The 57,671-nt window shown below is 64.4% G+C and carries 43 protein-coding genes and 1 pseudogene; 18 read left to right on the top strand and 26 right to left on the bottom strand.

The genetic code is table 11. The features are described from left to right. The first annotated feature begins 75 nt into the window (after nucleotides 1–75). The 5 genes from EH209_RS07535 (at nucleotide 76) to EH209_RS07515 (ending at nucleotide 5,368) form a co-directional block, all read left to right on the top strand. Nucleotides 76–870 carry an ABC transporter ATP-binding protein gene (locus tag EH209_RS07535; RefSeq protein ID WP_126662264.1) on the top strand — a complete coding sequence of 265 codons (795 nt, stop codon included), beginning with the start codon at nucleotides 76–78 and terminating at the stop codon, nucleotides 868–870. Further along, a complete protein-coding gene (locus tag EH209_RS07530; protein WP_126662263.1) occupies nucleotides 863–2,626 on the top strand; it encodes a hypothetical protein in 1,764 nt (587 codons plus the stop codon). Before EH209_RS07535 ends, EH209_RS07530 begins: the two co-directional genes overlap by 8 nt. Nucleotides 2,627–2,858: 232 nt before the next feature. Beyond that, nucleotides 2,859–4,091 carry a proteasome-activating nucleotidase Pan2 gene (gene pan2 / locus EH209_RS07525; RefSeq protein ID WP_126662262.1) on the top strand — a complete coding sequence of 411 codons (1,233 nt, stop codon included), beginning with the start codon at nucleotides 2,859–2,861 and terminating at the stop codon, nucleotides 4,089–4,091. A 330-nt stretch (nucleotides 4,092–4,421) separates the two neighbouring features. Beyond that, complete coding sequence (locus EH209_RS07520; RefSeq protein WP_126662261.1) at nucleotides 4,422–4,898, top strand: pyruvoyl-dependent arginine decarboxylase; 477 nt, start codon at nucleotides 4,422–4,424, stop codon at nucleotides 4,896–4,898. 71 nt (nucleotides 4,899–4,969) lie between these two features. Beyond that, entirely contained in the window at nucleotides 4,970–5,368 is a 399-nt protein-coding gene (locus tag EH209_RS07515; protein WP_126662260.1) for a DUF5811 family protein, read from the top strand. A gap of 148 nt (nucleotides 5,369–5,516) precedes the next feature. Here EH209_RS07515 and EH209_RS07510 read toward each other — a convergent pair whose 3' ends face one another. The 12 genes and pseudogenes from EH209_RS07510 to ahaH form a co-directional block, all read right to left on the bottom strand. Beyond that, complete coding sequence (locus tag EH209_RS07510; RefSeq protein ID WP_126662259.1) at nucleotides 5,517–5,912, bottom strand: DUF6276 family protein; 396 nt, start codon at nucleotides 5,910–5,912, stop codon at nucleotides 5,517–5,519. 30 nt (nucleotides 5,913–5,942) lie between these two features. Beyond that, nucleotides 5,943–6,689, bottom strand: a complete 747-nt coding sequence (locus EH209_RS07505) for a V-type ATP synthase subunit D (protein WP_126662258.1) — start codon at nucleotides 6,687–6,689, stop codon at nucleotides 5,943–5,945. 133 nt (nucleotides 6,690–6,822) lie between these two features. Then, nucleotides 6,823–6,948 (bottom strand): annotated as a pseudogene (locus tag EH209_RS07500) (zinc ribbon domain-containing protein); the annotation flags it as partial. 333 nt (nucleotides 6,949–7,281) lie between these two features. Next, nucleotides 7,282–8,895, bottom strand: coding sequence for a long-chain-fatty-acid--CoA ligase (locus EH209_RS07495; RefSeq protein ID WP_126662257.1), 1,614 nt, complete (start codon nucleotides 8,893–8,895; stop codon nucleotides 7,282–7,284). A 254-nt stretch (nucleotides 8,896–9,149) separates the two neighbouring features. Beyond that, nucleotides 9,150–10,565 (bottom strand): ATP synthase subunit B, encoded by a 1,416-nt coding sequence (locus EH209_RS07490; RefSeq protein ID WP_126662256.1) that lies wholly within the window; start codon nucleotides 10,563–10,565, stop codon nucleotides 9,150–9,152. A 2-nt stretch (nucleotides 10,566–10,567) separates the two neighbouring features. Further along, nucleotides 10,568–12,331 carry an ATP synthase subunit A gene (locus EH209_RS07485; RefSeq protein ID WP_126662255.1) on the bottom strand — a complete coding sequence of 588 codons (1,764 nt, stop codon included), beginning with the start codon at nucleotides 12,329–12,331 and terminating at the stop codon, nucleotides 10,568–10,570. 3 nt (nucleotides 12,332–12,334) lie between these two features. Then, entirely contained in the window at nucleotides 12,335–12,667 is a 333-nt protein-coding gene (locus EH209_RS07480; protein WP_126662254.1) for a V-type ATP synthase subunit F, read from the bottom strand. After that, nucleotides 12,664–13,731: a V-type ATP synthase subunit C gene (locus EH209_RS07475; protein WP_126662253.1), complete on the bottom strand. Its 1,068-nt coding sequence runs from the start codon at nucleotides 13,729–13,731 to the stop codon at nucleotides 12,664–12,666. The genes EH209_RS07480 and EH209_RS07475 overlap by 4 nt, the downstream gene beginning before the upstream one ends. Beyond that, nucleotides 13,728–14,309, bottom strand: a complete 582-nt coding sequence (locus tag EH209_RS07470) for a V-type ATP synthase subunit E (RefSeq protein ID WP_126662252.1) — start codon at nucleotides 14,307–14,309, stop codon at nucleotides 13,728–13,730. The genes EH209_RS07475 and EH209_RS07470 overlap by 4 nt, the downstream gene beginning before the upstream one ends. Before the next feature lie 22 nt (nucleotides 14,310–14,331). Beyond that, nucleotides 14,332–14,601 carry a hypothetical protein gene (locus tag EH209_RS07465; protein ID WP_008893755.1) on the bottom strand — a complete coding sequence of 90 codons (270 nt, stop codon included), beginning with the start codon at nucleotides 14,599–14,601 and terminating at the stop codon, nucleotides 14,332–14,334. A gap of 2 nt (nucleotides 14,602–14,603) precedes the next feature. After that, nucleotides 14,604–16,853, bottom strand: a complete 2,250-nt coding sequence (locus EH209_RS07460; RefSeq protein ID WP_126662251.1) for a V-type ATP synthase subunit I — start codon at nucleotides 16,851–16,853, stop codon at nucleotides 14,604–14,606. Next, nucleotides 16,840–17,172, bottom strand: a complete 333-nt coding sequence (gene ahaH, locus EH209_RS07455) for an ATP synthase archaeal subunit H (RefSeq protein ID WP_008893757.1) — start codon at nucleotides 17,170–17,172, stop codon at nucleotides 16,840–16,842. Before ahaH ends, EH209_RS07460 begins: the two co-directional genes overlap by 14 nt. 157 nt (nucleotides 17,173–17,329) lie before the next feature. Between ahaH and EH209_RS07450 the strand changes: the two genes are divergently transcribed. Beyond that, nucleotides 17,330–17,953: a methyltransferase domain-containing protein gene (locus tag EH209_RS07450; protein WP_126662250.1), complete on the top strand. Its 624-nt coding sequence runs from the start codon at nucleotides 17,330–17,332 to the stop codon at nucleotides 17,951–17,953. A gap of 60 nt (nucleotides 17,954–18,013) precedes the next feature. Here the strand turns inward: EH209_RS07450 and EH209_RS07445 are convergent, their stop codons facing one another. Beyond that, nucleotides 18,014–18,508 carry a type IV pilin gene (locus EH209_RS07445; protein WP_126662249.1) on the bottom strand — a complete coding sequence of 165 codons (495 nt, stop codon included), beginning with the start codon at nucleotides 18,506–18,508 and terminating at the stop codon, nucleotides 18,014–18,016. Between the two features lie 817 nt (nucleotides 18,509–19,325). Between EH209_RS07445 and EH209_RS07440 the strand changes: the two genes are divergently transcribed. After that, on the top strand, nucleotides 19,326–21,695 hold the full coding sequence (locus tag EH209_RS07440) for a surface glycoprotein (RefSeq protein ID WP_126662248.1): 2,370 nt from the start codon (nucleotides 19,326–19,328) through the stop codon (nucleotides 21,693–21,695). A gap of 744 nt (nucleotides 21,696–22,439) precedes the next feature. On the opposite strand, the gene EH209_RS07435 is transcribed toward EH209_RS07440, so the two are convergent. Then, complete coding sequence (locus EH209_RS07435) at nucleotides 22,440–25,256, bottom strand: S8 family serine peptidase (RefSeq protein WP_249038761.1); 2,817 nt, start codon at nucleotides 25,254–25,256, stop codon at nucleotides 22,440–22,442. A gap of 267 nt (nucleotides 25,257–25,523) precedes the next feature. After that, entirely contained in the window at nucleotides 25,524–26,804 is a 1,281-nt protein-coding gene (locus tag EH209_RS07430; protein WP_126662246.1) for a DUF7096 domain-containing protein, read from the bottom strand. A 159-nt stretch (nucleotides 26,805–26,963) separates the two neighbouring features. Here EH209_RS07430 and EH209_RS07425 point away from each other — a divergent pair, with 159 nt between their 5' ends. Beyond that, entirely contained in the window at nucleotides 26,964–28,247 is a 1,284-nt protein-coding gene (locus EH209_RS07425) for a helix-turn-helix transcriptional regulator (RefSeq protein WP_126662245.1), read from the top strand. 39 nt (nucleotides 28,248–28,286) lie between these two features. On the opposite strand, the gene EH209_RS07420 is transcribed toward EH209_RS07425, so the two are convergent. Further along, a complete protein-coding gene (locus EH209_RS07420) occupies nucleotides 28,287–29,036 on the bottom strand; it encodes a hypothetical protein (RefSeq protein ID WP_126662244.1) in 750 nt (249 codons plus the stop codon). Nucleotides 29,037–29,493: 457 nt separating this feature from the next. Beyond that, nucleotides 29,494–30,489 carry a radical SAM protein gene (locus EH209_RS07415; protein ID WP_126662243.1) on the bottom strand — a complete coding sequence of 332 codons (996 nt, stop codon included), beginning with the start codon at nucleotides 30,487–30,489 and terminating at the stop codon, nucleotides 29,494–29,496. 220 nt (nucleotides 30,490–30,709) lie between these two features. Here EH209_RS07415 and EH209_RS07410 point away from each other — a divergent pair, with 220 nt between their 5' ends. Both EH209_RS07410 and EH209_RS07405 read left to right on the top strand, forming a co-directional pair. Further along, the gene (locus EH209_RS07410) at nucleotides 30,710–32,725 is read left to right on the top strand and encodes a PAS domain S-box protein (RefSeq protein WP_126662242.1); all 2,016 of its coding nucleotides are present in this window, start codon (nucleotides 30,710–30,712) and stop codon (nucleotides 32,723–32,725) included. Between the two features lie 126 nt (nucleotides 32,726–32,851). After that, a complete protein-coding gene (locus EH209_RS07405) occupies nucleotides 32,852–33,976 on the top strand; it encodes a DUF373 family protein (protein WP_126662241.1) in 1,125 nt (374 codons plus the stop codon). Nucleotide 33,977: 1 nt separating this feature from the next. Here the strand turns inward: EH209_RS07405 and EH209_RS07400 are convergent, their stop codons facing one another. From EH209_RS07400 to EH209_RS07380, 5 genes are all read right to left on the bottom strand, one after another. Beyond that, entirely contained in the window at nucleotides 33,978–34,820 is an 843-nt protein-coding gene (locus tag EH209_RS07400) for a polyprenyl synthetase family protein (RefSeq protein ID WP_126662240.1), read from the bottom strand. A gap of 111 nt (nucleotides 34,821–34,931) precedes the next feature. Continuing rightward, nucleotides 34,932–37,451: a methyl-accepting chemotaxis protein gene (locus EH209_RS07395; RefSeq protein ID WP_126662239.1), complete on the bottom strand. Its 2,520-nt coding sequence runs from the start codon at nucleotides 37,449–37,451 to the stop codon at nucleotides 34,932–34,934. Next, complete coding sequence (locus EH209_RS07390; protein ID WP_126662238.1) at nucleotides 37,451–38,719, bottom strand: ABC transporter substrate-binding protein; 1,269 nt, start codon at nucleotides 38,717–38,719, stop codon at nucleotides 37,451–37,453. Before EH209_RS07390 ends, EH209_RS07395 begins: the two co-directional genes overlap by 1 nt. A 461-nt stretch (nucleotides 38,720–39,180) precedes the next feature. Further along, nucleotides 39,181–40,134: an electron transfer flavoprotein subunit alpha/FixB family protein gene (locus EH209_RS07385; protein ID WP_126662237.1), complete on the bottom strand. Its 954-nt coding sequence runs from the start codon at nucleotides 40,132–40,134 to the stop codon at nucleotides 39,181–39,183. Next, nucleotides 40,131–40,922, bottom strand: a complete 792-nt coding sequence (locus EH209_RS07380; protein WP_126662236.1) for an electron transfer flavoprotein subunit beta/FixA family protein — start codon at nucleotides 40,920–40,922, stop codon at nucleotides 40,131–40,133. The genes EH209_RS07385 and EH209_RS07380 overlap by 4 nt, the downstream gene beginning before the upstream one ends. A 206-nt stretch (nucleotides 40,923–41,128) precedes the next feature. Here EH209_RS07380 and EH209_RS07375 point away from each other — a divergent pair, with 206 nt between their 5' ends. The 6 genes from EH209_RS07375 to EH209_RS07345 all read left to right on the top strand — a co-directional run bounded on the left by EH209_RS07375 (nucleotide 41,129) and on the right by EH209_RS07345 (nucleotide 46,767). Then, complete coding sequence (locus tag EH209_RS07375) at nucleotides 41,129–41,638, top strand: TRAM domain-containing protein (RefSeq protein ID WP_126662235.1); 510 nt, start codon at nucleotides 41,129–41,131, stop codon at nucleotides 41,636–41,638. Nucleotides 41,639–41,848: 210 nt separating this feature from the next. Next, entirely contained in the window at nucleotides 41,849–42,841 is a 993-nt protein-coding gene (locus EH209_RS07370) for an MBL fold metallo-hydrolase (RefSeq protein ID WP_126662234.1), read from the top strand. A gap of 568 nt (nucleotides 42,842–43,409) precedes the next feature. Further along, a complete protein-coding gene (locus EH209_RS07360) occupies nucleotides 43,410–43,877 on the top strand; it encodes a Tfx family DNA-binding protein (protein WP_126662542.1) in 468 nt (155 codons plus the stop codon). Between the two features lie 91 nt (nucleotides 43,878–43,968). Beyond that, nucleotides 43,969–44,610 (top strand): hypothetical protein, encoded by a 642-nt coding sequence (locus EH209_RS07355; protein ID WP_126662233.1) that lies wholly within the window; start codon nucleotides 43,969–43,971, stop codon nucleotides 44,608–44,610. A 98-nt stretch (nucleotides 44,611–44,708) separates the two neighbouring features. Then, entirely contained in the window at nucleotides 44,709–45,740 is a 1,032-nt protein-coding gene (locus tag EH209_RS07350) for a hypothetical protein (RefSeq protein ID WP_249038760.1), read from the top strand. 103 nt (nucleotides 45,741–45,843) lie between these two features. After that, nucleotides 45,844–46,767, top strand: coding sequence for an HFX_2341 family transcriptional regulator (locus EH209_RS07345; RefSeq protein WP_126662232.1), 924 nt, complete (start codon nucleotides 45,844–45,846; stop codon nucleotides 46,765–46,767). A gap of 6 nt (nucleotides 46,768–46,773) precedes the next feature. Here EH209_RS07345 and EH209_RS07340 read toward each other — a convergent pair whose 3' ends face one another. Continuing rightward, nucleotides 46,774–49,392, bottom strand: coding sequence for an efflux RND transporter permease subunit (locus EH209_RS07340; protein WP_126662231.1), 2,619 nt, complete (start codon nucleotides 49,390–49,392; stop codon nucleotides 46,774–46,776). Nucleotides 49,393–49,485: 93 nt separating this feature from the next. On the opposite strand from EH209_RS07340, the gene EH209_RS07335 reads away from it, so the two are divergent. After that, the gene (locus tag EH209_RS07335; RefSeq protein ID WP_126662230.1) at nucleotides 49,486–50,124 is read left to right on the top strand and encodes a hypothetical protein; all 639 of its coding nucleotides are present in this window, start codon (nucleotides 49,486–49,488) and stop codon (nucleotides 50,122–50,124) included. A 118-nt stretch (nucleotides 50,125–50,242) separates the two neighbouring features. Here the strand turns inward: EH209_RS07335 and EH209_RS07330 are convergent, their stop codons facing one another. Next, nucleotides 50,243–51,076, bottom strand: a complete 834-nt coding sequence (locus tag EH209_RS07330; RefSeq protein WP_126662229.1) for a DUF4097 family beta strand repeat-containing protein — start codon at nucleotides 51,074–51,076, stop codon at nucleotides 50,243–50,245. Between the two features lie 265 nt (nucleotides 51,077–51,341). Between EH209_RS07330 and EH209_RS07325 the strand changes: the two genes are divergently transcribed. Next, nucleotides 51,342–54,134 (top strand): valine--tRNA ligase, encoded by a 2,793-nt coding sequence (locus EH209_RS07325; protein ID WP_126662228.1) that lies wholly within the window; start codon nucleotides 51,342–51,344, stop codon nucleotides 54,132–54,134. A gap of 302 nt (nucleotides 54,135–54,436) precedes the next feature. On the opposite strand, the gene EH209_RS07315 is transcribed toward EH209_RS07325, so the two are convergent. Together EH209_RS07315 and EH209_RS07310 are read right to left on the bottom strand one after the other, a co-directional pair. After that, entirely contained in the window at nucleotides 54,437–55,147 is a 711-nt protein-coding gene (locus EH209_RS07315) for a DUF1405 domain-containing protein (protein WP_126662227.1), read from the bottom strand. A 122-nt stretch (nucleotides 55,148–55,269) separates the two neighbouring features. Next, nucleotides 55,270–56,898, bottom strand: a complete 1,629-nt coding sequence (locus EH209_RS07310; protein ID WP_343132682.1) for an outer membrane protein assembly factor BamB family protein — start codon at nucleotides 56,896–56,898, stop codon at nucleotides 55,270–55,272. Nucleotides 56,899–57,671 lie beyond the last annotated feature (773 nt).

The following is a 57,671-nucleotide window of genomic DNA, read 5'->3' as shown; positions in this document are numbered from 1 at the left end:
TATCTGGACAGACATGAAAGCACTACAATCAAACCACAAACACTACTTGTATTGACATATATAGTGACGTAACGAATGGTAGCGATCGAGACGACGGGACTGACGAAACGGTACGGAGCGACGGTCGCCGTCGACAACATCGAGCTCTCGATTCCCGAGGGATCCGTCTACGGCTTTCTCGGCCCGAACGGCGCGGGGAAGACGACGACGATGCGGCTGCTGACCAGTCTCACCCGGCCGACGGAGGGGAGCGGCGCCGTCGCCGGCGTTCCGATCACGGACCGGACTGCGCTCCGACCGCGCGTCGGCTACCTCCCGGAGACACCGCCGCTGTACGAGCAGGCGACCGGCTTCGAGCAACTCGAGTACGTCGCTGGGCTGCGCGACCTCTCGTCGGCGGACACCCGGGAGCGAATCGAGTCGCTGCTCGCGGACCTCGACTTGCTGGCCGACGCCGATGCGCTCATCGACGACTACTCGACGGGGATGCGCCAGAAGGTCGCCTTCGTGCAGGCCGTGCTCCACGACCCCGACGTCGTCTTCCTCGACGAACCGACGTCCGGGCTGGATCCGCGAGCGGCCAAGACGATCCGGGAGCGAATTCGCGGCCTCGCGGACGGAGGCACGACCGTCTTTCTCTCGACGCACATCCTGCCGGTCGTCGAAGAGGTCGCCGACGCGGTCGGTATCCTCTCGGACGGACAACTGGTCGCCGAGGGCGCGCCCGACGCGCTCGTCCGACGGGCCGAAGCCGGTGACGACGGCACGCTCGAGGACGTCTTCTTCGAACTGACCGACGCCGATCCTCTCGGCTCCGCTCGTGACGAAGACCGCGGTGAGACGGACCGTGTGGAGGCGACCCGTGACTGACTCGAGTTGGGCCCGGACGAGCCTCCGTATCGGCGTTCTCGAGTTTCGGCGGTCGGTCCGCGCGCTCCGCCGGAATCCGCTTCAGGCCGCCATGATCGGCTTCGGCGCGCTCGTCCCGACGCTGATCGGCGGCTTGGTCGCGGTCGTGTTTGCCGAGCAACTCGGGGACCTCGAGACGTTTCCGGCGCCCGGTCACGCCCGGGGACTGATCGCGCTCTTCTGGCTGTTCGGGGTGTTTCTCGTCGGTCAGCGCGTCGTCTCCGCACGCACGCGAATCGAGGCCGAACCGTTCGTCCTGACGAGCGTCTCGGCGCGAACGGCCGCGATCGGGCTGGTCGTCGCGGAGACGTTCCGGCTACTCGCGTATCTCGGACCGCCGGCGATACTCCTAACCGGAATCTGCATCATCCTGTTCGGCTCGCCGGCAGCCCTCGTTCTCGTGCCGCTGGCGGCGTTGCTTTTCGCGGCGACCGTGGCCGTCACGGGATCGGCCGCCGGCTATGCGGTGGCCCTGCTCGTGGCGACGTCGCCGTTCGTCGCCCGCCACCGGACCATCCTCGGAACGGTCGCGTCGCTGCTCGGAATGGGTTGTTACTTCGTTTTCATGGGGATCGGTCCGATCACCTTCGACCGGTCGTCGCTCGCGTGGCTGCCGATCGGGTGGTTCGCCGACCTCGCGCTGGCCGGCTCCGGACTGATATCGGCACCGCTGCGGTCGATCGGCTCCCTCTGTAGTAGCGCGGCGGTGCTGTCCGTCGGCGGACTCGCTGTCGACCGACTGACGGCGACGCTGTGGTTTATCGACCCGGTGGACGTCGTCGCGGACGAGTCGGACCGGAACGGGGACGGCGCGGCGGAACCGATCGCTCGTCGCGACGCGCTCGCGGCCGCCGCGGCGCCGCTGCCGGTGCCCCGACTGCTATCGACGCCGACGCGACGCGTTGCAGAGTGGGCGCTCCTTCGAACGCGACGCGATCCCAACCGGCTGACGTTCCTCATGATCCCGCTGTTCTCTATCGGCGGCGCAGTCGGCAATATGGCCGTTCAGTCCGGCTCGATCGAGACGGTGGCCGCGCCGCTGTGTGCCGTTGCGCTCCCGTGGGCCGTCGGTTCCCTGTTCGCGATGAATCCCTTCGGCGACGAGGGCGCGGTGCTCCCGGTAACGCTGACGGCCGTCCCGGGCCGTCAGTACGTTCGCGGCCTTCTGGTGCCGGGCCTGCTGATCGGCCTCCCGCTCGTCCCCCTCGCGACCGGGCTCGCGACGCTCGTCTCGCCGTACGCGCTGCTCGAGCGCGTCGGCCTGATCGCGCTAAGCGGTTTCTTGACCTGCGTCGCGGTCGCAATCACGCCGCTGATCGGGATGGCGTTCCCACGGTTCAGCGCCATCTCCGTCGGGCGGAGCCGTGACGTGATCCCACCGCGGATGACCGCCGTGACTCTCCACGCCGCGCTGACGGTCGTCCCCGGAACCGTTCTCGCGGGACTCGTCCTCGCCCCGGAACTGACGCGCTCGGCGCTGGCCGGCCTCTTCGGAAGCCTCCCGGCGGTCCTGTTGGAACTGCTCGCGGCCGTGACCGTCGACGTCGTCGCGGTGCCCGCCGACTGGTTCACCGCGCTCGGCGACGGAATCGGAAGCCTGGACCTCGCGGTCCTGCGATTCGGCGGTAGCGGTCTCGTTCTCTTCGGCGGCCTCCTCGTCGCGGCGCTCTCGTACCGCCGCGCGATCGGCCGTTTCGAGCGGTACACGATGGCCTGATGGAATTCGGACACCACCTTAGGTGCCGATTCGCACGGTCGCTCGAGCGGATCGAATTCGAACCGTCCGGTTCGAGTCGACTCGAGACGCCCGCTCGAGTCGTCCTCGTCGCCCCTGCAGTTCGCTCTGAGTCCCCGTATATCGCGGGGTTAAGCCATCGTTCGTGGGGTTCGAAAACCATCCGGGACCCAAAGGCACATTTATCGTCGGGGACTTACGAGCGTACGTCAGGATGTCTCGAAGCCCGTCTATCCCCGACCGACCTCACCGCGATATCGATCCGGATCTCCCCGACGACGAGCGGCTCGAGGCGCTCCGCGATCACTACCAGGATCTCGTGGACGTCAACGACCAGCTTTCCGAACAGCTGGACGACGCCGACGAACGCCGGGAGCAACTCCGCGAGCGCGTCGACCGCATCGAGCGCGAAAACGAGACGCTCAAGAGTTCCTCGCTGTACATCGCCACCGTCGAGGACGTCCTCGAGAACGAGGAGGTCATCGTCAAACAGCACGGCAACAACCAGGAGGTGCTGACCGACGTCTCGCCGCGGATCGTCGAGCAAATCGAGCCCGGCGACCGCGTCGCCGTCAACGACTCCTTCGCGATTCAGACGGTGTTAAACGCCGAGACCGACGCGCGGGCTCAGTCGATGGAGATCACCGAGCGGCCCGAAGTCACCTACGCCGAGATCGGCGGGATCGACGAGCAGGTTCGGGAAGTCCGCGAGGCCGTCGAGCAGCCGCTGGCCGAGCCCGAACTGTTCGACGAGGTCGGGATCGAACCGCCCAGCGGCGTCCTGCTGTACGGCCCGCCGGGGACGGGCAAGACGATGCTCGCCAAAGCGGTCGCCAACGAAACCGACGCCACCTTCATCAAGATGGCCGGCTCCGAACTCGTTCGCAAGTTCATCGGCGAAGGCTCGCGGCTCGTCCGCGATCTCTTCGAGATGGCTCGCGAGCGCGAACCCGCCATCATCTTCATCGACGAGATCGACGCCATCGCGACCCGCCGCTCCGAGTCCAAGACCTCCGGGGACGCCGAGGTCCAGCGGACGATGATGCAACTCCTCTCGGAGATGGACGGCTTCGAGGCCCGCGGCGAGATCCGTATCATCGCCGCCACCAACCGCTTCGACATGCTCGACCGCGCGATCCTCCGGCCCGGCCGGTTCGACCGCCTCATCGAGGTGCCCAAACCCGACCGCGACGGCCGCGAGCAGATCCTCGAGATCCACACCCGCGGCATGAACGTTGCCGACGACGTCGACTTCGCCGCCCTCGCGGACGACACCGAGGGCTACTCCGGCGCCGAAATCGAGAGCCTCTCCACCGAGGCCGGCATGTTCGCCATCCGCAACGACCGCAACGAGGTCACCCACCAGGACTTCGTGGAGGCCCTCGAGAAGATCGAGGAAGACGACTCGAGCGACGTGATTTCGTCGCCCGGCTACTTCTACCAGTAACGAACTTTTCCTCTGTGGGTGCGCCGAAGGCGCACCCTCGGGAAAACTTCGATAAAAAGCACTCCGCCTTCCGTTCCGCTCACTCGACTCGCGGCTTGCGCCGCTCGTCTATACGCGGCGCGCAGCGCCGCGCTCTCGTTCGCTCCACATCAGTCGTCGGCCCGCTCGCTCGTTTCACTCGCTCGCGATGAATAACAGTGTGACAGCCTGCTCTCCCCGGCTCATGGAGCCCTCACTTTTTCGGGCTCCATTCACGGTCACTGAATGGGTATCTCTCTCGAGCCACCGTCGGATCGCAACGCCTTACGCTGCTCGTCCCTGAAGTCGGGTATGAGCACGATTCGAGTCGTCTGGGGGTCCGCGTCGGCCCCGACGGCGATGGCCTCCTACGACGCCGCGCTCGCCGAGGCCGGCGTCGAGAACTACAATCTGGTTTCAGTCTCCTCGGTGATTCCGGCCGACGTCGACGTCGAGGCCGTCGGGACGGCGCCCGACCTCGGCCCCGTTGGCGACCGACTAACCGTCGTCGAGGCGCGGGCCACTACCGCGGGGCCGGGACAGGTCAGCGCGGCGCTGGCGTGGGCCCAATCGGCCGAGGGACCGGGGCTGTTCTACGAGACGGCCGGCGAGACGGATCGGGACGACGTCGAACGTCGGGTTCGCGAGGGACTCCATGCCGGTCAGGAGCTTCGGGACTGGCAGTTCGCCGATCCGCAGGTAGCCGTCGAGTCCGAGCAGGCTGAACCGGGCGAACACACGACCGCCGTCGTCCTCGCAGTGTACGGCGAGAGCGAGCCGATCTGTTGACGCGTTGTCGGAATTTCCCGAAAGCGAATCCTTTTGACGCGTCGGTGCGTTGCTACCAGTACACACTTCTCATGAACGGAAATACGCCGTACGCCGGGCTGCCGGGAGAAACGGGTGCTGGTCAGCGTGCCGCGGCGGACGTTCCGGACCTCTCGCGGACGCAGAAACGCTCTCTCCACCGCGACGTCTCCCGAATTGCCGCCCGAACCCGCGAGTTCCTCCCCGACGAATACGTCGTCGACTCCGAGGTTTCCCAGAGCATGACCGGCCCGCAGGTCACCGTCGCCGTCCGCCCGCCAATCGGGCACGCCGTCAGCGCCGGCTTCACGCCCGACTTAGAGGAGGTTGCGGCCGGCGACGCGGTGATCACCGCCGACGAACGCGACGAAGTGGCCCGCGGACTGGCGGCCAGCGCCGCCCTGCAGGTCAAACAGGCGATCAACGACAGCGTGACGCCGACTGCGAAGTAACGCCGAACGTCGTCGCCGTTTTCGACCGAACGAAGACCGAGAGTCGCTACCCTCACGATCGACGGCGCTGATCGAGTCGAACTGACGTTTCTTCCGCAACTCGGACTATCCAGCATCTCTAGAATTACCGCCGCCACGGTCGCGGCGATCAGTACAACAGTTGCTCGAGTTGGTGTCGTCGTCGCTCGAGATCGATCGTCGGTTCGACGTCGGGATCGTCGACCAGTCGGTCGAGTACGAGCAGTGGGTCGGTCCCCGCGCGCTCGACGGCTTCGAGGAGGTCCTCGATCGCGGCCCGGTTCGTCGCCAGCGACGAACACAGGTCCACGGCGAGGGCGAACGGGACCGCGGCGTCGGGGGCGGTCGGGTACGCGTCGCTCACGCGGGTAAAATCCGGTTCCTCGAGCGGGCTGCCGCCTTCGGGATCGACGGTCAAACAGCGGGTACAGAGCGTCCCGGTCGGCGACTCTCCCGGCGCGTACTCGCGGTACTCCTCGGGGATCGAAAAGACGATCGTCGGTGAGCTACATGCCGTACAGGCCATGGTCGTAGCAGGTGCGTGGGCCGCGTGCGATCAGTCGCCGCCCGGAACGCCGCCCGCGGTCGACTGCTCCATGTCGGGTTCGGCCGTGCTCGCGTCCTCCTCGTCGGGCGCGATCTCGTCCGCTTCTTCGGCTTCGCGCTCTTCCTTCTCGGCCTGTTCTTTCTTCTCCTTGATCTTCTTCAGTCGGAACGTCTCCTCGCGTTCCTGCTCCTCGAGTTTCTGCTCGATGTACTCCTGGCCCTCGTAGAGGTCAGGCAGGAGTTTGAACTCCAATGCGTTGACGCGGCGCTTGGTGGTCTCGATCTCCCGGAGCATCTTCTTCATCGCCGTCTCGACCTCGGCGGCGAGGATGATGCTCTCGAGGAGGTCCTCGTAGGCCTCGGCGGCCTCGTCGATGCGGGCAGAGGTCCCCATGATCCCGTAGCCGCGCTGATCGAGGCTCTTCGAGACGCGGGAGGACTCGATCTGGGGCACGACCACACCCATGATGTTCTTCGATTCGGTGGTGATCTCGGGGTGTTCCTGGAGTGCGGCGGCGGCCCCGCGGACGGCGACGTCGCCCTCCATGGCTCGGGCCATGTTGATCTTCTTCTGAGCGTCCTGGTAGTCCTGTGCGAGGTCCCCGCGGACGTCCTGGGCCTTGTCCAGGATGTCCATGAACTCCATGATCAGCCCGTCCCGTTTCTTCTCGAGCGTCCCGTGTCCCCGTTCGGAGAGTTCGATCCGATCCTCGATCTCCATCAGGTTCTTGCGGGTGGGCTTGACGTCCTTGGCCATCTTGTGGAGGGTTTGCGCCCCCAGTCGGATAACTGTTTACAGTTTTGGCGGGTATCGGCCGACGGAAGGACCCTGCAGTGTGCGTGGGCCGTTCACGACCGAGCGACGAACCGACTCGGCTCGGCACCCGACGCTACCCGAGGAAGAGATCGACCATGTTCCCCGACGATTGGCCGCGATAGAGCTCCGAGTAGCCGCAGTTCGTACAACTTACGACCATGAACTGTCGATTCTGGATGTCGAAGAGCTTTGACAGCCCGTCCCGCTGGCGCTCTGGGTTGCGATGGAGAACGAGACGTCGGATCCAACCGTCGTCGACCGCGCGGAAGCCGAACGGATCGCGAAGGAACGCGGCGGCCGGAGTCGGCCCGAACGGACTCGAGCGCCGATTCTCCTGCGAGCGCAGACACGACTACCGACGAGCGCGAGGAGAAATCCGACCGGCGGCCACGGACCGACGATCGATCCTCGACGGAACGAGACGGACGGTGGGGAGTCCACTCGGACGAGCCGGACCGCGACGATCGCTGGCGATAGGTCGTTCCGGGACTATTCGGGCGGCCTCGAACGAATAGAGCGTAACCGAACCGGATTAGCCTTGCCCGACCATCCGATCTTCGTCCTCCCACTCCCGCTGGCGGAGTTCGTACTTCTGGATCTTGCCGGTCGCCGTCGTCGGCAGTTCCTCGACGAACTCGACCTCTCGGACGACCTTGTAGCCCGCGAGGTTGTCGCGCGTGTAGTCGACGAGTTCGTCCCGCGTCACGCTCGGATCGTCCGGATCGCCGTTGCCCGGCACGACGAACGCCTTCGGCGTCTCGCCCCACTCGTCGCTGGGGGCTGGGATGACGGCCACGTCCGACACTTCGGGGTGGTCGAACAGCGTGTCCTCGAGTTCGATGCTCGAGATGTTTTCACCCCCCGAGATGATGATGTCCTTCTTGCGATCCTGGATGGAGATCATCCCGTGTTCGTCGACGACGGCGAGGTCGCCGGTGTGGTAGTAGCCCTCGACGCGGTCGTTGAACGCTTCTTCGGTCTCTTCGGGCTTGTTCCAGTACTTCTCCATGACTTGGTTGCCGCGGACGACGATCTCGCCGATCGAGGCGTCGTCGCGGGTGACGTCGTTGCCGTCCTCGTCGACGACGCGGATCTCGGTGCCGAGATAGCCCAGCCCCTGGCGCTTCTTGATCGCGAAGCGGTCCGAATCGTCGTCGTCGAACGTGCGCCGCGCGTCGGAGGTGGTGATCAGCGGCCCCGTCTCGGTCGCGCCGTAGACGTGTTTCAGGTACCAGCCGAACTCGTCCTCGACGGTGCGGATAGTGGCCTCCGGCGGCGCCGAGCCGGCGGTCGCGATGCGAACATCGTTGGCCCCGGTCGTCTCGGGGTCGCGTTCCTCGTAGTGATCGATCAGCATGTTCAGCACCGTCGGCGCGCCGCACATGTAGGAGACGTCCTCGGTCTGGACGGCCTCGAAGATGTCCCCGGCGTCGACGCCGCGCGTGCAGACGTGTTTCGCGCCGATCCCCGTCACGGCGTAGATATGGCCCCAGCCGTTGACGTGGAACATCGGTAGCGTCCAGAGGTAGACGTCGTCGTCGCGCAGCTCCTGGTGGGCCGTGATCAGATAGGCGTGGAGCGTCTCCGAGCGGTGGGTCCGGCAGACTCCCTTCGGGTCACCCGTCGTCCCCGAGGTGTAGTTCATCGTGATGATCTCGTCCTCGCTCATCTCGGGGCGGTCGTACTCGGTGCCCGCGTCCTCGAGCACCGCGTCGAACTCCTCCCATTCGCCATTGACGCTATCGGCGTCGTTCGTGATGAACGTCTCCGTCGGCACCTCGTCGCGGATCGGCTCGATCTTGTCGGCGAAGTCGTAGTCGGCGTAGATGGCGTCGACCTCCGCGTCCTCGAGCATGTAGGAGAAGTCGTCGGGCGTCAGTCGGTAGTTCAGCGGCGTGTGCACCGCGCCGAGTTGCATGCTCCCGTAGGCCGCCTCGAGGTGGTAGTGCGTGTTCGGGTCCAAGACAGCGACGCGATCGCCCTTCTCGATGCCCCGCTCCTGAAGCGCCGCCGAAAACCGATCGGCCCGCTCGCCGAGTTCATCGTAGGTGTACCGTTCCCCCGTGGTCGCGACGACCGCCTCCTCGCCCCCGTAGTGTTTGCGCGCCCGATCGAGGAAGTCCGTCACGAGCAGTGGTTTGTGCATACACGACGTACGACATTAACGATGATTAAGTTCATTGCGGTTCGTTCCGAACTGTGGCTTCGATCGATACGTTCGGCTACGGCTTCGCTTCGGCTCGGGCGACGCTCGGCTTCGTCCCGAAGTAGTGGCCGACGCAGTGTCACACGCTCGAGTGAAGCGGCGAGCGCGACGTGTCGCCGCTCGTCCCGATCGACGGACCGACGGCTTGCGTCTCGAGTGCCCGAAAAATCGAAACTGCAACCGCGATCGCGAGTTCAGTCGGCCTGAACGGCTTCCGGCTCTTCTTCGCGGTAGTGCTCCTCGATGAGGTCCTCGCCGATACGGTTGAGTTCCTCCTTGGGGAGCATCGAGAGCAGGTCCCAGCCGAGCTCGAGCGTCTCGTCGATCGAGCGGTTGGTGTCATAGCCCTGCTGAACGAACTCCTCCTCGAAGCGGTCGGCGAAGTCGAGGTACTTGTTGTCGCGCTCGGAGAGCGCTTCGCGACCGACAATGTTGACGAGGTCGCGCAGGTCCTCACCTTCCGCGTAGGCGGCGTACATCTGGTCGGAGACGTCGCCGTGATCCTCGCGGGTCAGGCCCTCGCCGATTCCGTCGTCCATCAGCCGCGAGAGGCTGGGCAGGACGTTGACCGGCGGCTCGATCCCCTGGCTGTTGAGGTCCCGATCCATCATGATCTGGCCCTCGGTAATGTAGCCCGTCAGGTCCGGAATCGGGTGAGTCTCGTCGTCGCCGGGCATGGTCAGGATCGGAATCTGCGTGACCGAGCCCTCCTTGCCCTCGATACGACCGGCACGCTCGTAGAGCTGTGCCAGGTCGGTGTACATGTAGCCGGGGTAGCCACGGCGGCCCGGGACCTCCTCGCGTGCGGCGCCGATCTCACGGAGCGCCTCGCAGTAGTTGGTCATGTCCGTCAGGATGACCAGGACGTGATAGTCCTTCTCGAAGGCCAGGTACTCGGCCGTGGTCAGGGCGAGTCGCGGCGTGACCTGTCGCTCGACTGCGGGGTCGTCTGCGAGGTTCATGAAGACGACCGAGCGCTCGAGCGCGCCCGTGCGTTCGAAGTCGTCCATGAACTCGTTCGCCTCTTCGGCGGTGATCCCCATCGCGCCGAAGATGACGGCGAACTCGGAGTCCTCGTCGTCGTCGCCGCTCTCGTCTTCCTCCGGCACGGTCGCCTGGCGGGCGATCTGCAGTGCGAGGTCGTTGTGGGGCAGCCCCGACGCGGAGAAGATCGGCAGCTTCTGACCGCGAACCAGCGTGTTCATGCCGTCGATGGCGGAGACGCCGGTCTGGATGAACTCCTCGGGGTACTCCCGGGAGTAGGGATTGATCGCTTCGCCGACGATGTCGTGGCGGTCCTCGGGGACGATCTCCGGGCCGCCGTCGATCGGATTCCCGGAACCGTCCAGCACCCGTCCAAGCAGATCCTCGGTGACGGGCATCTTCATCGTCTCGCCCAGGAAGCGAACGGAGGCGTTACGGTCGATACCGCCAGTGCCTTCGAACACCTGGATCGAAACGAGTCCCTCGCTCGATTCCAGCACCTGTCCGCGCAGGGTCTCGCCCTGTGGCGTCTCGATCTCGACGATCTCGTCGTAACCGACCGGTTCGTCGACCTCGGCGAACACCAGCGGACCGCTGATTTCCGTGATTGTCTGGTACTCTTTCATTGTTAGTACAGTGCTCGCAGTTGTTCCTGGAGGTCGTTCTCGATCTCCTCGATGAACGATTCCCACTCCTCGGCGGTGCCCATCCGGTTGAGACGCGGGGCGGCGTCGACGTCGGTGATCTCCTCGACCGGGACGCCGGCCTCGAGCGCTTCGAAGGCCTCGTCGTTGAACGTCTTGATGGCCTCGAGCATCCGGTAGGTCTTCTCGGGTTCGCAGTAGGTGTCGACGTCGTGGAGCGCGTTCTGCTGGAGCCACGCCTCACGGAGGAAGCGGGCGACCTCGAGGGTCAGCTGCTGGTCCTCCGGCAGGGCGTCCTTCCCGACGAGCTGAACGATCTCCTGGAGCTCGTCTTCCTCGTCTAACACGTCGACCGCCCATTGGCGGATGTCCGACCAGTCGCCGGCGACGTTGCTCTCCCACCACGGGTCGAGCTGGTCCTTGTACAGCGAGTAGGACTCGTTCCAGTTGATCGACGGGAAGTGCCGACGTTCCGCGAGGTCGGCGTCGAGCGCCCAGAACGTCTTGACGATACGCAGCGTGTTCTGGGTGACCGGCTCGGAGAAGTCGCCGCCCGGCGGCGAGACTGCGCCGACGACCGAGATCGACCCTTCGCCGCCGTTCATCAGCTGGAACTTGCCGGCGCGCTCGTAGAACTCCGAGAGCGACGCGGCCAGGTACGCGGGGTACCCCTCTTCGCCGGGCATCTCCTCGAGTCGGGAGGAGATTTCGCGCATGGCCTCGGCCCACCGGGAGGTGGAGTCGGCCATCAGCGCGACGTCGTACCCCATGTCGCGGTAGTACTCCGCGATCGTGATCCCCGTGTAAATACAGGACTCGCGGGCCGCGACGGGCATGTTCGACGTGTTGGCGATGAGGCACGTCCGGGCCATCAGCGGGTTCCCGGTCTGCGGGTCCGGCAGTTCCGGGAAGTCTTCGATGACCTCGGTCATCTCGTTGCCGCGCTCGCCACAGCCGATGTAGACGACGATGTCCGCGTCGGACCACTTGGCGAGTTGCTGCTGGGTGACGGTCTTCCCAGAGCCAAAGGGTCCGGGAATCGCCGCCGTCCCGCCCTTTGCGAGCGGGAAGAGACCGTCCTGAACGCGCTGGCCCGTCACCAGCGGCTCGGTCGGTGTTTCCTTGTCACCGGCGGGGCGGGCCTCTCGGACCGGCCACTCCTGGTGCATCTGGATCTCCTCGCCGTTGTCGAGTTCGACGACGGTCTCCTCGACCGTGAACTCGCCGGCCTCGATGGCCGTGACCTCGCCGCCCTCGTAGTCCGGCGGGACCATGACCTTGTGGTCGATCGTGACGGTCTCCTCGACGACCCCGACGATTTCGCCGGGTTCGACCGTATCGCCTTCCTCGACTTCGGGGGTGAACTCCCACTTCTTCTCGAGGTCGATACCGGGCGCGTCGACCCCGCGGTCGAGGAACGCCGTCCCCATCTTCCCCTCGAGAACGTCGAGCGGGCGCTGGACGCCGTCGTAGATGGAGTCCAGCATACCGGGTCCGAGGTCGACGCTCAGGGGCTCGCCCGTGTTCTGGACGGGTTCGCCCGGGCCGACGCCGGAGGTTTCCTCGTAGACCTGAATGGTGGTCAGGTTTCCTTCGATCTCGATGACCTCGCCCATCAGTCCTTCGTCGCCGACGTAGACGACGTCGTTCATCCGGGCGTCGAGGTCCGTGGCGGTCACGACCGGACCGCTCACGCTTTCGATTACACCGTCTTCGTCGACGGATTCGATGTCTTCTGCCTGGCTCATAGTTTACTCTTGTTCGTCCTCGTCCATCAGGTCGATACCGATCGCGCGTTTGATCTGCTCGCGCAGTCCGCCGCCACCGGTTCCGCTCCCGATCGTGACGACGACCGGTTCGACGCTCGTCTCGACTTCCTGGCGCACGTTGCGCGACAGGTGTTCGAGGTCGTCGTCGTGCATGACGACGATGCCGACGCCCTCGTCCTCGAGGACCGCCGTCGCCGCCTCGTCCAGTCGGTCGTCCTTCTCGTCGTCCGGGACGTTCTCGAAGCGACGGACCCCCGCGAGGCGGAAGCCGGTCGTGAACTCCGGACTGCCGACGACTGCGATTTCCTGGCTCATAGGATCACCAGCTCCTCTTCGATCTCGGTTTCATCGAGGCCGACCTCTCGACCGCGCGCGATCGCACGGATGTTCTCGACCTCGCGCTCCTTCGCGAGGATGTACGAGAGCACGGCCGAAACGGAGGTCGGGTAGATGCTCGAGAGCGTATCGGCGTACTCGAGCAACGCAGCGTCTAGTGCGTGCTCGAACTGGATAAGGCTGTCAGCGTCTCGGAGCCGTTCCAGCGCCCCCGAGAGGCGGTCGCCGTAGCGTTTGTTCTCAGCGATGTGATCGACGAGCGCGTCGTAATCGCCGACGAGCCGACCCAGATCCGCCCGATCGAACAGGACACCGCCATCGATGTAGTAGGCCGCGGGGTCGAGGTCCGCTCCGCTGCGGGCCAGCCGCAGGGCGTTCCGGACGTTCCGGAAGTCGATTTCCGCCTGCAGGAACTCGACGTACTTCGCCTCCGGCCCCTCCTGGGGTTCGACGCCCGGGCCCCGCGAGATGTCCGCGAGCAGGTTCTCGTAGAACTCCCGGTCAAGGGCGTTTTCGAGCGGAACGAGCGCGCCGTGGTCCTCGAACTCCTCGTAGGCCACGGTCAGCGGCTCGTAGTAACTCGTGGCGCGCAAGAACTCGATCGCGTCCTCGATGGAGTCGGTCTCGAGGAGGCGCTCGATCGTTGCGTCCTCGAGTTCGCCGGCCCGGATCAGGTCCGTCCGGATCTCCTCGGCATCGGTGTCGGTGTAGATCCCGCGGAAGATCGTCTTCAGGTTCCAGACGTCGAACTTCCGAAGATACCGGGCGATGTGGTCGTAGAGGCGCCCCTCAGACCAGTCCAGCAGGTCCTGGAAGTGTTTCGCGAGGTTACGGTTCAGGGCGTACTCGATCAGGTCGACACCCGAGAACCGCGCACCGAGCGCGTTGATCTCACGCTCGTACTCCGTCTCTTCCATGAACCGCGCGATCTCGCTCGGCCCCATCCGGACCAGCTTCCGATAGTCTTCGTCCGCGAACAGCGACGCTCGTCGGGACCGCACGCGAGCGTTCACGTATTCCGGATTCGAGGCACCTGCGCTCATTGCTCGAAGAGTCGGTTACTGATCTCCCGGAGGTTGTCTTCCCAGACGTCCTCGAGCACCGAGTCGAACGTGTTGTTGACCCGAACTCGAGACTGGTCGCTCTCGACGACGACGCCGCCGAGGCAATCGTACTCGCCGGCGTACTCGTAGCCGTCGTAGTCGGCGAGGATCGACTCGATCAGCTCCTCGTCGTCGGCGCGGCCATAGACGTTGACGTCGTCGCCCTCGTCAAACTCGTCACTGGCGCCCTCGAGGAGCGCACGCATCAGCTCCTCGCGGGTGTCCCCGTCGAGGGCGGCGAGCTCGTCTTCGACCTCCTCGCGGACGTCGCCGAGCACGTCGCGGCGAGCCTCCAGGCGCTTTTGCTTCGCCTCCAGTTTCGCGCTGGAGAGACGCTGTTCGCGCAACTGCTCGACCTCGCGGTCGGCCTCCCGCTTGGCCTCGATGCGAATCTCCTCGGCGTCCTCTTCGGCGGCCGATTCGATCTCGTCAGCGCGCGCTTCGCCCTCAGCGCGGATATCCTCCGCACGCGCGTGGGCCTCTTCTCGAATGTCTTCTACGACTGTGTCCAAACTCATTGTGAAAGAAGGGTGAATGCGGTTACGCGCCGACGATGAAGACGACGACCAGCGCCAGGATCACGAGCGTCTCCGGGAGAACGGTCATGATCAGGCCCTGAACGAACAGGCTGTCGTCCTCGGCGAGCGCGCCGACGGCAGCCGCACCGATACCACGCTCTGCATAGCCGGACGCCAGTGCGGCGAGGCCGACTGCGAGTGCGGCCGCGCCCGCGTCGGTCAGGAACGGACTTTCTTCGACGGTCTGCTGAAGTGCGATACCAGCGTCAACTGCTGCGTTCTCAATTGCCATTGTTAGTAGTCCTCCGTGTGAGTTCGATCGTGTCCGAACGGTTCGTAGTTCTTCCCACCGCCTTCATAAAACTTGTTAAAGAATTCGACGTACTCGAGGCGCACAGCCTGTAAGCCGGCGCTCGTCACGCCAAGCGCTAGCACGACGATGTGTCCGACGACGAGAATGACGAGGCCGCCGACGAGCGCTGCGGTCCCCGAGTGCATGAGGCCGCTGAAGATAACTTCAGCACCCTCGCCGTAGTGTTCGGCGACGTAGCTCGGCTCGTGGTTCCGAAGGAAGTGGAACTCCCCCTCAGGGTTCTGGTACCCGCCGAAGAACAGCAGGTTGACCACGAACGCCATGCCGGCCTTCGCGAGCAACACTGCGCCCATTCGGGTGTACGAGAAGACGTTGACGACGACGTCGAGCGCCTCGATCGCCTCGACGGGTTCGCTGACGATCAGCAGGACGAACCCGATCAGGAAGACGAGAAACGGTGCCGTAAGCAGGAAGTCGGTGACTCCCAACGGAATCGTCACGAGCCCCCACTCCGGGAACCCGGTGAAGCCGATCGGGAACGGCCCGTCGCTCGCGAACGTCGTGAACAGGAAGTCCGGCTTCGACGATCGGGCCTGCTGCGAGAAGATCCAGATCCAGACGCCGTTGAGCATCAGGATCCACGTACCGCTGTGCAGGACGGCGTCTTTGACGCCGTGGCTGAGGTTCTCGTAGAAGTCCAGGATGTACCCGATGTTCAGGTGGACGATCCCGGCAAGCACGCTCACGACCATCCAGCCGAGTGCGAAGTCGGCGGCTGCCGGCTCGAGCCCCTTGTTCAGCGGAAGGAGCTCGGAGTGGAACATGTCGTGCCAGAGCACTTCTCCGAGCACGTGCAGTCCGAAGATCTCTCCGTAGATGATCCCGAACAGGACGGTGAACGCGCCGGCCCAGATGGCGACGCCGCCCAGGCTGGTGACGCCGTCGCTGTCGAACTGCGTGACCAAGTACGCGCCGATGGCCATGTACATGATCCCGTACCCGACGTCGCCGATCATGAAGCCGAAGAAGGCCGGGAACGTCAGGAACAGGAAGATGGTCGGATCGAGTTCGCTGTACTTCGGACGGTTGACCGCCTGGACCAGCACCTCGAACGGTTTCGCCGGCCCCGCGTTGTTCTGGACCGTCGGGGGCTCGTCGCCCATCGTGACCGCCGATCCGCCGTCGGTGACAGCCTTTTGCTGTTGCTCGTCCTCGTCGGTCGCGGCGGGGGACGCGTCGTCCTCGGCGCCGGCTTCGGCACCCTTCTGGATTTCTTCCGTGTGGGTGTGAGCGCCGTGTCGGTCGTAGTCCGCCCGCTCGAGTTCTTCGACCTCGACGCTGTCGCCGACTGCGTCGTTCAGGCCGGCGACGAGCCGGTCGTACTCCTCGGTCGGGAGCCATCCCTCCGCGACGAACGCGCGGTCGGTCGTCGCGAACTGCAGGGGTGCTTCCGCCTGCTGAACCTCGATGGTCAGTTGCTCCTCGACGCGCTGGAGGAACTCGCCGTGATTCGCCTCGACCTCCTCGAGTTCCGCGTCGATCTCTTCGAGTTCGTACTCGAGTTCTTGTTGTCGCTCCTCGAGCTCGTTAACGTACGCGCTCGGGCTCTGTTCGGTCTCGGGCACCGCGTGGCGCGAGAACTCGACCCCGACCAGCGCGTCCTCGAGGGCGCCCTCGTCGGCGTCCTCGGCGGGCGCGGCCACGATAGCCACAACGTCACCGCCGGTGAACGTCTCGAAGGCGCGGATGTCGTCCGACGCCGCGACGGCGTCTTCGATCGCGCCGACGTTCCCCTCGCCGACGACGACATCGACCGTCTCGTACCCGGACAGCAGGTCGAGATCGATGCCGAGTTCGGCGAACGGCTCGACGCGGTCGATTTTCTCCGTGACCGATCGCAGGTCGTCGTTGACCGCTCCGCGGCGGTCGTCGAGTTCGGTGACTCGCTCGCGGACCTCTTCGAGTCGCTGCTCCCAGTCGCCCTCGAGGGCTCTCGGGTCGACGTCCTCGTCGGACAGCTCTAGGGAGCTCTCGAGGGAGCGGACGGTCACCAGCTTCTCGGACGCCTCGTCGGCGCCCTCGATCGGGTTCCCGTTATTGAACCCCTCCCAGGAGCCGTCGTAGTCCGAGAGGTGGACCAGGTTCAGTCCGTGGATCGTCTCGATGACCGTGGGCATGATGCCCTTGGAGCCGGTCACCGAGACCTTGCTCATCTGTTTAGGTCTGAGCATGAATGTCCTCCTGGAACAGTTCGACGACGTGATCGGTCACTTCGTCGACCCGATCCCGGGCGAGCTCCGCGAGCGCCTCTCGCTCCTGCTCGCCCTCTTCGAGGATGCGTTCACACTCGGCGTCGATCTCCTCGCGCGCCTCTTCGAGGCGCTGCTCCTTGAGCTCGCGCGCCTCCTGTTCCGCTTCCGAGCGAATTTCCTCGGCTCGTTCCCGGGCCTCGGCGATTCGCTCGTCGCGGTCGTTCTCTGCCAATGCGACGATCTCGTCGGCCTCTTCCTCCGCCGACTGTATTCGTTCGAGAACCTCTGGCCTCGGCATACTCTAAGCGCTTGAAAGTTTGCGAGAGCGCGTATATGGTAGTTGCGAAAGTGCGCCAGCCCCGCTTTGGATCGATCGGCCGGAATCTATCGGTTACTCGACGGCGGTGACCGGCCGAACAGTAGACATATCCCGGTCGGTGCGAAAGCAGCCATTAATGGGAATCCTCGAGAACAAGGCCCGGGCGCGACTGTTTTACAAGTACCTCTCGAAGGTCTACGACCAGGTCAACCCCTTCATCTGGAACGAGGAGATGCGGACCGAGGCGCTCGACCTGCTGGACCTCGAGTCCGAGATGACGGTGTTGGACGTCGGCTGTGGCACCGGCTTCGCGACCGAGGGACTGCTCGAGCGCGTCGACGAAGTGTACGCGCTCGACCAGAGCGAACACCAACTCGAGCAGGCCTACACGAGGTTCGGGAAACGCGCTCCGCCGGTCCACTTCCACCGTGGGGACGCCGAACGCCTCCCCTTCGCCACTGATACGTTTGACGTCGTCTGGTCGTCGGGCTCGATCGAGTACTGGCCGAACCCCATCCTCGCGTTGCGGGAGTTCCGCCGCGTGCTGAAACCCGGCGGGCAAGTGCTCGTCGTCGGTCCGAACTATCCCGATGCGGTCCTCGCTCAGAAACTCGCCGACTCGATCATGCTCTTCTACGATGAATACGAGGCCGACCGCATGTTCAAGCGGGCCGGCTTCGAAGACGTCAAGCACGCCTTCATGGGGCCGTCCTACGACCCCGAGGTCGCGATTACGACGATCGGTCGCGCGCCCGAGTAAGAAGGCTTGCCCTTGCGTTACACGACGTAGGTGTCGGCCACGTCAACTCCGTGCGTTCTTTCAGTTCGCCGTCGCCTCGAGTCTCGTCACAGTAGTGTCGTCGACGACGACCGTGACCAATACCGTATCGCCCGATCGAATCGTCGGGTCGTTCGTTCCGGCAACGCGGAGCGTCGCCGTCTCGCCGACCTGCCACTCCGGATCGGTTTCGGGGTTGAACGGCCCGCTGGGCGCGCCCCGATATCCGTTGGCGCCGACGAACGGCACCGGCGGCTGGTGCTCGAGTCGGTCGCCGTTTACTGCGATCTGCAACTCGAGGTCAGTGACGGTGATCGAGTCGCCACCGACGTGCTCGAGGGTCAGTTCCGAGCGATCGGCGTCCGCCTCGAGACCGAACGCGGCGTTGGGGCTCGATTCGAGGAGGCCATCGCCGGCGAACCCCATCCCAACGGCGATGGTGGCTGCCAGCGCGACCGTGATCGCGAGCAGAGCGAGGACGCCGATGATGGGTGCGACGGCGCGGGTGGGTGACTCGAGTGGCGAATCGGCGGGCACGCCACGGGTTCGCCGCGTATTGGTTGATAAAGAGTTGGATGACTCTGTCGCTGTAAGCCGATTGCTCGAGATTGTTTTCGGACGGCGTATGAGCGTCGATCCAAGAACGGCAACTCGAGTGGTCGCCTTCGGTTGTCGTGCTTCAACCTGTTTGGAGTTCGCTCGAGAACGTTACGAATAACCTGACGGTTACGAGGTTCGATTTGGTGACGGTCAGACTGTGGCTAGTTGCAGAGAGCATTACAGGAGCGGACGTTCGACTGATGCTAGATTCCATCGCGGCCAGTTCATATCTGCGGGTCCTGGGACGCGCGCTCGAGCAGCGCAGCCATGTGTGAAGGGATGCCAATGGAAGATCGGCGAGTATCGTATTTTTCACACGCCCGCACGTAGAGCAGCAGTCGGTAGCCAGTCCATCTTCATATTGTTTTCACCCTGTCTCAATTACGACCTGAATAAGACGTTAATATTCCGTATAAACCTACTTTCCGTAGAAATTGAACGTACGGATTATGTTCAAATAAAGCTCCGTTCACCTGTGTCCTTTTTATATGACTACCCTCGGGTATCACCTGCTTATCGAGACTTACCCGATCTCGTTAACACGGAGAAACACCGGACGGAAGCGGTGTAATGACCGGTTATGATTTCGGCGTTTGCCGCTCACTGACCAGAAAGCTTATTATAACCACCTCTTAATGCTGAACTACCCCTACCCAACCGGGGTAAGCTCCGATTACGGCTGCACATTCGTGCCGGAATCGGGCTTCCCCGACGAATCGCACGCAAAATAGCAGACAACGAACATAAAAACTAAATGACACGCAACAACGAACCATCACTTCGCGACAAGGGACGCTCGCTGTTCCTGGCCGCGCTTATGGTGATGTCCGTTTTCGCCGCATCCGCAGCGTTTGCGGGCGGGGCGGCCGCGGCAGATGAAGATCCTGATGCAAAGTACAGTTCTCTCGCCGACCTCAATAACTCGCTCGTTTACGCTGGACAGACCGTCCAAGTTGACCTCTCCGATGAAAACGTCACAAAGGACGACGATATCCAGATCCGCGTCAAGGACGGTAGTCCGGTTGTCCTTGAGTCGGCCGACTCGAACTCCACGATCACGTTCAACACGGCAGACCTTGAGACCGGTGAATACGAACTGACCGGTGACAACATCTCGTCGGACAACTCCTTCGAGGTTGTCGTCCAGAACGTCGACGCCAGCTTCAGCGGAGACACCGTCACGAACGGTGACAGTGACTCGGTTGACCTGAATGTCGAGTCCAGTCTCCGCAACGAGTACAACGTTACCGTCAACGCCGATGGTCTCGACCACAGCGAACTCGAGACGCTCTTCAACGTCACTGAGGACTCTGACGCCAGCGCTGACGACCCGGTCGTCATCCCGTATGCAGAGACCACGGAAGCGTTCCAGGGCCTCACCTTCGAGAACGTTGGGACTGGTGACTACACGTTCGACATCAACGTTGTCGACACGACCGCGTCGGACACCGCTACGGTGTCTGTCGCGGAGAAGGGCTCCGTTAACGTCGACTTCCAGAAATCCGTCACTTCGGTCAACGAAGGCGACAAAGTTGACCTCAAGATCAACTTCCAGAACACCGCTGACGACGCAGAGCTCGTCCTCGGTGGCGAGGACGTTGGTTTCGAAGTGAACGCAACCGTTACCAACCCTGAAAACAGCAACACCGCTACCGTGACGGTCGATACGTCCGCACCTGGTTCGAACACTTCCGATGTTCTCAGTGGTGATGTCAAGGACGTTGATGTGAGTCAGGATATCGCCCGTGACAAACTCGCGACGGGCGAGTACGGTATGGAACTCGACCTCACTACCGGCATCGCGTCGGCTATCGGCACGCTCGACGTGAATTCTCACGAAGAGCCTTCGCTTGAAGGGACGTACGTAACTGGCGACACCTTCACCGCTGGTACCACCAACATTGACGACGTCCAAGCGACGAGCGGAAACGTGGTCGCGGAAGGCGACACGATCATCGCCGTCTACGAGGGCGTTGGCTTTAACGGCGATTACGCCGACAATGATTCAAACGATTCCGACAATGGTTGGAGCGCAATCATTGAGGAGAGCGAAGCGGCCCTGAACCAGGAGCCCATGACGCTGGACGAGAATGACAGCGGCATTAGCATGGACTGGGACGAGGATGCAGGTACGTACACGATCGCTATCGACACGTCTAACGCAAACGTCAGTGTCGACGAGGCCTACGACGTTTCGCTCCTCCTTGACGCGAACGAGAACAAGTACTTCGACGCCGAAGACTACGACGACAACTACGCCTTCGATGTCGGAACGCAGTTCGAAGTTGCAGACCGCACGGTCGACTTCGCTCACGAAGCGAACGCAAACGGCCAGTTCGAGATTGAACAGCAGAACGACGGTACGGTCACCGTCATGGGTGAGGGTACCGCCGCAGACGGTGCGGAGTACACTGTTTCCCTCCGTAGCGACGAAGCCAACGAGCTCCTGACGCAGCAGGTTCAACTCGAGAACGGCGAATTCGCCGCTGAGTTCAATCTGAGCGAATACGAGCCTGGCTTCGAATTCACGCTCGACATCCAAGGTAGCGACTACGACGGCGACCGTCGGAACGCAGTCCTCGTCGCAGGTGACCAGCCCGCAGAGGCTTCGTTCGAAACCACGGACGTCAGTGCACCTGACAACGTCACCGTTGGCGACGACGCCACCCTCGACGTGACCGTCGAGAACACCGGCGACGCCGAAGGTACCACCACGGTCACCGCGATGATCGACGGTGAAGAGGTCTCCCAGGACGTCACGCTCGACGCTGGCGCCTCTGACACTGTTTCCTTCGACCTCCCCACCGACGAAGCGGGCGACGTCGCGTGGTCCGTTGGTGACGAGTCCGGTACGCTGACTGTCAACGAGCAGACTGACGACTCCGACAACTCGGACGACTCCGACAACTCGGACGACTCCGACAACTCGGACGACTCCGACAACTCGGACGACTCCGACAACTCGGACAACTCGGATAACTCGGACAGCTCCGACAGCTCCGACAGCTCCGACAGCTCGGACGACTCTGAGAGCTCGGACGACGGCACGCCCGGCTTCGGCGTCGCTGTCGCCGCTGTCGCGCTGCTCGCCGCCGCCATGCTCGCACTCCGCCGCGAGAACTAAGGCTGCGACGCAGTCGTCTAAACCACCGATCTCGCGGTGAGATCGGCTTTACCGCACGCTGATTTTTTCTTGAACACTACACCGCGAGCGACAGCGCTGTCCGCGACCCGCTGCGGACGCACTCTTTTCGCGACCGATGCCGTCACCGTGACCGATTCCGTGCCGACTGCCCGAGGCCTGACCTCGGCAGTCCACCAGTCGACGGTCCACAGTGTACCACTTCGGACGCAATCATCGGTGGCCTCGAGTCCAGCGTGGAGCTCGCTGTTCCGTTCGAACTGAGAATCCGCGCTTGATTCGTCGCCTTCGTCTTGCCGATCGACGCAAGCTGCTTGAGTCCTGACCGAACATCGAAATCGGGAGCAGCAACCCTATTCCGGACGGTTGACTGGCCAGTACGCGTACCTTCCGATGGTCGAATGTGCTATCCGGCGAGGCACCGCTCGCTGTCATTGATGACGGGAGCCGACTGCACTGAGGCAACTGCCTCGCCACGGACCGAGATCGGTCGATCGTCTCTCTGACCCGATTCGATTTCGATCGCCGACCCGGCGACACACTATCGCGCGGATGGGGGACTCCGCGACGGCAGCCATCGGCTGCTATTTCAGGGTGTCAATGGAGACGTTTCGAGACGATGAATTCTATCCGTACACAGAGAACCGACCGCTCAGTAGCATGCGAAGGGAACAGTACACTCGAGCAGTACTGGCGTCCAAGCGTCGATTACACTGAACAGACGATCTACGGCGTCCGACGCGAGATACCGACGACGAGCGCCGTCACTAAGGCAATCACGCCGCCTGCGATTCCAAATCCAGGGACACCGTTGTCGGCCGCCGTCATCGCCACGGTGACGGACTCGGTCGCTCCGCTCGAGATCTCCTCCGTCGTCACCCTCTCCGACTCGTATCCCTCCGCACCGACTTCGACTGCATATCCTACACCGGTTCCGGGCACGGTCGTCTCGAGTGTGCCGTCCGAATCCGTCTCGTTGGCGACCGCGAACGAGGTTCCGCCCGGGCGTTCGATCGTAACGGTCGCGCCGTCGATCGGATCGCCGTCCTCGTCGGTGACCGTCACCGACAGCGTCGCGTCGCCCTCGAGAATCGCCCGTTCACGCGCCGTTCGGTTCGAATCGATTTCCATCGAGAGCGTCTCGTCGACGTAGCCCGCCGCGGACACGTTCACCGCGTACTCGTCGTCGCCGGGAACGGATTCGATGCGGTACGTTCCGTGCGCCGTGTGAACGCCCGAATACGTTCCCTGATGGCCGGTCGCGTCGACGGTCGCGTCCGCGATGCCGTCGCCGAACTGCGCGTCCTCGAGGACTACCTCGAGAACGCCGTCTCCCTCGAGTGCGAGACCGACGTCCGTGTCATCCTCGCTCGAGACGATTCTCGACTCGGTTCCCATCTCGTACCCCGCTGCGTCGACGCAGATGGTGTACTCCTCGTCGGTTCCCGGTACCGTGACCGCGACCGTCCCGGTACCGTCCGTCGGGTCGGCGGCTCCGAACGAAGCGCCGTCCGAGCGTTCGATAACGACGGTCGCGTTCGAGATCGGCGTCCCCGTCACCGCGTCTTCGGCGGCGATTTCGAGCGTCGCGTCGCCAGCGAGTTCGAACCGTTCGGTGACGCGCGTCCCCGACTTCGCCAGTGTCACATCGCGCTCTCGGTCGTCGTACCCCGGTGCGGTCGCGGTCAGCGTATACTCTCCTCGAGTGGGAACGTCCCTGACGACGTATCGTCCGTTGCCCTCGTGGCGCGCCGGATACGTGCCGAACCAGGCCGTCGCGGTGACGGTCCCGTTCGAGATACCGTCACCGAACTGGTCGTCCGCGAGGCTCACCTCGAGCTCCCCGTCGCCGGCGAGCGAGACGTCGGCCGTCGTCGTCTCGTCGGCCGGCACGAACCGCGTCTCGCTGCTCGTCTCGTACCCGTCGGCAGCGACAGCGAACGCGTACTCGCGGTCGCCGGTGACGCCTTTGAGTTCGTACTGTCCGTACAGATCCGTCGTCGTCTCGAAAACGGTCCCGTCGTCGCGCTCGAGAGTAACGGTCGCGTCCGCGATCGGCTTGTCCGTCACCGTATCGGTCACCGTCCCTTCGACGGTCGCAAACGATCCGGATTCCTCGAGGGCGGCGGCTGCGTCGATGATCCCGTGGCCGTATCGAGTGTCCTGATCGTCGGATTCGACCGCCGGTTTCGCAGCCGTTTCCGTTAACGCTGCCTTGATCTCGTCGGGTTCAAGGTGCCGGTCGGTTGCCCCTTGTAATAGCGCGATCACGCCCGCGACGTGGGGCGTGGCCATACTGGTCCCGCTCTTTCGAACGTAGCCGCCGTCCGGGGACGCGCTGAGGACGCGCTCACCGGGCGCCGTGACCGTCGGAACGATGTAGCTGCTGGGCCACTCCGACGGTGCGTGCCAACCCCAGGCATCGAGAGTGTCGACGACCTGGCCGCTCGAGAAGCCAGCGACGCGCTTTCTCTCGTCGGTGGCCCCGGCGCTGATCGCGTCGTAGACGTTCCCCGGCGACGAGGAGACGCCGTCGCCGCCGTTTCCGGCGCCGGCGACGACGACGGTGCCGCTGGCTTTTGCGTTCCGAACGGCGCTGATGTAGGAGGCGGTGTACCCCTCGGAGCCGAGACTCAGGCTGATAACGTCGGCGCCGTTGTCGACCGCCCACTGCATGCCCGAGATTACGTCCGACGTCCGGCCGACGCACCGACCGTTGGCACAGTCCGTCAGGACGGCACCGGCGAGCAAGTCTACCTCGGGTGCGACGCCGATCTGTGTTCCGCTCGCGTCGCCGCCACCGATCGTCCCGGCGACGTGGGTTCCGTGGCCGTTGTAATCCACCGGCGTCGACGATTTACCGGAGAAATCCCGCCACGCGTCGACCGTCACGTCGGGATGTGAGTCATCGACGCCCGTATCGAGGACTGCGACCGTCGCTCCGTCTCCGCGAGCGCCGTATTTCTCCTGGGCCGCAGGCACGGAGAGCTGCTCAAGCCCGTACGTGTATGCCCCGCCAAACCCCGCTGCTGCGGCCGTTGATGATCCGTTTGTCATCGTCGATCCGTTCGCGGTCGGTCCGGATCGCGGGCCGACCGTCGAGGCATTCGGGTTGGACGCCGTCGCCCCCGCTGCGAGTTCCACGGCGGCGTCGGCGTGAATTTCGACGACGCCGTCGATCGAACCGACCGTCTCTAGAGCGACGCGATCGGTGTCGACTGCCACCAGTGCGGCGTTCGCGAGCCAGAACTGGCGTTCGATGTCGAGCCCCGCAGTCGTCTCGGCCGCGCGCTCGAGCGATGTCTGTGAGTCGTCTGCAGCGGCCCGCAACGCCGCCGGTTTCGTTTCACCGGTCGATATCGTGGTCGTCCGGTCGCTCTCGAGTCGGACAATCACTTCCACGATACCGTCGGCATCCTCGAGTGCCGGGTCGATCTGTGCCGGTTTCGAGCGTTCGACTGCGGTCGCACCGTCGGCCGGTTGCTGGGTGGCTGCGTCACGCGTCGTAGCCGCGTCCGCGAGCTGATCACTTCCGGCCGCCAAACCGATTGGGAATAACAGTGAGGTACAAAGAACCACCGCCAGAGAGACTATGATGAGCCGACGGCGGCGTATCGGAAATCCAGACATTAGTCACAACCAGAGAGTCATGTGGTATAAGCAATCTGGCTACCGGAACTCGCGAGGATCGCGATAGGGCGCCGAACGATAGTAGCGATGCTTCCGGTCTAGTCACAGGGAACCGGTATCGAATCAGCTAGAAAAACTCAAAAACTTCGCAAAAGTGGTGAAGGAAGACGGTCTTCAGTATTACCGTCTCGGAAATTCGACCGCGTTTAGCGACGTTGATTCCGCCCGGACCGTGAGTTCGAACCCGTCGGTCGGCGGCACAAACCATACTTTACTGTCCTCACCCGTCTCGCCGACGACTGTTCCGTCGACGGAGACCGTTGCGTCGACGGGTGTCTCGCTTTCTGACTCCGTGACGGTAATCCTCGCCGGTGCAGTGTCCGGCGTGCGCTCGAGCGTCGCGGTCACATTGTCGCTGGACATCGAGTCGGTGGTTTCGATCGGAATGGAATCTCTATCGAGCGTCTGGCGCTCGTGGTAGACAGCGTTTGATCCGCCGTCAAGATAAACCGTGAGCTGACCTTGATCGTGCGACAGCGCCTGAACCTGATACAGATTCGTAGCCTCGTGCTTGATCGTGTACGTCCCGGACGTCGTTTCAAATGCCCACGGGTAGAGTTCTTGTGCGGTCGTGCGCGCATTGTCCATCGTCCTGATCTGGTCGGACCGATCACGCGCGCGATTGTCGTACCGAGTTGTCTCGCGAACGTACGTGTCCCCGTCGAGCATCGAGAGGGTGAGGCCATCCGGTGCGGACTCGAGTAGGATCGTCGGATTCGATTCCGGGGCATCATCCGATTCGTCGACGCCGCGAATCGAACGCTCGATATCCGTGCGAATCGGACCGCGATAGACTTCGAGTTCGGCGGTGAGCGCGTCGACTGAGTCCGAGATATCGATGATTCCAGCCGACTGGTCATCGAGATCGTTCAACGCCTGCTGCAGAACCTGCGCTTCGTAGGAGTTGCGCGCGAGCGTTCGGAGTACTTCGTCCTCACTGACATCGCCAGCGGCGTTGGCCGCGACGATCGCTTGTTCGCGCTCACGGAGTTTCTCGACGCGCTCCTCGATACGTTCGAGCTCCGAAACGACGGCTTCGGTGCGGTTCTCGTCGTCTTCGATCTCTCCCAGGGAGTTTTCAAACGCGTACGTCCGGCAATCGGTGTGGATCGATTCGTCGTGGCTCGAAACTGCGAGGGCGAAATCCAGTGTCGGAGTGGCATACGCCGTCTTCCCATCTCCCCGAAGGACGAGCCTGTTCGGCGTTCCTTCGAGTTGAGCGTGGTCACCTTCGACCGAAACAGACGGATTTTGGAATTGGAATGTCTGTTCCTCGTCATCGCTCTCATTAGCAACGGTCGCCGATCCCGTTGATCCTGCGGTCCCAGCGGTTCCAACTGCCGAAACCGGCAACGAGAGAGCGAGAAGCGCGGCGAGAATGATCGGAACCGGGTGTCTCATCGATACTGTCTTTTTCCCCGACGTACAAAAAGGAGTCGCCCGATCGAAGGGGCCATTAATAGACCCTTACAATCGCTCGAGAGCATCCGCTCGGGGTGGTAATATCGCATTGTTTGGATGGAAAGGGTTTTTTCCCCTGCGATCAACCAGTTGGTACGTATGCGGTTATCAACCGCTGTTGCCCTCACCCTATCCGTCCTCCTCGCCGCGCTCACCGTCGGTACGGTCGCCATCGCTCCCGCGACGGCCGCGACGTCGACCGCGGACGAGTCCGCCGCGCTTTCTACTTCCCAATCGCGGCTCGCTGCTACCACCCTCGAGTCGTCGGTTCAAGACGCCGATCAGGAATATGAACCGGATCGAGCCGACACCAGACAGGTGATCCGTCTCAACGTGACCGAAAACGGCGACGTTCGCTGGACACTCGAGAGTCGCTTCCGACTCTCGGAAAACGAAACCGACCAGTTCGAGCAGTACGCTGAGTCCGTTTCAAACAGCGGCGTCGGCTACGACGCAAATAAGTACGAGCAGGCGCGCATCCTCGCCGAGCGCTCGACCGGCCGCGAGATGTCCTTCGAGAACGAAAGCTGGAACGACCCGCGGATCGAATCCCGCAACGGTCAGAAATTGGGGATCATCTCCTACTCGTTTACGTGGACGAACTTCGCCGTCGTCGACGGCCAGCAAATCCGCTTTGGCGACGCGTTCGTGACCGACAACGGCGTCTGGCTCCAATCGCTCAAGGACGGGCAGCGATTGGTAGTCGAGTCACCGCCGAACTACGGCTTCGACGCCGCACCGACAGGGATCGAGAACGGGACCGTCGTTTACGAGGGGCCGAAGAGCTTCACCGAGGGGGACTTCGAGATGGAGTTCTTCCGTACCGATTCACCGGGTGGATCCGGCGGGACGCCGTCCGAGTCCAAATCCCTCCGTGAGTCGATCTTCACGGCGGAGGGCATCGCCGCTGCGTTCGGCGGCTTCGTTCTGGTTATCGTGGGAACAGCGCTGCTTATCAGTCGTTACCAGCGGTCGGAATGGCCGTTCGACGTCGCGTCGTCTGCCGACGAGTTCCCGGCCGGCTCCGCCCGGCCCCGATCGACCGACGGGTCGGGAACGACTGCCGTCGCACCGGCGGCTGGTCAGTCGGGTATCGAACACGAGTTCGACGAGAGGGAGGCGGTCGACGCCAGTCCCGACAGGAATTCGGACGACGCGGTCGACGAGGAACTGCTGAGCGACGACGAACGGGTCCGACGACTGCTCGAGCAAAACGGCGGCCGGATGAAACAGGCGACGATCGTCAAGGAGACTGGCTGGTCCGACGCAAAGGTTTCGCAACTCCTTTCGGAGATGGACGACGACGACCGGATTCGGAAGCTTCGAATCGGCCGCGAGAACCTCATCACCCTCCCGGACATCGATCCGACCGAGATTGATTAACGTTCTGTCAAAGCGTCGGATGAGTCGGTTTGAGTTGACTTAGCTCGACTCCGATTCGTTCTCGGTCTCGTTGTCGCTCCCCGAGTCGCTATCATTGTCATCGTCCGTCCCCGGGTCGAACTCGACCTCAGTCGACACGGCGTCGTAGATGTCGTCCCAATCCTTGTCCTCGTCCATCAGGAAGACTTCAACGGTCAGCGATCCTTCGCCGAACTCTTCGATTCCGGCCGGTCGGACGTCGATGTGGAACGTGCCGTCCTCCTCCATCCGGACCTCACCCGTCCGCTCGACGATCTTTTGGTTGTCCGGTCCTTCGTTGATCTTGACGAAGAAGTACGGCTCGCCGATCACGTCCCCGTGTTCCGGCGGGTCGACGTTCTCCATGCTCGTGTTGGCGACAACCTCGAGGTTGAAGTTCGAGTAGCCGTCGCCGTCCTCGGCGGACTCCGTATCGACGACTGAGACGTCTTCGATCCGGTCCTCGCGCTTGTTCTCCAGCGGCCGGTTCGGTTCTTCCGGCGGCCGCCACTCCGCAGTTGCCGTATTGTCTTCGTCGGCGGGATCCGTTACGTCCGTCCCAGTTTGGTTGCCATCTTGGGTGTTTTGGTTGCCATCCTGGGTATTTTGGTTGCCCTCTTGGGCGTTACCGTTTTCGGACGCGATGTCCGTCCCATTATCGGCGTCCGTGTCGTTCGGCGATTCGTCGGTCGTTACCCCATCGAGGGCGGCACACCCCGACAGGGCTACGAGCAGTGCAACCGCGACGACAGCGAGCGTTCGGAATTGCATCAGTGACCGGTCGTACCGTGGGACGACCCATTATTACAGCCCCGATAAGTAGCGTTCTCTGAATCGGCGGTAATACGGGTCCTACGTAATCGTATCGGCCACTTTCGAAAGTTTGAGCGCAGCGGAACAGTCTTTATGTACTCACCAACCGACACGAGCGCGGTGTTCGACGAAATTTCTGGCGGTTAAGGGGGACCGACTACTTACGCCAACGGCGTCTACTCGAGATCTACACGGACCACTTTCTCGTCGGGGTCGTTCGCGATGCTCACTCACCACCCCTCGAAAAATCCCCTTGCGAGAGCGACGTTCTCGCTGGTCCGTCGTCGTACTCGGGAAGATACCAAAATTTTCTCGTCGGATTCACTCCGTTCACCCTCCTCCAAAAAATCTCGACCAAAAACACCGGAAGAACGGAGTTCTTCTGAGCCCTCGTTCCTCCGCTCGCTCGCGGTACTTAGGCTAACGGCGTCCGCTCGACGACCTGCCCGTCGTAGGTCGGATACTGTTCGACGATTTCACCGTCCTTGAGGTCACCCTCTTCGATCATCTCCTCTAAGAGCCACCAGGCGACCTCGACGTGGCTCGTCTTGACGGTGTAGAACTCTTCGGGGACGCCGAGAGCCTCGAACTCCTCAGGGTCGGCGCGGGTCTTGCCGTAGACGAGCGTACCGTCGTCAGTGATGTCGTCGAACTCGCGGCGGATGTTCCGTGCCATGCGCTTGAGACGGCGGCGGTGCTGGGCCGCGTCCTTGAACACGGACGTACAGAAGTAGACCTTCTCGTGATCGCCCATTACCTCGAGGATCTCCTCGCGAGAGCCCTCGACGGCGCTCATGTGATCTTCTTTGAGTTCGAATCCCTGCTCTTGCATCCGGCGGTAGTTCCCGTCGCTCATCTCGAACTCGTTGACGTTACAGAACTCCGCTGCGCCCTCGTCCAAAAACTCGAGGAATTCCTCTTCGGCGCGGATGCCTGGAATCTCGAACGCAGGGGTCAGCCCCTCCTCGCGGGCGATGTGGAGGATCTCTTCCCACTCGGTGCCGTGAAGGTCGCCCCACTGTTCGTACGGCGGATGGAAGCGAATCTCGTCGAGGCCGGCCTCGGAGAGCCGCCGCATGTTCTCGCGACCGCCCGTGATACCCGTATAGAGATGGGTGTGGTGGTCCTCGCCGAACTCGTCTTTCAGGAGTTCGAGGTAGTGGCAGGTCCGATCGAGGGCCTCTTGGGGTTCGCCGCCGGTAATCGACGTTCCCAGCGCGTCCATCCGATTTGCCTCCGTGATGACGTCCTCGTCGGACTCGACGAGTCGCTCGTTGGCGTAGACGTCGGTGACGTTCTTGCGGTTCTCGCCGAGCGGGCAGTAGAAGCAGTCGCGCTGGTCGCAGTAACCGTAGACGAACAGCACCATCTTGCCGCCTTTCGCGCACTGCTCACAGCCCTTCGAGATCATTCGAGGGAACGTACTGGCCCGACTCACAAAAGCCGTGCGAAACGCGGATCTCGCGTGGGTCCCGTCACCGTGGGCCGCCGTCGCTCGGGCGGCGTCACGCGATCAACACGGTCGCGACCGCCGGATGGCGGCCCCGTCGGCCCGAAACCGAACTGCGTCTCGAATCGCCTCTCGTTGCCCAGTATGCTATTATACGATTGGACCGAACGATAGAGTATCAATGGCATCCGGGATCCACGTCCTGTGTGTCGACGACGATCCGGACCTTCGTTCGGTAACTGCCGCCACACTCGAGCGATCCCGATCGGAGTTCGTCGTGTCGACGGCGAACTCCGGACGAGACGGGCTCTCACGACTGGACGGGACCGGGACCGAGAGCGAGCCGGAGCGCCCCGCTATCGATTGTATCGTCAGCGACTACGAGATGCCCGGAATGGACGGCCTCGAGTTCCTCGCGGCGGTTCGCGAGCGCGACCCGGAGATGCCGTTTCTCCTGTTCACCGGAAAGGGATCCGAAGCGATCGCGCACGAGGCGATTTCGGCCGGCGTCACCGACTATCTCCAGAAGGGGACGGGGACCGATCAGTACGTCGTCCTCGCGAACCGCATCGAGAACGCCGTCGAGAAACGCCGCGCGGAGCGAGCCAGACGCGAGAGCGAACGCGAACTCGAGCGGTATCGGACGCTCGTCGAAACGGTCGACGACCCCATGTACGTCCTGGACGCGGACGGACGGTGCACGATCATCAACGACGCGTTCTGCGACCTGCTCGGCGTCGATCGAGACCGCGTCGTCGGCGAACCCATCGCCGAGTTCATCTCCAGGGAGGCGCTCGAGCGCGGCGCCAAGACGGTGTATCACCTCCACGAGAGCGACCGGGAGTCCGATCGGTTCGAATTCACCATCGGCGTCGAGGACGGCGCGCAGCGCATCGGCGAGGCGAACGTGACCGCCCTCACGGACGACGAGGGGCGTTTTGCGGGCTCCACGGCAGTCATTCGAGACATCACCGCGCGAAAACGTCGGGAGCGTGAACTCGCCGAGTACGAGCGGATCGTCGAACTCGCGCCGATCGCGCTGTTCATCCTCGACGCGGACGCGACGATCACTTGGTGTAACGACGAGTTCGCCGACGCGTTCACCGAGGAGATCGAGGCCCTGATCGGGACGCCGTTTGCGGAGCTCATCGAACGGGGCTACTACGACGAGCGGGTGATCGGCAAGTACACCGACGAGGTCAGAACGCTCCTCTCCTCGTCGGTCGACCGCACCCGGGCCAAGTACCAGGTTCGATTCCGGCCGAGTGACGACGAGGAACGGATCCACGACGTCCACACCAAACTCCTCCCGCTCGAGGACGGGGCGTTCGTCGGAACGATACACGCGATCCGCGACATCACCCGGCGACGGCGCTATCAGCGGGAGCTCGAGCGCCAGAATGACCGCTTGGAGGAGTTCGCGAGCGTCGTTAGCCACGACCTGCGGAACCCACTGAACGTGGCGCGGGGCACGCTCGAACTCCACGCCGAGGACTGTCCGCAGCCGGGGGAGTCGATCGATCGAATCCGCTGGTCGCTCCAGCGGATGGACGAGCTGATCGACCGGCTCCTGTCGCTGGCACGCCACGGGCAAACGATCGGGAAGCAGACCCCGGTCTCGCTCTCGACCAGCGTCCGCAGAGCTTGGAACGCCGTCGATACCGCGAACGCCACCCTCGAGTGCGCCGTCGAGACCACGATCGTCGCCGACGAGGGCCGCCTGCAAGCGCTGCTCGAGAACCTGTTTCGGAACAGTGTCGAGCATGGCTCGACAAGCTCTCCTTCACAGGCTCAGGAGGACACCGGAAGACGCTCCGCGTCTTCCGAGCCCTCGGTCGCTGATGCTCCCGAGGACAGCGTGGAACACGGTTCCACGGACGCCGACTCGAGGGCCCAGCAGGAGCGATCCGGCGTCACCGTTACCGTCGGTCCCCTCGAGACCGCCGTCGATGACGATCGGTCGGTACGGGGGTTCTACGTCACCGACGACGGGCCGGGGTTCGACTCGGAGCCCGACGACGTGTTCGAGTTCGGCTACACTACCGCCGAGGACGGCACCGGGTTCGGGCTGGCGATCGTCGAGGGGATCGCCGAGGCCCACGGTTGGGCCGTGACCGCGCGAAACGGCGATGACGGCGGCGCGCGCTTCGAGATCAGCGGCGTCGACGTTCGCGATGATCGGTCGGGGTCGACGTAACGCCGCGCCCGCAGAGGCCGATCCACGCTCGCCGCCGACGATCGGCGAGCGGCCCGTCTCGCGGACGTCCGGGGAATTCTGTCGTCCCCAGAAGATGGAAATACCTCCCGGTCGAACGGTCGATAGATGCTGCTTGTCCTCTGTGTCGACCTCGACGACGATCTGGGTCGCAAGACCGGCTTTTCGACGCCGGTGATCGGCCGCGACCCCGTCGAGGAAGCAGCCGTTGCGCTGGCGACCGAAGACCCGGAGGACTCCGACGTCAACGTGATCTTCCAGGGGTTGCACGTCTACGACGACCTCGCCGATCGCGACGAGAGCGTTGAGGTCGCCGTCGTCACCGGTAACGACGAGGGCGACGTGAAGGCGAACCGCGAGGTCGGCGACGAGGTCGACACCGTCCTCGCGAGTCTCTCGACTGCGGAGGACGTCACCGCGCTCGTGGTCACCGACGGCGCCCAAGACGAATCCGTCATTCCGATCATCCGATCGCGGGTCCCGATCGACGGCGTCCGCCGCGTCGTCGTTCGGCAGGCCCAGAACCTGGAGTCGATGTACTACACGATCAAGCAGGTGCTGAACGATCCAGAGACGCGAGGGACGGTGTTGATCCCGCTGGGTATCCTCCTGTTGATCTACCCGCTCGCCCTGGTCGGGACCGTCCTCGACATGCCCGGGTTCGTGCTGGGAACGACCTCGGCGCTGCTGGGACTGTACCTCATCTCCAGAGGACTCGGGCTGGGCGACCGCCTCGACGCCGCCGTCGAGCGCGCCCGCCGGTCGCTGTACGCCGGCCGGACGACCCTGCTCGCCTACGTCGTCGCCGCCGCCCTGTTCGCCCTCGGCGGCGTCAGCGGCCGGAACGAACTCGAGGCTGTCCGAGAAGCATCGCCCAGCAAAGTCGGCGTGCCCGTGATGCTCGCCGCGCTCGTCTATGGGTCGATCCAGTGGATCGCCGCCGCGGGGGTGACCACCAGCCTCGGCCAGATCACCGACGAGTACATCGCCGGCACCCTCGAGTGGCGCTACCTCAACGCGCCGTTCTACGTGCTCTCGATCGCCGTCGTCCTCTACGCGGTGAGCGCGTTCTTCCTCGACGAGGTCGGGATCAGCTTCCTCGCGACGGCGCTGACCGTCGGCACGCTGCTGGGGATCGCGAGCACCCTCGCCTTCGCCGTCATCGAGTCCAAGTATTCAGACGGTACCGACCGAGAGGCCGACGACGGGACGCGACAGACCGACCGCGCCTAACTCACTGTTCGCGTTCGACGACGAACTCCGCCAGTTCGACGAGGTAGTTCCGGGCCGTCGGGTCGGCGACCTCGACCCGATCGAGGGCCTCGATCGCGCGATCCGACTCGGCTCGAGCGCGGGCGTTGGCCTCGTCGGGCGTGAGGTCGGTCACCTGTACGACCGAGGGGCGCTCCAGAGCGGCGTCGTGGCCGGTCGGTTTGCCGAGTTCGTCGGGATCGGCGACCGCGTCGAGGACGTCGTCGCGGATCTGGAAGGCGACCCCGACCCGTTCGGCGTACTCGCCGAGCGCCTCGACGGTGACCGCGTCCGAACCGGCGGCGATCGCCCCGAGCTCCGCGGCGGCGCGAAACAGCGCGCCGGTCTTCCGGCGCGCGAGGGTCATGTACTCGGCCTCGGTTTCGGGTTCGGCCGACAGCTCCGTCGCCTCGCCGATGCCGAGTTCGACCATGGCCTCGGCGACGACGCGCGTGGCGTCGGGATCCGACGAAAAGAGGGCGAACGCTTCGCCGAGCAAGCCGTCGCTCGAGACGATCGCCGGACCGTAGCCGAATTCGGCCCAGGCGCTGGTCGTGCCCCGGCGCAGCTCCGATCGATCGATGATGTCGTCGACGACCAGCGACGCCGCGTGGACGAGTTCGATTCCGACGCCAAAGTCAACGGCGTCCTCAGCCGTTCCGCCCACCGTCTCGCAGGCCAGCACCGTCACCATCGGCCGGACGCGCTTGCCTCCGGCGAGGGCCGTGTGTTCGACTTCCGCTCTGAGCGCGTCCGGCTCGAGGCCGTCGACTACCTCGACGAGCCGATCCTCGATCAGCGCCCGACGGCGCTCCAGCAATTCCATCACACGCGCTTAGGACGGGGGTGAAAAGTACGTGACGGTTCAGCGGTGTAGTAGTTGGACCGTTTACACGGAAAACGGGAGAAAATGCGCGACGTCAGTCCTGGAGCGGCCTCACTCGTCGTCGAACTGGCTGAACGTGAACCCGTTCTCGCCGTCCGACGGGACGGTATCGCCCTCATCGTCATCGGCGTCGGTGTCCGGCGTCGGTTCGGCGTCTCCATCGGTACCGCTCGCGTCCGTGATCCCGCCGTTCGCTTCGGGCTCGAACCCGCCGGAACTTCCGTCGGGACCCTCGCTCGTGTCGGTCTCGACACCGCCGACACCATCGTCGTCGCCGTCGACATCTACCTTGTCGAACGAGAGCGTCTCGTCGTCGGTGTCGTAGTCGTCGACGGAGACGTCCGCCACCTCGTCGGTCTCGAAGTGATCGAGCGTCTCGCTCAGGTACGCCGCCTGATCGGTGAGCGAACTCGCGCTCTCGGTGACTTCCGAGAGGGCGGAGGTCTGCTCCTCCGCGGCCGCGGCGACGCGCTGGGCCTCGGCGGCCGTCGTTTCGGAGATCTCGGTCGCCGACGAGACCATGGCGACGACCTCTTGGGTCGAGGCCGCCTGCTCTTCAGTCGCCGCGGAAATCTCCTGGACGCCCTCGTTGGTCCGGTCGGCGTAGTCGGCGATTTCGTCGAGCGCTTCGGCGGCGTTCTCGACGGAGTCGACGTGTTCGGCGATCCGGTCGGCGGTCTGTTGGACCTCCGTCGCGGTCTCGGTCGTCTGTTCGTCGATCCGCTCGAGTCGCTGCTCGATGTCCTCGGCGGTCGATTTCGTGTCCGCAGCGAGCTCTTTGACCTGCGTCGCGACGGCGCCGAAACCGGAGCCCTCGCCGTCGCCGCCTCGTGAGGCCTCGATGTTCGCGTTCAACGCGAGCATGTTCGTCTCGCGGGCGACCTCGGTGATGAACTCAACCAGTTCGTCGACCTGCGCCATCTCCGCTTCGAGTTCTCGGATGGCCTCGACGGCCTCGGTCGACTCCGCTTCGATCTCATGCATCCCGTCGATCGCCTCCTGGGCCGCCTCGCGGCCGAGGCGGCCGGTTTCGGCCGTCTGCTCGGCGAAGTCAGCGACGTTGTTCGAGGAGGCGGCGATCTCTTCGGTCGTCGTGGAGAGGCCGCTCATCTCCTGGTTGACCGAGTGGAGGTTCTCGTTCTGTCGGTCGGCGCCGTCGGAGATCTCCTGTACCGACTCGGAGACCTGCTGGGAGGCCGAACGGACCTCTTCGCTGGATGCGGTCACCTGTTCGCTGGCCGCCGCCACCTCGTTGGCGAAGGCTTTGACGTCGGCGGTCGTCTCCTCGAGGTCCGCGATCATCTCGTTGAACGCCTCGGCGATGTCGGTCATCGCCTGGCTCTCGCTTTCGGGATCGAGCCGGCGGGTCAGGTCGCCGTCTGCACAGTCGTCCATCACGGCGCTGAACTCCTCGGCTTTCGCCTCGAGATGGCGGTTTATGGACTCGGTCTCGGCCCGAGCCGCTTCGGCCTCCTCGCGTGCGGTCTCGGCGGCTTCGATCTGGTCGCGCAGCGAGTTTCGCATGCTGTCGAAGCCGTCGTACAGCCGTCCGATCTCGTCGACGCGGTCCGTCTCGAGATCGACGTTGAGGTTGCCCTGTTCCATCTCGGTCGTCCGATCGCGCAATCTGGCTAGCGGGCCGACGGTCTGCCGGCCGAGAACGACGCCGACGACGCCGAGCGCGACCAGGCTCGTCAACACCATCGCGAGGACGTTCGTTTCGACGTCGGAGACGACGCCGTACGCCTGCTCGTTCGGAATAGTCGTGACGGCGACCCATTGCGTGTTCCCGACGGGAACGTACGCCCGTACCACGTCGTCGTCCTGAATGCGCGTTAGTCGGCCGCCCAGAGCGGCAGCCATCGCCTCGTCGTCGACCGCTTCGTCGTCGATCGACGCGGAATCGGCCTGAAAGACCGCCGATCCGTCGCTATCGAGAATGGCCGTCGACGCCGACGTGTTCTCTTGGTGGAGTTGCTCGACCTGATACTCGAGCGTGCCGATGATGACGACGGCTCGATCTTCGCGTTCCGTCACCGGGCTGGCGAAGGCCATCACTTGGTCGTCGAGGGTCGGCGATTGGTACGCTTCCTGGGAGTGCCAGACGGACTCCTCGACCCCGAGGTTCTCCTCGAAGCCGTCGGCAGCCCACGGTTCCGAAAGGTTTGCGAACGACTCGCCGCGGTAGTCGGCGTTCGTACTCGTTACGATCTCGTTGTTCTCGGTGTCGACGTAGTGAATCGCTCGTACGTCGACGTCCATTCGAGCTTGCTCTTCGACGAGCTGGCCCTGGACTTCCTGCGGATCGCCATCCTGGAGGATCTGCGAATCGGAGGCGGTCCGCGTCTGAACCCGCATCGTCTCGACCCAGTTGCTGATCGTATCGGACTGCATCTCGGCGGTCGATTCGAGTTGCTCGTTCGAGTCCGACCGAACCGTGTTGTCGATATCGGCGTAGCTGACCGCGCCGACGGCCCCGATGACGAGCACGACCGCCAGAATCGACACCACGAACTTCACGAGGTACCGCCGCCTGATGAACGACGGCACCAGAGAGGAAAGCGACGCCATTACGAACTCACCCTGTCCAGTTCGGCGATGCCGCCATCCGCGCTTTCGTCGAACTCCCAGTACTGGAAGAGGGCGTCGGTCATGTCTCCGTTCTCGTCGAAGGACACCGAACTCGAGGCGCCCTGGTAGGTGACGGAGTCACCTTGGGCCGCGAGTTCGATCCCGTCGGCGAGGGACTCCGGCGTGATCTCTTCGCCCTCGCCGGTCGTGACTGCCTGCATGGCGTTTCTGATGGCGGTCCCGTCGTTTTGCCCGGCGTAGGCGTTCGCGAGCAACAGGACGGCGCTCGCGTCGTAGGAGTGAGGCGTGAAGACGCCCGGTTCGGCGTCGTAGGTGTCCGCGAACAGTTCCGTGAACGTCTCGGTCCCCGGTCCGTCGACCAACGGCGCGGTGCCGCGGATGCCGTCGAGCGAGTAGTCGACTTGGTCGTGGAGATCGCTGTCCTGCAGGCCGTCGGTGACGAGGATGTCTTCCTCGGCGTCGGCACCCAGGTCGGCGAACACCTGTCCGCCGGTCTCCGGATACCCGATCACGACGAGCAGTTCGGGATCGTCCGTTCTAGCTCGTTCGATCGCTCCTTCGTAGGTGTCCTGCCCTTCCGTTAGCGGAACCTGCGCCGAAACCGTCCCGCCGTGATCGCTCCGGAACGAGCGAGAGAACGCCTGGCTCAACTGCCAGCCGTAGTCGTTGTTCGCGTAGAGGGTCGCAGCGCTGTCGTGGCCGAGGTCGTTCGCCGCCCGGTCGGCGAGCACGACCGCCTGCAGCGAGTCGGAGACCGCGGTCCGGAAGACCAGCCCGGCGTCGTTGAGCGAGGTGATCGTCGGCGTGGTCGCGCCCGGCGAACAGCAGACGGTCCGGTACGGAATGAGGACCTGCTGGGTCGCCTGCAGCGTCACGTCCGAGGCTGCCGGCCCGTTAACCATCGGATAGTTCTGCTTGGCCAGGTCGTACGCGCCCTGGACGCCCGTGGACGGCGAGGTTTCGGTATCGACGACTTCGTACTCGATGTCGAGCGAAATCTCGCCTTCGACTTGCCGAATCGGGAGCTCCGCGGCGTTTCGCATCGGCTTCCCGACGGTCTCGAGATTGCCGCTCAACGGTTGCATGATTCCGAGTCTGAGGGTTCGGTCGGTCCCGCCGACGTCGCTCCCGTCCTCGATGTCGTTCGAGTCGAGTCCGGGAACCGAACTGAGACAGCCGGCGAGGCCGCCGAGACCGGCTCCACAGAGACCGGACAGTAGTTTTCGACGATTCAAGTGAACGGACATACCTGCGTATTTCACTCATCACATATAACAATACTGTCTGGATTTCGATACTTATTAGAATAAATAGTAATTCGATTAGATATAAAGAAGAATAGTTACTATGCTGTCATACGGGGTCGTATCTGTGAGGGACTAACAACCGGTATTTGTGGGGATCAGTTCTCGAGATCGAGACGCTATCGCTATAAAATTCACACGTCGTGGTTGTATCAGGGTGCTATTGTGGACCAAACATAATTTATCTGGAACACGAATCTGCTCGTTCGATGAGGGAACGTACCATCCCGTCGATACGAAATACGGGTCGCTGAACCGCGAGTAACCACGCTTGCCGTGAGAAACCGAAGCGAATTGAATTCGAATGAATTAGTCGTTCGGAACCGGCGAAAACGGATCTCCGCTCGAACGGTCGCCTCCAACGTCCCGAGAAAAGCCGCACCCTCGAGTTGCGCGACTCCCGCTTACTGGAACGCTTCAGTGAGCGCGGGAACGACGTCGAAGAGGTCGTCGACGATCGCGTAGTCGGCGATGTCCATGATCGGGGCGTTGGGGTCGGTGTTGATCGCGACGATCGTATCCGAGCCCTTCATCCCGGCGACGTGCTGGACGGCCCCGGAGATCCCGATCGCGATGTAGACGTCGGGCGTGACGACCTTCCCGGACTGGCCGACCTGTCGGTTCTTGGGCAGCCAGCCGTTGTCGACGATCGGCCGCGAGGACGAGACCGTCGCGCCGAGGGCGTCCGCGAGCTCCTCGATGAGCGGGAGGTTGTCCTCCTCTTCGATCCCGCGGCCGACGCTCACGAGGACGTCCGCTTCGGTGATGTCGACGTCGCCGCCGCCGACCTCCTCGAAGCCGTTGACCGTCGAGCCGATGGCGTCCTCGTCGATGTCGGCGTCGAAGGCCTCGATCGCGGCGTCGCCGGTGCCTTCGGCCTGGGGCCACTCGGCGCTGCGGATCGTCGCCACCGCGCCCCCCTCGAGTTCGTTGGTGGTCTCGACCTTGCCGCCGTACATTTCGCGGGTAGCGATCAGCGTCTCGCCGTCGGTCTCGAGGGCGATCGTGTCGGTGACGATCGGCAGGTCGAGTTGGGTGGCGACGGCGGGGGCGTAGTCGAGGCCGTTGACGCTGTTGGGCGCGAGGACGTACTGCGGGGCGAGCTCGTCGTAGAGCTGGGTGATCGCCTGCGCGTAGACGTCGTGGTTGAACTCCTCGCCGTAGTCGACGGTGTGGATGGCGTCGACGCCCTCGCGGTTGAGCTTCTCCGCGAACTCGTCGACGGTGCCGCTGATGACCGCCAGATGCAGGTCGCCGCCGGTCTCGTTAGCCAGTTGGCGACCCGCGGTAATGATCTCGTAGCTGACGTCGCGCAGTTCACCGCGACGGTGGTCCGTAACTGCGAGGATGTCCGTCATTGTGCCACCCCCTTGTCGCGAAGCAGTTCAGCGAGCTCGCCGGCCGCCTCCTCGGGACTTCCCTCCCAGGTCGTCACGTCGCTCTCGCTTTCAGGCTCGTACATGTCCGTCAGCTCGAGTTGGGAGTCGACGGCGCTCTCGTCGATGCCGAGATCGGCCAGCGCCTTGACGTCGAGTTCCTTGCGCTGGGCCTGCCGGATCCCGCGCAGGCTGGCGTAGCGGGGCTCGTTGATCCCCGTCTGAATCGTTAGGACCGCGGGGAGCTCGATCTCGGTCAGCTCCTCGACCCCGCCCTCGAGTTCGCGTCGAACGGAGGCCGCGTCGTCGTCGAAGCCGTGCTCTAAGTGGTTGACGACGGCGCCCCACTGGTAGCCGAGGTTTTCGGCGACGGAGACGCCCGTCGCGCCGAAGCTATCGTCGCCGGCTTGGACGCCCGTCAGGACGAGGTCGGGATCTTCCTCCTCGACGACGGCGCTCAGGATCTCCGTCTTGGCGCCGACGTCCAGCAGATCGACGTCCTCGAGCGAGTCGTCCCAGATGCGGACGGCGCGATCGGCACCTTTCGCCAGCGCCTGCCGGATGGTCTGTTCGCACTCCTCCGGACCGATCGTGACCGTCACGACTTCGTCGGCGACGCCCGCCTCCTGGAGCTGGACGGCCTCCTCGATGGCGTAGTCGTCCCACTCGTTGAGGTCGGCGCCCAGATACTGGTCGGCGATCCCAGTACCCTCGATTTCGAACTCGTCTTCGACGGTCGCGACTTCTTTGACCGTAACGAGGATTTTCATCATTTATCACTGCCACGCCCGTACCGTAAACCTTTTCGAAACGCGCTTTCATATGAGACCAGTTCATTTAACGATCAGTAAGTGAACCCCTAAAATAGGTTACAGACTATTTGGTGACGAGGGGAAAAACTACCAACGTTACTCATCGTGCTGCTATCGATCCGCAAGACGGAAACGGTTTAACGACGCCACTGGTAGTACGCGATATGGCAGACTGTCCACTTGCCGACGACTGCCCAAGCTTTTCCGAGCGGATCTCGGGAATGGGGTGTCAACACTACGGCGACCGCGGGGGCAAGGAGTGGTGTAAGCACTACAGCCAGCCCATCGAGGATCTGAAGACCCAGCCCGTCAAGTCGGGCGAGGAGATCGTTATCGACGTCGTCGACATGCACGAGAGCGGCGCCGGCGTCGGGCGGACGGAAGACGGGTTTATCGTGCTGGTCGACGGCATTCTTCCGGAGGCCCGAGCCCGCGTTCAGGTGACCCAGGTCCACAGCAACCACGCCCGTGCCGAGGAACTCGAACTCCTCCCGTTGGATCCCGACGAGGACGCGGAGCCCGACGCCGACGCAACGTCGGCCGATGACGAGGGCGAGGACGAGGATGAGGATAAGGACGAGGACGCGGAATCCGGCGCCGACACGGACGGCAAGGACAAAGGCAAGCCGGCCCGCGAACGGCTCGGCAGCCGAGAGAACTTCTGGGGCTCGTAGTCGACCCGTCGAGTGGACAGTCGTCGATTGCTCCGTTTTCGCGCAGTTTAGCGCCCATATTGCAATAAGACGTGAGTACAGTTGCAGCGACTGTTAGGCACCCGACGGCAGTGGGTTCGGGGAGTGGACGACGGATACGGCACTTCGCGGATGGAACGCCGCGACCGTCGCGACGCAAGGGTTTTCCCGTCGCTTGTGCGACACAACGGCATGGAGCGGATCCCCCTGTCGAACTCGGCGTTCGAAGGCGACAACAACGCGTACCTCTTCGCGGACGAATCGGAGGCGGCGCTGATCGACACCGGCGACTGGACGGCGACGACGCGGGAGCAACTCGAGACCGCCCTCGCCGAACGGGACCTCGCCTTCGCCGACGTCGATCGGGTTTTCCTCACCCACTGGCACGGCGACCACACCGGACTGGCGGGCGAGATTCAGGCCGAAAGCGGGGCCGAGGTCTACGTCCACGAGGCCGACGCGCCGCTCGTCGAGGGCGACGAGGACGCCTGGGACGCGATGTACGAGCTACAGGAGGAGTACTTCGAGCAGTGGGGGATGCCCGAGGAGAAGCGGGCCGTCCTCCGGGAGCGGATGGCCGACGCCGGGACGGGCGCCGCGTCGCCGACGGTCACGACGTTCGCCGACGGCGAGACGTTCCCCGTACCCGGCGGCAAACTCGAGGTCGTCCACGCGTCCGGCCACGCCGCGGGGTTGAGCATGTTCGCAACGACCCTCGAGGGCCGGCGGGAGGTCATCTCCGGCGACGCGCTGTTGCCCGTCTACACGCCCAACGTCGGCGGCGCGGACGTCCGCGTCGATCGGCCACTCGAGCGCTATCTGCGGGCGCTTCGGGGGGTCGTCGAGGCCGACTACGATCGCGCGTGGCCGGGCCACCGCGATCCGATCGACGAGCCCGCCGACCGGGCCCAGCACATCATCGACCACCATGCGGAACGCGCCTGGCGGGTCCTCGACGCGCTGGATCGCGAGGATCCCTGCGACACCTGGTCCGTAAGCGCGGCCCTGTTCGGTGACCTCGAGGACATCCACATCCTCCACGGCCCCGGCGAATCGTACGCCCACCTGGAGCACCTAGAGCGGGCCGGGACCGTCGTCCGGGAGGAGACCGAGTATCGCCTGGCCGACGGCGTCGCGGAAGTACTCGCCGCGAAGGACGAACGGCGCTGGCACCTCGAGTACTGACGACGGCGCGGCCCATCGGTCTCTATTTCCCGCGAAAACCAGTCGCTCACGTCTGAAGCGGGACGCGAAATACGCGGCGAAAGAGTTCCCCCCTCGGGTAGCTCTCACTCCCCTCGCGGGATCCGCGTGAGACACGGCGAGAGGTGATGTCAGAGGCACGGACCCGCCGTGGCGCAGCCGGTGCGCAGTATACACTCCGTCATACCGACTGTTATTTCTATTGGTTAGTTCCGGTCAAGGAATCGATTTCAACGGACGTTTGATCGAACGGCGCCGTTCGCTCGAGCCCTCAGCGGTCCATCGAGGGCACCGGGACGCTGTGACCGCGCCCTCGACGACCGTCCGCGGATCGACGCCGCTGCCGTCCGACTCGGTGATCCGGACGATCCGGAGATCCAGCGCGGGGTGGACGACCGCATGGACGTCCTCGGGCAGATAGCGTTCGGCCGAGTTCCCGCCGTCTGGTCGGCGACCGACGGGGACGGGACCGGGGAAGCTTTGACCCTGCCGTCGTCTTAGACAGGGGTATGAGCGGACGCGAGCGGGAGTGGGAGTGGAGGCGATCGCCGTGATCGACGAGATCGAGGAACTGCTCGAGGAGATCGGGTTCGACGCCGAGACGAGCGTGTTGACACACCGTCAGGCGCAGGTGCTCGCGCTCCGCGAACGCGGCGTCTCGCAGGCCGACATCGCCGACGCGCTGGGCACCTCGCGGGCGAACGTCTCCTCGATCGAGTCGAGCGCGCGCGAGAACTTAGCGAAGGCTCGCGAGACGGTGGCCTTCGCGGAGGCGTTGCGGGCGCCGGTCCGCGTCCGGGTGCCGGCCGGGACCGACCTCTACGACGTTCCGCAGTTGGTCTACGACGCCTGCGACGAGCAGGGCGTCAAGGTCGATCACACAGCGCCGGACCTGATGAAGGTCGTCAGCGACGCCGCAGGGCCGGCGGTGTCGGGACGCGAGGTGTCGACGCCGCTGATCGTCGGCGTCACCTCCGAGGGGATGGTGCGGGTCCGCCACCAGGACCGCCGGGAGTGATCGCCGTTCGACGCCGCGTCGCGCGACTCCGAATTGCAGGCAGCGTCAGCAGTCCGAAGACCGAAAGGCGACGACGGCATACGCGAGGGTGATGACGTTCGATCTGCCGGAGGCAGTAGCCGACTCGTGGCGACCGCTGGGAACGCGAACCGGCGAGACGAGTGCCATGCTCGCCTCGATCACCGCCGAGACGACGGTCTACGAGCGCGTCGCGCCCGCGGCCGGCGTAGATGCGCTCGAGGCGAGCGACATTCCGGCCCGCTCGCTGTTCGTCGTCGACGTGACCGTCTCTCCCTCGCCCGACGATCTCGGGCTATCGACGACGTCCGTCTTCTCGAAGGCCGCACCGAAAGCGCGAGACCAGTTCGTCGACACCCTCGAGTCCGAAGGGCTGGCCGTCGAGGGTACCCGGAACAGCCTCGAGTTCGAGGCGTCCAACGGCAACGGGGGCTCGTGGTACGTCCTCGACGTGGGGTACCCCGTCGACGGGGAGACGAGCGAGGAACCGGATCGGATCGACGCCGAGGCCCACGTCGCCGTCTGGCCGCTCGAGTCGACGTTCGGGATGGCCGGCGGGGTACTCCCGCTCGAGGACGGCGTTCGCGCCGAGACCGCCGACTCGGCGTCGTCGAACGACGAGTTGGGTACCGATCCGGAGCGCGACCGCGAGACGATCGCACAACTGATCCGAACGGTCGACTTCGACGACAACGACGAGTCGGACGACTCCTAACCGCTCGGAGACTCGCTGTACTGTCTGGACCGCCCGCTCGACTGAGTTCGAAACCTTCTCGATATAGTGAATATCAGTCTTCCGGATGCTAAAATTGATTGATCGTCCAGTTGCACCTCGAGACGATGGACCTCTCCCCGGAGAAGTACACCCTCTCCAATTTTATCGAGGCGTGTAAGAATCCAGAAGCGTTCAAACACGAGCTCAAAAAGCGGTACGGCGACGTGCAGAAACACGTCTTCTATCGAGAGCACGGCCGCCCGACGAATATCATGGACGCGGACTGGGACAATCTCCTGTTGCTGGATGCCTGTCGATTCGACTATCTCGCCGAACACAATTCGATAGACGGTGAGCTAACCGCCGCCGTCTCCGTCGCGTCGACGAGCAACGAGTTCATGGAGAAGACGTTCGCCGGGGAGACGTTCCACGACACGGTCTACGTCTCCGCCAACGGGTTTTCTCACCAGCTGGAGGAGGGCACCTTCCACGAATTCGTGTCGACATATCCCGAGTCCCAGCGGGACGTCCTCGACAGCGAACTCTATCGGAACTACCGGCCGGGGATCGTTCGCGAGAAGGCCGCCGAGGCCTACGAACGCCATCCGGACAAGCGGTTGCTCGTCCACTTCATGCAGCCCCACGGCCCGTACTTCGGTCCGAAAGCCGAGGCGTTACGCGAGCGACTCCGGACGAACCACGGGCTCGAGTTCTCCGCCTGGAAATCGGACGCCGACGTTACCAGTCGCGCGGACGGCATGGTGTATCTGATGGACGCCGCGGAGGCGGGCTACGTTTCCCCGGCCGAATTGCAGGAGGTGTACGTCGAAAATCTGGAGCTGGTCCTCGAGCACGTCGAGCGACTCGTCGACCAACTCGATGGAAAGACCGTCATCACCGCCGACCACGGGGAACTGCTCGGCGAGACCACGAACCTCTACTCCCGACTCACCGGCGACCGGTACGAGCATCCGGGCTACGTCTGGACGCCGGAGCTCCGACTCGTCCCCTGGCTCGTCGTCCCCTGGGAGAACCGGCGCGACATCGTCGCGGAACGCCCGGTGGAACGGGACGACGTCGACGACGAGGTCGTCGAGGACCACCTTCGGGCGCTCGGCTACCAGTCCTGACCCGACCGCAATGGTTCGGGGAGCACGTCAACACACCGCTCATCCTGCAAAACCGCGGAACGGAGACTGGTGATTTTTATAAACGGCATCCGACGTATCCCGTATGCAAACCCACATCGTCCCGGTCGGCTTCGACTACGACCGGCTGATCGCGCCGCTGGTGCGCGATCAGATCGACGTCGACAGCGTCATCCTCCTCGAGGGCGCCGTCGGGAGCGAGGCCAACGTCGAGTACTCCCGGCACCTCTCGGACAAACTCGAGACGGACTTCAAGAACCTGCTGGGAGCGACCACCGAGCGGTTCGTCCTCGAAGACGTCTACGACTACGACGCGGCCTTCGAGCAGGCCTACGACCTCATCACCGCGGAGCTCGACGACGGCAACGAGGTCTGGGTCAACGTCGCCGCGATGCCCCGCACGGTGAGTTTCGCCTTCGCCAACGCCGCCCACTCGCTGATGGTCGAGCGCCAGGAGGACCGCGAGGGAATCCACACCTACTACACGGCCCCCGAGAAGTACCTCGAGACGGAACTGGCCGAGGAGCTCCGCGAGCAGATCGAACTCCTCGAGGAACTGGACGCCGGGGCGGGCGTACAGGGAGAGGGTGCCGACACCCTCGACGGCGACCGGATCGACGACCGCCTCGAGAGCGCCCGCGACCTCCTCTCGGAATTCGACGAGCGCGGGACGACGATCGGCGCCAAGGAGATCGACGGTCGCCACATCGTCGAACTGCCTGTCGCCTCCTTCTCGAACGTTAAACCTTTCGAGGAACTCATCCTGTTCAAACTCGGCGAGGACGGCGAGTTCGATTCGGTCTCCGAACTCGCGGAGTCGCTGGCCCGCGAACTGAACGAGGAGTACACCGACAGCTTCCGCTCGAAGGTCATCTACAACGTCGACCGCCTCGGACCGGGCGGGAAGGGGTACATCGAGCGCGAAGAACACGGGAAATCCTACCGAACCCGACTCTCCCGCATCGGCGAACTCTGGGTGCGGGCCCACTCCGACGACGAGTCGCGATAACGGTACCTACCCTACTCGAGCCAGCAGCCGCTCCCGGACCACGAGCAGACAGGGCAGGACGGTGAGGCAGGCGACGAACGCGAAGACGATGCTCAGGCCCGTTACCAGTCCGAACCGCCGGAGCGGCGGCGCGAGCGCCAGCGCGAGGACGCCGAACCCCGCCGCCGTCGTGGCTGCGCTCCCCAGGAGCGCCCCGCCGGTGCCGGTGATCGTCGCCGCGAGCGCCGCCTCGAGGGTCGGCTGGCGGTCGCGCTCGTCGACGAACCGCTCGCCGACGTGGATGCTGTAGTCGACGCCCAGCCCGATCGCGAGGCTCGTGATGACGGCCGTTTCGCTGTTGAACGGCAGGTCGAGCAGCGCCATCGTCCCGAGCAGCCACGCGAGGGCGATCACGACCGGAGCGAGCGTGACCGCACCCAGCGAGAGCGCCCGGTGGCGCACCCAGTAGAGGGCCGTCAGGAAGACCAGGATGACCACCAGCGTGATCGCGAAGGCCTGCACGAGCGTCTCGAGGAGCGCGTCCTGAACGACCGCCGTCGTCACCGGTCCGCCGGTGGCGATCGCCGTGACGGGGCCCGCGCGTTCGACGGTGGCCGCGACGTCGCGACTGTCGTCGGCGACGGTCTGGGCGGGGGCGTCCCCTCGAACGGTCACGAGGAGGCGCGCCGATTCGTACGCTCCCTCGTCCGTCCGGTAGAGGACGTCTCCCGCGCGGTCCGCGTCGGCGTCGAACAGGGCGTCGTAGACGCCGGCGACGTCCTCGTCGGGGAGCCCGTCGCCATCCGTATCGCGCTCCGCGACGGCGGCCGCGACCGACTCGTTCTCGGCGGCGACCTCGCGGACGACCGACGGCGGCCCCTCGATCGCGGCCTCGCCGTCCTGGCCGACGACGACCGTGTCGTCCTCGCCGACCGCGCTGTCGGCCTCGTCCATCGCCGCGAGCGCGTCGGGATCGGTGACGGGCCCGCGTATCAGAATCTGCGTTCGACTTCCTTCGCCCCGCTCCGCGAAGTTGTCGCCGAGGTACGCGGCGTCATCGCGGATCGTGTACGTATCGGGCGCGAGCGGTCCCGGAAGGGACTTAGCCCACCCGGGCGCGTCCTCGGGGAGGAAATCCGCCTGGTTGAACTCCGTATCGATCCCCGTCGCGCCGTAAGCGCCGCCGGCGGCGAGGAGAAGCGCCGCGAGGATCACCGCGAGCGGGAGCCGCTGGGGAATCGCGACCAGTCGCGAGAGCGCCCGGCCGGTGGCACTCGGTCCCGACCCGAACGGGCGTTTCGCGCGGTCCCGGTCGAACCGGGACTCGAGGAACTCGTCGACTTCTACCTTCAGCGCCGGCACGAAGACGGCGAAGGCGACGAACGTCGCGAGGATACCGCCGGCGCTCAGGACGGCGAAGTCCCGTACCGCCCCGAGCGGGCTGACGACGTTCGAGAGGAAGCCGACGCCCGTCGAGACCGTCGCCGCGCCGAGCGCGAGGACGACGCCCGCGAGTCCGACGGTCATGCCCGCTCGCGGACCGACTGGACCGCCGTTCGCGGTCGCACTCGCCGTCGGCTTCGGCGCCGCGACCCCCTCGAGTTCGCCGGCTCTGGTCTCCCGGTAGCGCATGACTACGTGGAGGGCGTAGTCGATACTGAGCCCGATCAGGAGAAACGGCACCGCGATCAGCAGTTGGCTCGAGGGGATCTCGAGCCAGCCCTGCACGCCGGCGAGCCAGGCCATCACGACCCCGATACCGACGAGTCCGATCAGGACGTCGACGACGTCCCGGTAGGTGACCGCCAGCACGCCCAACACGAGGACGAGCGCGACGGGCGTGATGATCGCGAAGCTGTCGCCGACGGCGTTCGACGACGCCTCGTCGGTGATCCCCTGCCCGAAGACGAACGCGTCGTCGAAGCGCTCGTCGACCCGGTCGGCGAGTTCGACCTGCGCGTCGTAGGCATCCCGCGGCTCTTCCTCCGGACCGCTACTGTCGACCTGAAAGACGAACGTGATGCGCGCGTCGGCCGTCGTCTCGCCTGGCTCGTAGTCGGTCGGGAGGAACTCGTAGGGGTCCGCCCGCTCACCTGCTCCCGCCGACTGGCCCTGTTGCCCCGCATCGCGCTCGGGATCGAGCACGTCGGCCAGCAGCGCTTCGACTTCCTCGTCGGAGCGCGACTCGAGCGCTGTAATCTGTTCCTCGAGCGTGGGCGCGCCCGTCTCCGGTGGCTCCGCCCCCGCTTCCGTTCGGTCCTCGTAGACGGCAGCCGTCCCGACGACGTTCTCGAGGCCGACGAACCCCTGCTCGTCGAGCGTGGCGTTCAGCGCTTCGTCCTCACGAACCGCTCGCTGGAGTCGCAGCCCTTCGAGCAGCGACTCGCGGGTGAGCACGTCGCCGCCCTCGTCGCGGACGACTACCTGAGCGACGATCGCGTCGTCGGTGCCGTAGGTCGCCTCGATCTCCTCGAGCGCGTCGGTTTCCTCGGAGTCGGTCTCGAACTGGCCGATCCCGCCGTCCTCGGGGTCGCCGACCGCCGCGCCGGCGGCGACGACGGCGGTGAGCAAGAGGATCAGGACGACGACGAGCCGACTGTGAGAAACGATCCACTCGGCGTACCTCGTCGCGACGGACCCGCTCATTCGTCACTCACGCTCGATCACTGTCTCCGGCTCCGACCGGATCGCTCATAACGGTTCGGGTGGAAATCGGTGTCGTATAATCAGGATCCGATTATGAACACCGATATCGATCGCGAACGCGGGGTTCTCAGCCCTGCGGATCGCGCCTACCTGCTCGGCGAACGCGAGATGAGTCACGACCAGTCGAAGCGGAACGCGGAGGCCCGCATTCGACGGCGCGTCCGCGCCGCGATCCTCGACTTCGATCTGTTATTGCACACGCTGGCCGAGAAGGACCGCCGACAGGTGTTCGAGGCGGCGGCGACCGACGAGGAGTTCCTCGACGGTTTCCGGACGATGCTCGCGTTCGCCTATCTGGGGCTCGAGGAGTCGGGTACCGACTTCGAAACCGTCCTCGAGCCGGCGGTCAGAAGCTGCGAAGAATTCCTCGCGGCGAGCGGCGACGAGCGCGTCTCGGTCGACGTGACCTTCGACGTCGAGACGACCGTCGAGTCCTCGCTGTCGGGCGTCGTTTCGCGGCTCGAGGCCGGCGAACCGGTTACACCGCGCGAGCTGTTTACCGTCGTCATGCAGGGCGACCACGATCCGACCGCCCACGATCGGATCGCGATCGCCGACGCGGACGCGGACGATCTCAGGGACGGGTTTCTCGAGCGGTTGGCGACGTATCTCGGCGGCGAACTACGGTACGTGACCAACTCGAGGGCGATTATCGACCTCGGGGGCGAGTGACTCCGGTACCGCTTCCATACTCGTTCCCGGTCGAGCCGTGGGACCGGCTGTGACCGCCGACGACCACCAGTGATCGCCGGGACTCATCAGCGACCGCCGACAGGCAGGGCGATTCGGGTTATTCGAGCGGTTCAACCGAGATCCGTCCCATGTCCGTTTCGACTCGAAGCTGCGGCCCGCCGTCGCCGAGTCGTCCAGTTACTTGCTCCTCGCTTCGGGTCGCGTCCTCGAGCGGGAGGTCGTCGACGTCGACCCGCCCCGTGTTCGTCTCCACGCGCAGGTCGGCGTCGACGGCCTCGCTCACGGCGGCGGTTACCTGTCCAGTCGACGCCGAGATCGTCGTCTCGCCGTCGATCGCTGGCACCTCGACGCTGATCTGGCCGGCCGAGGTGGACACGTTGCCGAGTCGCTCCGCGTCCCGGATTTCGACCTGGCCCGCGCTCGCCTCGGCGGAGACCGTCCCGTCGACGCCCGCGATGTCGACTTGGCCCGTGTCCGCGTCCGCGTGCAGATCGCCCGCGACGTCGCGGACGGTGATCTGTCCCGTACTCGTTTCGATCCGCTCGAGGGCGACCTCGCGGGGGATCTCCACGTCGACCTCTATCGAGGGGCGACTGGCGAGCCAGCCTTCGCTGCCGTCCCACTCAGATCGGAGTTCGAGTCGGCCGTCGGCGAGTTCGGTCTCGAGGGTTAGCTCCTCGAGATCGGTCCGAACCGAATCGGACTCCTTGACGATCTCGAGGCCCACGTCATCCCGATCGGCGCCGGCGACCGAAAGCCGTCCAATCTCGCTGACGATCGCGATCGACGCGGCGTCCTCGAGGGGGATCGTCTCGTGCTCCTCGCTGCGGTTGTTGACCACCGGAGTCGCTCCGAGACAGCCGGAGAGTCCGAGGAGACCGACTGTCCCGACGCTCTCGAGCAGCTTCCGCCTGGTCGTGTCGGATCTCATACGTAATTCCACGGACCAGTCCGACATTAAGCGGTCGGTCGATTGGCGACCGGCCAGTCGACCCCCGTGATTTTTGTGTGCCGATCTTTCTGTCGCCGGTCGATCTCAGCGTGACGAAAAACCTAACACCATCCCGGGCGGTAACTCCGAAATACGTATGTTCCGTCCAGTCGCGGGTACGGCCGACGCGTTCGACGGCCCGCGAGAGGCGGTTTTCGTAGGGGCGTCCTAGCCCCGCATTCCCCACCCCGTTTCGACGGATGTATTGTCGGCGACCAGCATTCACCGAGCAACGACCGGTATCAGCAATGAGTACGCATACCTTCGACGCCACGACGACGCACGGACGACGCCCCCTGCGGGCGGTGAGAGCATGAGCACGGACGCGCCCGAATCGGACGCCGAGAGCGATCCCGCAACTCGAGAGCCGACCCTCGAGGGCGGCTACGACCCCGAAGCGGTCGAGGAACGCTGGCAGCAGCGCTGGATCGACGCCGACGTCTACGCCTACGAGAGCGATGCCAAGCGCGACCCCAACACAGTCTACGCGATCGACACGCCGCCGCCGACGGTCTCGGGTAGCCTGCACATGGGCCACCTCTACGGCTCGACGCTGCAGGACTTCGCCGCGCGGTTCCAGCGGATGCACGACGGCGACGTGCTCTTCCCCTTCGGCTACGACGACAACGGGATCGCCAGCGAGCGACTGACCGAGTCGGAGTTGGACATCCGCCACCAGGACTACGAGCGCCGCGAGTTCCAGGAACTCTGCCGCGAGGTCTGTCAGGAGTACGAGGCCGAGTTCACGGAGAAGATGCAGGATCTCGGGACCTCGATCGACTGGAATAACACCTACAAGACGATCGAACCCCGCGTCCAGCGCGTCTCGCAACTGTCCTTCCTCGACCTCTACGAGAAGGGCCGCGAATACCGCAAGAAGGCGCCCGCGATCTGGTGTCCGGACTGCGAGACGGCCATCTCCCAGGTCGAGATGGAAGACGACGAGCGCGGCTCGCACTTCAACGACATCGCTTTCGAACTCGCAAGCGACGGGACGGACCGCGACGAGTTCATTATTTCCACCACGCGACCTGAACTCATCCCCGCCTGCGTCTCCGTCTTCGTCCACCCGGACGACGACGACAATCGGGACCTCGTCGGCGAGACCGCTCGCATTCCGATCTTCGGCCACGAAGTGCCGATCATCGAGGACGAGCGCGTCGACATGGAGAAGGGCAGCGGCGTCGTGATGTGCTGTACCTTCGGCGACCAGAACGACATCGAGTGGTACCAGGCCCACGACCTGCCGCTGCGCGTGGCCATCGACGAGTCCGCGACAATGACCGACCTCGCCGGCGACTACGAGGGGATGTCGACCGAAGAGGCCCGCGAGGCCATCGTCGAGGACTTAGACGACGAGGGCTACCTGCGCGACCGCTGGGAGATCTCCCACGCGGTCCAGGTCCACGAACGCTGTGACACCGCCGTCGAGTACCGCGTCTCTAAGCAGTGGTACGTCGAAATTCTGGATCACAAGGAGGAGTACCTCGAGGCCGGTCGGGAGATGGACTGGTACCCCGAGAAGATGTTCAGCCGCTACAAGCACTGGATCGAGGGCCTCGAGTGGGACTGGCTCATCTCGCGCCAGCGCGACTCGGGGATTCCGTTCCCGGTCTGGTACTGCGCGGACTGCGACCACGAGATCATGGCCGACCGGGAGACGCTCCCGGTCGATCCGCTTTCGGACGAGCCGCCTGTCGATAGCTGTCCCGAGTGCGGGTCCGACAACTTCGTCGCCGAAGAGGACGTCTTCGACACGTGGGCAACCTCCTCGCTGACCCCCCTGATCAACGCGGGCTGGGACTGGAACGAAGACGCCGAGGAGTTCGCGATGGAGAAACCGGAGCTGTACCCGTTCGACCTCCGTCCGCAGGGCCACGACATCATCTCGTTCTGGCTGTTCCACACCATCGTCAAGTGCTACGAGCACACCGGCGAAGTGCCCTTCGACGCGACGATGATCAACGGCCACGTCCTAGACGAGAACCGCGAGAAGATGTCCAAGTCCCGCGGCAACGTCGTCGAACCCGACGAGGTGCTCGCGGACTTCCCCGTCGACGCCGTCCGCTTCTGGGCCGCGAGCGCGGCGGTCGGCGACGACTTCCCGTATCAGGAGAAGGACCTGACGGCGGGCGAAAAACTCCTGCGCAAGCTCTGGAACGCCTCGAAGCTCGTCGACACGCTCGCGCCCCGCGAGCCCGAGGAACCCGCGGAGCTCGAGGCGATCGACCGCTGGCTGCTGGCGGAACTCGACGACGCCGTCGAGGACCTCACCACCCACCTCGAGGAGTACGAGTTCGCGAAGGCCCGCGACCGGCTGCGGACCTTCTTCTGGAACACGTTCTGCGACGACTACCTCGAGATCGCCAAAACCCGCGAGGACGAGCCCTCGACGCAGTACGCGCTGCGGACGGCCCACCGGACGTTCCTCGAGCTGTGGGCGCCGTTCCTGCCCCACGCGACCGAGGAGATCTGGCAGGCCGTCTACAGCGACGACGGCGCCGACCTCGAGAACACCAGCATCCACGTCCGCGACTGGCCCAGCCCGCGGGGCCACGAGGCCGACCTCGAGGCCGGCGAGGCCGCCATGGAGGTCATCTCGGCGCTGCGCCGCTACAAGAGCGAGAACCAGCTGCCGCTGAACGCCGACCTCGAGTCGGTGTCGGTCTACGGCCCCATCGAGGGCTTCGAGGACGCCATTCAGAACGTGATGCACGTCCAGGACCTGACCGTCCTCGAAGAGGAACCCGAGGTCACCACCGAGATCGCGTCGATCGACCTCGACTACTCGACGCTCGGACCGAAGTTCGGCTCGAAGGTCGGCGAGATCGATTCGGGGATCGAGAGCGGCGACTATGAAATCGACGACGACGAGGGCGTCCTTCGGGTCGCCGGCGAGGAACTCGAGGGCGACCTCTTCGAGGTCGAACGCGAGCGCTCCTACTCGGGCGAGGGCGAGATGATCGAGACCGAGTCGGCGGTCGTCATCCTCGAGTAGTCCATACCGCCCCGGTGCCGCCTCGCTCTCAGCGGCGGGAAGCGCTGTATTACCTCTCGGAAAAGGTGGGCGCGGTCGCCCTGGAGGACCTCGTGGCGCAGGTCGCACTCCGGGACGGCGAGACGTCGGGGACGCGAGTCGACACGATCACGACGGGTTCCGTCACAACCACCTGCCGAAACTGATCGACGCGGCGGTCGTTCGGTACGACACGGACGCGGGGACGGTCGAACGCCGTCCGGAGGCGGCGGCGCTCGATCCGTTCCTCCAGCTCGCACGGCGATACGTACCGTAATCGACCGCTATCGACCCGCGCGGTCCGCCGGGGCGCCCCCACGGGCCGCTTCGCACTTTTTGACCCGGATCGCGAGGGCGAGGAAGACGGCGAGCAGCGCGAACGTCACCTCGCCGGCGGCGACGACGCCGAGCGCGTCCGCGCCGAGGAACATCGGTTCGTCTCCCGGGACGGGGATGGCCGTGTGGTGTGGCCCGCCGGCGATCGGCACGAAGTAGTCGACGACCAGGTTGCTGCCGTACCACGCTACGGCCACAGCGACGCTCCACACGGGGAAATCGGAGATTCGGTGGAGGACGAGCGCCTGGACGACCATCGACAGGTGGCTCCAGAAGAGGAACTGGTACATCAGCGGGTCGAGATAGCTGTAGGCGTCGGCGAACGCGAGCAGCGTGTACGGCGTCCACAGACCCAGAATGACGTTGCCGAAGAAGGCCAGCGACGTCAGCCACGGCTGTTCGTACCCCAGTTTCCAGCAGGCGATCGCCAGCGCGATCAGCAGCGTCGCCATCGGGCTGTCGGGCACCCACGGCCACATCACCGCCGGCGTCCCGCCGAGCTGGGGGCCGTAGTACCAGAAGCCGAAGGCCGTCCCCGCGAGGTTGATCGCCACGACGAGCCACGCGAACCGCAGTCCGAGGTCCTCGAGGGTCTTCGGAACTGGCGTGAGATAGGTCGGCAGCGGCTCCCGGTCGGGCAGCATGGACGACGCGAACATCGTTTCACTCGGCGTGACGGTCGACACTCGCAAAACAGTAGCGGTTGGTGACTCTCAGTCGAGTCGCGGTCGAGCGACCGCCGTCGGAACCGCCGAACTCGCGATTTCGACGGTTCCGTCGGTCACTCTGCCGGTTCGTCCGCGTCGTCCCGTCGGCGTAGCCACTCGAGACCGATCGCGCTGCCAAGAAGTCCCGCACCGGCGGTGAAGCCCGGCGTCCCGTCGGTATCATCGTTATCCTCGGCGTCGGTCGATCCGTTCTCCGTCTGATCGTCGGTGCCAGCGCCTCCGCCGTCACTGCTTCCGTCTTCGTCAGTGCTTTCGTCGGTACTGCTCTCGTCGCCGGCGTCTCCGTTGTCACTGCTGTCGTTGCTGCTCTCGTCGCCGGCGTCTCCGTTGTCACTGCCGTCGGTACTGCTCTCGTCGCCGGCGTCTCCGTTGTCACTGCCGTCGGTACTGCTCTCGTCGCCGGCGTCTCCGTTGTCACTGCCGTCGTCGTCAGCGTCTCCACGGCCGTCATCATCGCTGTCGGAGTCGTCGCTCTCGTCCGCGTCTCCGTCCTCGGTACCGTCGTCCTGTTCGTCGTCTCCGTTCGCACCGTCTTCATCAGCCCCATCCTCGTCGGCGTCCGTTTCTTCGCGGAGCGCGACGAGTTCGCCGTCGTGATCGACGTAGATGGTCTCGCCGCTTATCGCACGAATGTCTCCGACCGGCGCATCGTCTTTCGAGACCGTCCATTTCTCGCTCCCGTCGCGTTTGTCGAGCGCGACGAGTTTCTGATCGTAATCCCGGTCTCCGTAGTTGCGGGAGTCTGACCAGAAGTAGACGTAAACGGTCTCGCCGCTGATAACGGCCTCCCCATAGGTGTACGTAACGTCGATCTCCCAGTCGTACTCGTCGCCGTGGTCGCCGTGGATCGAAGTACTTCCGTAGCCGTAATCGGATGCTGAAATCGCGGATTTGTTGCCGAGTGTCCCTATGGAATGCGACAAGATCACACCCAACCCATCGCCAGTTTGTGCATCGTAGAAGGGGACTTCCTCACCACCCCTGTCACCGAGAACCGCCGCCTCAGTCGCGTAGATGCCATCTCCTCCTGTCCAGACCCATGTCTGCCAGATGGTCTCTCCGGACGCGGGATCGAACGCGAGAATGCCGTCCTGCGTTCCGGCGTAGACGACGCCGTTCATCGCGGCGGTTCCGGGGGAGAATTCGGACTCCCGTTCGTCACCATTTCTTGACTCGACGACAGCCGTGTCTCTCTGCCATCGGACCGATCCGTCGTCAGCCTCGAGGGCGTACAGCGTGCCGTCGATGACGACGAAGACGCCGTCGTACGCCACCGTGTGGCTACTCGTCCTCTCCCCGGGGTCGAGGTCGCTCTCCCAGCGGACGCTACCGTCTTCTCGATCGAGCGCCACGATATCGCCGCCGTTGAGGTATACCATCTCGCCGGCTACCGCGGGATCACCCGCGTCGACGTCGGCGTTCTCCCAGAGGCGCGTTCCGTCCGCCGCGTCGAGGGCGACGACACCGTCCGCGGTCGTCGTGTACACGGTGTCGTCGGCGACCGCGACGGAGCCGTCGTGGTCGACGGTCCATGCGGCCTCAAGGTTGCCGTTGAACTCGTAGCCGTCTGGGATGAACCTCGAATGACCGGCGTCACCGCGGTAGGACGCCCAGTCTTCGTCTAACTCCGGATTCGGATCCAGCCCCGGGTTCGGGAGGTCGTCGGTTTCGGACGCTCCCACACCGATCGAGGCGAGTCCACTAGCCGAAAGCGCTGCACCTGTCGCCAGTACCGAACGGCGATGCCATTCTTCCATACCGCTATCCGTACGGGATACTGCCGTTACTATCAGCTATCTAAGGAATAATTGTAACCCATACAACTGTTTCGAACGACACCCCCTGTACTTTAGCGGGTAGCGTTCGTCGACCGGCGCATGCAGCGCAGTCCTGACGACCGATCTCGAGTATCCCTCTCGACTGGCTGCGAGAGTTCCCTCACGCTCGAGTTCGCCTTCGAGATGGGCGAGATGACGGTCCCGGTTCGACGCAACCGGTCGGGTCACGCCTCTGAACGGCCGCTCTCTGTGTTCGTGATCACACCCGAGTCGGCTGTGCGACGTTCCGACATCTGGTACCGCCGCGGCGGTAGCGAATTCGGCGATAGCTCGGCAACGGATCGCGGTCGGACAGCCGGCATGTCACGAGATCGTTTCACCGGCGTGACGTTCGACACGCGCAAAACAGTAGTGAGCCGCGACTATCCGCCACGATCGTTATACCGATGTATCCGTCAGGTGTGCCCGTGTGTCGCTCGGACGACGGGCGGGACTGATCGATAACGACCAACCGGTTTCGATAACGGCCAGTCGGCCGCGTATGGCGGACGAACGCGGCCGACGCGTTCTGCTCTCGCGCTGCAGTCTCACTCGACGCCTCGAGCGCGTCCCGTTTCCGTGGCTATCGGAGCACGGTCAGCTCGGTGTAGGCGTAGAAGTTAGCGGTCGAGGACCTA

The organism is Haloterrigena salifodinae (genome assembly GCF_003977755.1).
Taxonomy (GTDB): Archaea; Halobacteriota; Halobacteria; order Halobacteriales; family Natrialbaceae; genus Haloterrigena; species Haloterrigena salifodinae.
Note: the sequence above shows the minus strand (reverse complement) of the source record. Positions and strands in the feature narration are given on the sequence as shown.

What these genes read in the sequence shown, in the direction of transcription:
- EH209_RS07535 (WP_126662264.1), top strand. Translation starts at nt 76, where the DNA reads ATGGTAGCGATCGAGACGACGGGACTGACGAAACGGTACGGAGCGACG.
- pan2 (WP_126662262.1), top strand. Translation starts at nt 2,859, where the DNA reads ATGTCTCGAAGCCCGTCTATCCCCGACCGACCTCACCGCGATATCGAT.
- EH209_RS07520 (WP_126662261.1), top strand. Translation starts at nt 4,422, where the DNA reads ATGAGCACGATTCGAGTCGTCTGGGGGTCCGCGTCGGCCCCGACGGCG.
- EH209_RS07515 (WP_126662260.1), top strand. Translation starts at nt 4,970, where the DNA reads ATGAACGGAAATACGCCGTACGCCGGGCTGCCGGGAGAAACGGGTGCT.
- EH209_RS07510 (WP_126662259.1), bottom strand. Translation starts at nt 5,912, where the DNA reads ATGGCCTGTACGGCATGTAGCTCACCGACGATCGTCTTTTCGATCCCC.
- EH209_RS07505 (WP_126662258.1), bottom strand. Translation starts at nt 6,689, where the DNA reads ATGGCCAAGGACGTCAAGCCCACCCGCAAGAACCTGATGGAGATCGAG.
- EH209_RS07495 (WP_126662257.1), bottom strand. Translation starts at nt 8,895, where the DNA reads ATGCACAAACCACTGCTCGTGACGGACTTCCTCGATCGGGCGCGCAAA.
- EH209_RS07490 (WP_126662256.1), bottom strand. Translation starts at nt 10,565, where the DNA reads ATGAAAGAGTACCAGACAATCACGGAAATCAGCGGTCCGCTGGTGTTC.
- EH209_RS07485 (WP_126662255.1), bottom strand. Translation starts at nt 12,331, where the DNA reads ATGAGCCAGGCAGAAGACATCGAATCCGTCGACGAAGACGGTGTAATC.
- EH209_RS07480 (WP_126662254.1), bottom strand. Translation starts at nt 12,667, where the DNA reads ATGAGCCAGGAAATCGCAGTCGTCGGCAGTCCGGAGTTCACGACCGGC.
- EH209_RS07475 (WP_126662253.1), bottom strand. Translation starts at nt 13,731, where the DNA reads ATGAGCGCAGGTGCCTCGAATCCGGAATACGTGAACGCTCGCGTGCGG.
- EH209_RS07470 (WP_126662252.1), bottom strand. Translation starts at nt 14,309, where the DNA reads ATGAGTTTGGACACAGTCGTAGAAGACATTCGAGAAGAGGCCCACGCG.
- EH209_RS07465 (WP_008893755.1), bottom strand. Translation starts at nt 14,601, where the DNA reads ATGGCAATTGAGAACGCAGCAGTTGACGCTGGTATCGCACTTCAGCAG.
- EH209_RS07460 (WP_126662251.1), bottom strand. Translation starts at nt 16,853, where the DNA reads ATGCTCAGACCTAAACAGATGAGCAAGGTCTCGGTGACCGGCTCCAAG.
- ahaH (WP_008893757.1), bottom strand. Translation starts at nt 17,172, where the DNA reads ATGCCGAGGCCAGAGGTTCTCGAACGAATACAGTCGGCGGAGGAAGAG.
- EH209_RS07450 (WP_126662250.1), top strand. Translation starts at nt 17,330, where the DNA reads ATGGGAATCCTCGAGAACAAGGCCCGGGCGCGACTGTTTTACAAGTAC.
- EH209_RS07440 (WP_126662248.1), top strand. Translation starts at nt 19,326, where the DNA reads ATGACACGCAACAACGAACCATCACTTCGCGACAAGGGACGCTCGCTG.
- EH209_RS07430 (WP_126662246.1), bottom strand. Translation starts at nt 26,804, where the DNA reads ATGAGACACCCGGTTCCGATCATTCTCGCCGCGCTTCTCGCTCTCTCG.
- EH209_RS07425 (WP_126662245.1), top strand. Translation starts at nt 26,964, where the DNA reads ATGCGGTTATCAACCGCTGTTGCCCTCACCCTATCCGTCCTCCTCGCC.
- EH209_RS07420 (WP_126662244.1), bottom strand. Translation starts at nt 29,036, where the DNA reads ATGCAATTCCGAACGCTCGCTGTCGTCGCGGTTGCACTGCTCGTAGCC.
- EH209_RS07415 (WP_126662243.1), bottom strand. Translation starts at nt 30,489, where the DNA reads ATGATCTCGAAGGGCTGTGAGCAGTGCGCGAAAGGCGGCAAGATGGTG.
- EH209_RS07410 (WP_126662242.1), top strand. Translation starts at nt 30,710, where the DNA reads ATGGCATCCGGGATCCACGTCCTGTGTGTCGACGACGATCCGGACCTT.
- EH209_RS07405 (WP_126662241.1), top strand. Translation starts at nt 32,852, where the DNA reads ATGCTGCTTGTCCTCTGTGTCGACCTCGACGACGATCTGGGTCGCAAG.
- EH209_RS07400 (WP_126662240.1), bottom strand. Translation starts at nt 34,820, where the DNA reads ATGGAATTGCTGGAGCGCCGTCGGGCGCTGATCGAGGATCGGCTCGTC.
- EH209_RS07395 (WP_126662239.1), bottom strand. Translation starts at nt 37,451, where the DNA reads ATGGCGTCGCTTTCCTCTCTGGTGCCGTCGTTCATCAGGCGGCGGTAC.
- EH209_RS07390 (WP_126662238.1), bottom strand. Translation starts at nt 38,719, where the DNA reads ATGTCCGTTCACTTGAATCGTCGAAAACTACTGTCCGGTCTCTGTGGA.
- EH209_RS07385 (WP_126662237.1), bottom strand. Translation starts at nt 40,134, where the DNA reads ATGACGGACATCCTCGCAGTTACGGACCACCGTCGCGGTGAACTGCGC.
- EH209_RS07380 (WP_126662236.1), bottom strand. Translation starts at nt 40,922, where the DNA reads ATGAAAATCCTCGTTACGGTCAAAGAAGTCGCGACCGTCGAAGACGAG.
- EH209_RS07375 (WP_126662235.1), top strand. Translation starts at nt 41,129, where the DNA reads ATGGCAGACTGTCCACTTGCCGACGACTGCCCAAGCTTTTCCGAGCGG.
- EH209_RS07370 (WP_126662234.1), top strand. Translation starts at nt 41,849, where the DNA reads ATGGAGCGGATCCCCCTGTCGAACTCGGCGTTCGAAGGCGACAACAAC.
- EH209_RS07355 (WP_126662233.1), top strand. Translation starts at nt 43,969, where the DNA reads ATGACGTTCGATCTGCCGGAGGCAGTAGCCGACTCGTGGCGACCGCTG.
- EH209_RS07345 (WP_126662232.1), top strand. Translation starts at nt 45,844, where the DNA reads ATGCAAACCCACATCGTCCCGGTCGGCTTCGACTACGACCGGCTGATC.
- EH209_RS07340 (WP_126662231.1), bottom strand. Translation starts at nt 49,392, where the DNA reads ATGAGCGGGTCCGTCGCGACGAGGTACGCCGAGTGGATCGTTTCTCAC.
- EH209_RS07335 (WP_126662230.1), top strand. Translation starts at nt 49,486, where the DNA reads ATGAACACCGATATCGATCGCGAACGCGGGGTTCTCAGCCCTGCGGAT.
- EH209_RS07330 (WP_126662229.1), bottom strand. Translation starts at nt 51,076, where the DNA reads ATGAGATCCGACACGACCAGGCGGAAGCTGCTCGAGAGCGTCGGGACA.
- EH209_RS07315 (WP_126662227.1), bottom strand. Translation starts at nt 55,147, where the DNA reads ATGTTCGCGTCGTCCATGCTGCCCGACCGGGAGCCGCTGCCGACCTAT.